Here is a 56273-nt window from a genome sequence, read left to right as displayed (position 1 = left end):
GGCCTCAAGCTGTGCCGTACGCCGGAGCTCTCCGTCGACCAGGCCGACCAGCTGGCCGCGATCTCCGCCGGCATCCAGAGCCTCTCGCACGGCGCGTCCGTGGAGTTCGGCGACGGCACCGGCGGCGTACGGTCCGCGATGGCCGAGTTCTACGGCGGCATCCTGCTCATCGTCGAGGCCGGGGACGGCGCCCACCTCGCGGTCGTCGCCGACGAGGACTCCGACGTCGGCCTGGTCGGCCACAACATGAGCGAACTCGTCGAGCAGCTCGGCGAGCACCTCAGCGCCGAGCCCCGTACGCCGTGAGCGGCTTGCCCAAGGGCCCCCAAGGCCCCCGGGACGAGTCCCCCGACCGGCTCTACACCCTGACCGGCGGGCGCACCCGCTCGGGCCCGGACACCCCGTTCGACCTGGTGACCCTGGTGGTCGCCGAGTCGGAGCCGGTGCCCGGAATGCAGTCCGAGCACGCGGCGATCCTGAGGATGTGCGGCCGCCCCACCGCGGTCGTGGAGATCGCCGCCGAACTGGCCCTGCCGGTCGGCATCGTGCGCGTCCTGCTGTCCGACCTGCTCGGTACGGGCCGGATCAGCGCCCGTCATCCCCGGACCGCCCGCACGGGCCACCACCTCCCCGACCCCGACATCCTGGAGCAGGTGCTCGTTGGACTCCGCAACCTCTGACATCGCTGACACCGCACGGCCGCCACTGCGCACCACCGCGGACAACGGCCTCAAGATCGTCGTCGTCGGCGGATTCGGCGTCGGCAAGACCACCCTCGTCCGCTCGGTCAGCGAGATCCGGCCGCTGAACACCGAGGAGACGATGACCCGGGCCGGCGAGACGGTCGACGACATCGCCCATGTGGGCGCCAAGTCCGCCACCACCGTCGCCTTCGACTTCGGGCGGATCACCCTGGACGCGCACAACGTCCTGTACCTCTTCGGCGCCCCCGGGCAGGAGCGCTTCTGGTTCCTGTGGGACCGGCTGTTCTCCGGCACCCTCGGCGCGGTCGTCCTCGTCGACACCCGCCGCCTCGCGGACTCCTGGTACGCGATCGACCGCCTCGAACACCACGGCACCCCGTTCATCGTCGCCTGCAACGACTTCGGCGGCCCGGTCCACACCGAGCAGCAGATCCGTGAGGCGCTCGACCTCGCCGCCGACGTCCCGCTCGTCGAGTGCGACGCCCGGGACCGGTCCTCCAGCAAGTACGTCCTGATCACCCTCGTCGAGCATCTGCGCACGCTCTCCGCCCCCGCCCGGGAGACCCGATGACCACCGCCGCCCCCGTCCCGCTGTCCGGGTCGCGTTTCCAGAGCGACCCCGCCGGGCTCTACCGGGAGATGCGCCGCGACCACGGAGCCGTCGCCCCGGTCGTCCTCGACGGGGACGTACCGGCGTGGCTGGTCCTCGACTACCGCGAGCTGCACCAGGTCACCAGCGACCCGGTCCTCTTCAGCCGGGACTCCGACCTGTGGAACCAGTGGGAGCGCATCCCCGAGGACTGGCCCCTGCTGCCGATGATCGGCCGGAAGCAGGCGTCGGTCCTGTACACGGTCGGCGAACGCCACCGGCAGCGCGCGGCCATGATCGGGCACGCGCTCGAAGCCGTCGACCCCTTCGAACTGCGCCGCCACGCCGAGGCGTTCGCGGACGCGCTCATCGACGACTTCTGCGCCAGGGGCGAGACCGAGATCATCGCCCAGTACGCCATGCTGCTGCCGGTGCGCGTCCTGGCGAGGATCTACGGCTTCCCCGACGACAAGGGCCCCGGTCTGGTCACGGCGATGAACCGGATGATCGACGGCCGGGAGGACGCGCTGGCCGGCCAGAAGCACCTCGCGGAGTCGATGTACGCGCTCCTCGCGGCCAAGCAGGCCGAGCCCGGCCCCGACGTCGTCTCCCGGATGCTCGCCGACACCTCCGGCTTCGGCGTCGAGGAGATCGCCCAGGACCTGATGGTGATGATGGCCGCCGGCCACCAGCCGACCGCCGACTGGATCGGCAACTCGCTGCGGCTGATGCTCACGGACGACCGGTTCGCCGCCTCGCTCACCGGCGGCCGGCACAGCGTCGGCGAGGCCATGAACGAGGTGCTGTGGGCCGACACCCCCACGCAGAACGTCGCCGGGCGCTGGGCCGCGCGCGACACCCGGCTCGGCGGACAGCACATCAGGGCCGGTGATCTGCTGCTGCTCGGCATCGGCGCCGCCAACGCCGACCCGCAGGTGCACATCGACAACTCGGCCCTCACCGGCGGCAACAGCGCCTTCTTCTCCTTCGGGCACGGCGAACACCGCTGCCCCTTCCCCGCCCAGGAGATCGCCGAGGTCATCGCCCGGACCGGCATCGAGGTGCTGCTCGACCGGCTGCCCGACGTCGACCTCGCCGTACCGGCCGGGTCCCTGACCCGCCGCTCGTCGCCGTGGCTGCGCGGCCTGACGGAACTGCCCGTGCGATTCACGCCCGTCGCCGCGCGCTGAGACACCGCCCCGCCCCGCCGGGCCGGCCCCGCGCCCGCCGCCGCCCGCGTCCGCGCCGTACCCAGACCCCTGCCACCCGGAGGCACCCCGTGACCAGCACAGCCACCACACCCGCCGCAGGGCCCGTGATCGCCCTCGACCCCTTCGTCACCGACCTCGACGCCGAGAGCGCCGCCCTGCGCGCCGCGGGCCCGCTCGCCCGGGTCGAACTGCCCGGCGGTGTGCCGTGCTACGCCGTCACCCGGCACGCCGAGGCCCGCGCTCTCCTCACCGACAAGCGGCTGGTCAAGGACATCAACGCCTGGGGCGCCTGGCAGCGCGGCGAGATAGCCCCCGACTGGCCGCTCATCGGGCTCGCCAACCCCGGCCGCTCCATGCTCACCGTCGACGGCGAGGACCACCGCCGACTGCGCACCCTGGTGGCGCAGGCGCTCACGCCGCGCCGCGTGGAGCGGATGCGGGAGCGGATCACCGAGCTGACGGACGGACTGCTCGACGCGCTCACCGCCCACGGCCCCGGCGAGACGGTGGACCTCAAGGCGGAGTTCGCCTACCCCCTGCCCATGTACGTCATCAGTGACCTCATGGGCGTCGACGAGGCCGACCACCCCCGCCTGAAGGTCCTCTTCGACAGGTTCTTCTCCACCCAGACACCTCCGGAGGAGGTCGTCGCCACCCTCGGAGAGCTGGCCGAGATCATGGGCAAGGTGGTCGCGGCCCGCCGCGCCGAGCCCGGCGACGACCTGACCAGCGCGCTGATCCTCGCCTCCGAGGACGGCGACCGGCTCACCGACGAGGAGATCGTCTCCACACTCCAGCTGATGGTCGCCGCCGGCCACGAGACGACGATCTCGCTCATCGTCAACGCCGTGGTGAATCTGTCCACCCATCCGGAGCAGCTCGCTCTCGTACGGTCGGGGGAGGCCGGCTGGGACGCGGTGGTCGAGGAGACCCTGCGCCACTCCACCCCCACCTCGCACGTCCTGATCCGCTTCGCCACCGAGGACGTCGCGGTCGGCGACACCGTGCTGCCGAAGGGCGAGGCCCTGATCGTGTCGTACGGCGCGATCGGCCGCGACGAGCAGGCGCACGGCCCGACGGCCGGGGAGTTCGACATCACCCGCACCCCGGCCCACCGGCACATCTCCTTCGGGCACGGCCCGCACGTCTGCCCGGGCGCGGCCCTGTCCCGTCTGGAGGCCGGGGTGGCGCTGCCCGCGCTGTACGCCCGCTTCCCCGGGCTCACTCTCGCCGTCCCCCGGTCGGAGCTGCGTCACAAGCCGGTCGTCACCCAGAACGATCTTCGCGACCTGCCCGTTCACCTGCGCTGATCCCCGCGCGACGGGCGCCGGCCGTCTCACTTCCTCGTCTCATCCGCCGGACAGGGACGGCCGGCACCTGTCGGAACCGACTACGCTCCGCCTCGTGGCTGAGATCCAGATTCCCGCTGACATCAAGCCCGCCGACGGCCGTTTCGGCGCGGGCCCCTCCAAGGTGCGTACGGAGGCGCTGGACGCCCTGGCCGCCACGGGCACCTCCCTCCTCGGCACGTCCCACCGCCAGGCCCCGGTCAAGAACCTGGTCGGCGAGGTACGTGCCGGAGTGCGTGACCTCTTCTCGCTGCCCGAGGGCTACGAGGTGATCCTGGGCAACGGCGGCTCCACCGCCTTCTGGGACATCGCGACCCACGGGCTGATCGAGTCGAAGTCCCAGCACCTGACCTTCGGCGAGTTCTCCTCGAAGTTCGCCAAGGCCGCGAAGCTGGCCCCCTGGCTGGCCGACCCGACCGTCATCTCCTCGGAGCCGGGCACCCACCCGGAGCCGAAGGCGGAGGCGGGCGTCGACGTCTACGCGTACACGCACAACGAGACCTCCACCGGTGTCGCCGCCCCGCTGAAGCGGGTCCAGAGCGCCGACGAGGGCGCGCTGGTGCTGGTGGACGCGACCTCCGGTGCGGGCGGCCTGCCGGTCGACATCACCGAGACCGACGTCTACTACTTCGCCCCGCAGAAGTCCTTCGCCTCGGACGGCGGCCTGTGGCTCGCCGCGTTCTCCCCGGCGGCCCTGGAGCGCGCGGCCCGGATCCACGCGTCCGGCCGGCACATCCCGGAGTTCTTCAGCCTTCCGACGGCGATCGACAACTCCCTCAAGAACCAGACGTACAACACCCCCGCGCTCTCGACCCTCTTCCTGCTGAACGAGCAGCTGAAGTGGATCAACGGCCAGGGCGGCCTCGACTGGTCGACCGCGCGGACGGCCGACTCGTCGTCGCGCCTGTACACCTGGGCCGAGGAGTCCAAGTACGCGAGCCCGTTCGTCACCGACCCGGCGAAGCGCTCGCAGGTCATCGGCACGATCGACTTCGCGGACGACATCGACGCGTCGGCGATCGCCAAGACCCTGCGCGCCAACGGCATCGTGGACACCGAGCCGTACCGCAAGCTGGGCCGCAACCAGCTGCGCATCGCGATGTTCCCGGCGATCGACCCCTCGGACGTCGAGGCGCTGACGGCCTGCGTCGACTACGTGATCGAGAAGCTGTAACCGACGACGACCGTACGGAGAGGGGCCCCGCGCACCAGGTGCGCGGGGCCCCTTTCGGTCGTCCTGGGTGCGGCCGATAACCGCGCTGTCCGAGGTGCCCCGGGATCCCTAGCATCACTGGCGATCCGGTGCGCCGCACCTGCCCGGACCGCCAATATTGACATGTTCATGTCTCAACTGACGAAGCGTGAACATGTTGCTCGGATGGACTCCCCACACGTCCTTCAAGGCCACCGACACCCACCGATCGGAGCATCATGCCCGGTGCACTGCTCACAGGCGCCGCCACCACCGTGGCCCTCGCCTCCACGCTCGTCGCCCTGCCCTCGTCCTCCGCGACCGAGCGGATCGTCGCACCGCCCGACAAGATCGTCATCGAGATCGCCACGGTGAACGGCTCGGGCTGCCCGGCCGGCACCGCAGCCGTCGCCGTGGCGCCCGACAACACCGCCTTCACCGTCACCTACAGCGAGTACCTCGCCCAGGTGGGCCCCGGCTCCAAGCCGACCGACTTCCGCAAGAACTGCCAGCTCAACCTGATCGTCCATGTACCCCAGGGCTTCACCTACGCCGTCGCCAGTGCCGACTACCGCGGCTTCGCGCACCTGGCCCGCGGCGCCAACGCCGTCCAGAAGGCCTCGTACTACTTCCAGGGATCGCCGGACACCGCGGTCAGAAACCACCCCTTCAGCGGCCCGTACGAGAACAACTGGCAGGCCACCGACACGACCGAGTGGGGCCAGCTGGTGTGGGCACCCTGCGGGGTGAAACGGAACTTCAACATCAACACCGAGCTGCGGGTCAACGCCGGAACCTCCGATCCGGCGCGGGCGAACAGCTTCATCACCATGGACTCGACGGACGGTGAGATCAACACCGTCTACCGGCTGGCCTGGAAGGAGTGCCCGGCGTAGACCGGCTCCGGGGTCAGCCCCGGCGCAGCAGCCGCTTGAAGCCGACCACCAGCGCGGTGGCGAGGCCGAGGACGACGGCACCGAGGGCGAAGTTGCCCCGCGATCCGCCGTCGTCCCCGGCTTCCGGCTTGTCGGCCGGGGCCGGCGGGCGGGAGGCCGACGGCGCCCCGCCCGCCCTCTGCTCCACCTCCACGCGGACGACGTCGCTCTGCCGCCCCTCGGAGCCGAACATCAGCGCCGACCCGTCGGTCGTGTACGTCACCGACTCCGCCTGCCCCTGGAACGGCGCGCCCACGGCGTGGTCGGCGCCGAGGCGTCCGCCCTTCCAGGCGTAGGCGCGGGCGCTGAGATAGCCGCGCAGGGTCAGTTCGTTCCCGTCGGGGGAGAAGGCGCCGTCCGTGACCCACGGGACCTCGCCGACGCGCCGGAAGACGTTCGTGCCGGACGACGAGAGCCGCGCCGGGCCCTCGTACAGCCCGCCGCCGTCCTCGTTCTTGCTGGCGATGTAGACACGGCCGGTCTTGGGATGGACCATCAGCGCCTCGGCGTTGCGGGCCCCGTCCGCGTACTTCACGTCGTACTGACGGGCCTGCACGGTCTGGTCCTTCAGTTCCTTGGGCTCCGGGAAGCGGTAGATCCAGACGTGGTCCCAGGAACCGTTGAGGTTGTCGCCGATGTCGCCCACGTAGAGGTCGCCGTCGGGGCCGAGGGAGATCGCCTCCATGTCGCGGGGCTTGCCGACGCCCTTCATGGTGAGCGTGGCGACCGTCTCGCCGGTCCTGGAGTCGATGCCGTAGATGAGCGGCGCGTCCTGGTCGTTGTGCGTCCAATAGACGCCGGGGTGGGCGCGGCTGGCCGCCAGGCCGCTGGACTCGGTGATCCTCGCGTCCTTGATCGTGAAGCGGTCGACGTCGTCGGCGGCGGCGGGCAGCGCGCCGAACAGCACGAGGGCCGCGGCACCGGTGACGTACAGAAGCGATCGCATGACCCAAGCCTGCCATGTGCGGTCCGGCGTCCCGCGGCCTCTCCGGCCCGCCGGCGAACCGCCGAATTCCGTTGGCGCCGGGCCCGCGTCCCGGGCAGCATCGGCGCATGCCGAACTTCCTGGAGACCGACCGCCTGGTGCTGCGGGCCTTCACCGACGCCGATGTGGACCGTCTGGTCGCCCTCGACCGGGACCCCGAGGTGATGCGCTTCATCAACGGAGGACGGCCGACCTCACGGGAGAAGGTCGAGTCCCGTGTCCTGCCGCAGCTGCGCCGTACGTATCCGGGGCTGGGCGCGTGCGGATACTGGGCCGCCGAGGAGCGGGCTTCGGGCACGTTCCTCGGGTGGTTCGAGTTCCGCCCGCTCCAGGACGACAGCCCTGCGGTCGTGGAGCTCGGCTACCGCCTCAACCGGGCGGCCTGGGGGCGCGGATACGCCACCGAGGGCTCCCGCGCCCTGATCCACAAGGGCTTCACCACCCTGGGCGTCGAGCGGGTGACCGCCAACACGATGGCGGTCAACTCCCGCTCGCGCCGGGTGATGGAGAAGTCCGGTCTCACGTTCGTGCGGACGTACTTCGAGGGCTGGGCCGACGTGATCGACGGCTCGGACCAGGGCGAGGTCGAGTACGCCGTCACCCGGGAGGAGTGGCCGCGCTGACCGGCGCCGCCCTCGTGGTGTCGGGGATCACGTCGCAGCCCCGACAGGCGGTCCGTCATGATGACCGCATGCGTTTCATGTTCGTCGGCGACTCCATGACCATCGGACGCGCCGGCGACTTCACCTGGCGTTATCGGATGTGGCAGCACCTCAGCACGTCCTTCGACGGCCCGTACGAGATCGTCGGCCCCCGCACCGAGCTGTACGACACGGCCGCCGACGCGCCGCTGTCCCACGCGTACGCCGATCCCGCCTTCCCCGCGCCCGCCCGCCGGCACTTGGCGGGCTGGGGCGAGGGGTGGCTGCACATGGCCCCGCTGATCGGCGGGGCGGTGACGGCGGCCGGCGCGGACGTGCTGCTGATATCGCTGGGCCTGATCGACCTGGGTTTCTACACGGACAGCGCCCAAACCGCCCTGAACGCACGCCGTTTCCTCGCCGGCGCGCGCGCCGCGAACCCGCGTGTACGGGCCGTGCTGCTGCCCGTCATCCCCAATGTGCGGGCCGAGTCCGACGCCCCGTTCGCGGCCGAGTGCGACCGTTTCAACGAGCTGCTCGCGAAGGCGGTCGCGGACCTCGACACCGCCGCCTCCCCGCTGTTGCTGGCGTCGCGCCCCGATGCGTACGACATCCACACGGACACCTACGACGGCACGCACCCGGGGCCGTCGGGGGAGCACAAACTCGCGGCGGCGTTCGCGGCGGCGATGCACCAGGCGTGGGGGCTCGGCTCCCCCTACAGCGCGGCGGCCGACGCGCCGGCGGCCCGGCTCACGCCGACCGGGTGAGCCGGTTCGCCAGGGTGGGCAGCGTGTAGGCGCCGATGCCCAGCACCACTTCCAGCGCGTTCTGGCGCGTGAAGCCGTGGGCGAAGAACCGCTCGAGCTCCTCGTCGCCGACGGCTCCGGAGGAGGCGATGACCTGGTGGGTGAAGTGCCGTACGGCTTCCAGCCGTTCCTCGCTGTCGGCCGGTCCCAGCTTGGCGAGCTTGGCCTCGTGCATGTCGATGCAGATGTGGCACTGATTGCGGGTGGCGACGGTCAGGATGACGGTCTCCCGGGCGTGCGGGTCGAGCGTGGTCTGCTCGAAGAGCGCGGTCATCTTCAGAAAGCCGTCCAGGATGTGCGGCGAGGTGGCCATGCGGGCCACCGCCTGGGGGAGGTGGCCGAGGTTCTTGGTCACGGCCTCCATGGAGCGGCGGGAGGCGGCGGGGGCGGTCTCGTGGGTGTGGTCGACGAACAAGGCATCTCCTGTGACAGCCGGGGGCGGAATAGAATGGACAACATGGTTGACGAAGTCGATGACGAAAAAGTAAACCAGGTTGTCGATCGGCACAAGGGGTTTCCGGAGGCGGGCGCCGAGGGCCGGGGTTTCGAGCTGCCCCTGCTCCTCTTCGCCGGATTCCGCACCCTCATCGACCGGCTCCACGCCCAACTCGCCCGCCAGGGCCACCCGGAGGCCAGGCCCGCCCACGGCTTCGCCATGCAGGCCATCGCGGCCGGTGGACCCGCCGGCGCGACCGCGAGCGACATCGGCCGGCGGCTCGGCGTCTCCAAGCAGGCCGCCGGCAAGACCGTCGACCGGCTGGTGGCCCTCGACTACGCCGAGCGCGCCGACGACCCCACCGACGCCCGCCGCAAACTCGTCCGGCTCACCGCGCGCGGCCGGGACGTCCTCGTCCGCTCCTCCGCGATCTTCGACGAGCTGTACGCGGAGTGGGCGGCCGCGCTCGGCACGGGCCGCGTCCGCGAGATCGAGGCCGCGCTCCGAGCCGTCGTCCCGCCCGAAACCGCCTACCGCCTCGACGCGACGAGCTGGCTCGGCGGCGCCTGACGGACGGGCCGGGACCCGCCTCCTTCGCCGGCCCCCTCACGCCGCCCTGACCGGCCCCGTTTGCGCCGGGCCCTTCCCCTACATCCGCGCGATCGCCTGCGCCACCGCGTCGCCGTAAGCGTCCCGCCCGGTCTCATTGGCATGCAGGAACCAGGGCAACCGCTGGTGCAGCAGCGTCACCGAGGGGGCCATGCCGGGCATTCAACCGCACACGCGTGGGCCGTGATCACCGCTGTGTTCAGCGCCGTCGCTCACTCCGGAGAGCGAACCGACATCGGCGACGGCGGCCGAGCGCCCCGGACCGGAAGGGCCGGGGCACTCAATGAACCGGAGCGGCTCAGGTGTTGGGCCGCTTGCCGTGGTTGGCGCCCTTCTTCTTCCGGGCGCGCCGCTTGTTGCCTCGCTTCGACATGGTGTGCGTCTCCCTGTTCGGGGGTTCTTCCATGGCCCGGCCAGTCTAGGTCGGGGCTCCCGGGGCCGCATCAGCTGACTCCGTAACCCCCTTGCCTCGAGTGCGCTCGAAGGCGTTGGCTTGGACCCCATGAAGTACACGCAGCTCGGACGCACCGGACTCAAGGTCAGCCGACTCGTCCTCGGCACAATGAACTTCGGACCGCAGACCGACGAAGCCGGCAGTCACGCGATCATGGACGCCGCGCTCGGCGCGGGTATCAACATCTTCGACACCGCCAATGTCTACGGGTGGGGCGAGAACAAGGGCCGCACCGAGGAGATCATCGGCTCTTGGTTCGCCGCGGGCGGCAGCGAACGCCGGGACAAGGTCGTTCTCGCCACCAAGGTCTACGGGAACATGACGCCCGACGGCGAGCACGTCTGGCCGAACCACGACCGGCTCTCCGCCGTGAACATCCGCCGGGCCGTCGAGGCCAGCCTCAAGCGGTTGAAGACGGACTACATCGACCTCTACCAGTTCCACCACATCGACCGCCGGACGCCCTTCGAGGAGATCTGGCAGGCCGTCGACGTCCTCATCCAGCAGGGCAAGATCCTCTACGCCGGATCGTCCAACTTCCCCGGCTACAAGATCGCCCAGGCCAACGAGACCGCCGCCCGTCGCGGCACCTTCGGGCTGGTCAGTGAGCAGTGCCTCTACAACCTGGCCGAGCGGCGTGCCGAGATGGAGGTGATCCCCGCCGCCATCGACTACGGCCTCGGGGTCATCCCGTGGTCGCCGCTCCACGGCGGGCTGCTCGGCGGTGTGATCAAGAAGGAGGTCGAGGGCGGGCGACGGGCCTCGGGGCGCTCGGCGGACGCGCTGGCGAACTCCGCGGTCCGCGCGCAGGTCCAGGCGTACGAGGACCTGCTCGACAAGCACGGCCTGGAGCCCGGCGAGGCGGCTCTGGCCTGGCTGCTCACCCGCCCCGGGGTGACCGGGCCGATCGTCGGCCCGCGCACGGCGGACCAGCTGGACTCCGCGCTGCGGGCGGTCGAGCTGGAGCTGTCGGAGGACGTCCTCGCCGGTCTCGACGAGATCTTCCCCGGCCCGGGTCCGTCCCCGGAGGCCTTCGCCTGGTAGCGCTCAGGCCCGGAAGAACGCGCGGGCGGTCGCGGTCAGCGCCTCACTGGCCGACCGCGGCCGCCACCGCGACGATCACGAACATCAGCACAAGCACACCGGCCATGATCCGGTTTCGGGTCTTCGGGTCCACCCGTTGAGGTTAACCCGCGCCCCCGAGCGGCCAGGAACCGACCGTCTCGTAGCGCGGATGCTCCCCCGCCACACCGCTCACCGGCAGCCTGCTGCGCACGAGCGCCAGCTCGGTGACCTCCCAGCGGCTGCCCTCGAAGCGGTCGAGCTCCTCCACGAACGGGCGCAGGTCGGTGTCCGTGCGGCCACGGGCCAGGGTCATATGGGCCTGGTAGCGGCGGTGCTCGTCCATCGCCACACCCGCCCGGCGGGCCGCCGCGTCGGCGCGTTCGGCCAGGAGCCGCAGCTCGTCGAGACCGCCGGCGGCGCCCGCCCACAGCGCACGGCGGCCGAAGTGCCCACCGCCGTGGACCCGCAGCGGGAACGGGTCGCTCCGGTGGGCGGCGCGGGCGAGACGGGCCTGCAGCTCGGGCACCAGCTCCTCGTCGACGTTGCCCATGAACGCCAGCGTGTAGTGCCAGCCCGGACGCCCGGTCCAGCGCAGGTCCCGCGCGCCCGGCAGGGTGCGCAGCCGGTCGACGACGCGTCCGACTTCATCGGCGACCGAGGAGGGCGGCAGCACGGCGGCGAAGAGTCTCACAGAGCTCATGGGGATCAGTCTGCCGAAAGGCGGGGCCGCGCAATAACCCTGGAGCAGCGTCCCGGGCCTGATCTAGCCTGCCCGGATGGAGATCAGAAAGGGCGGGGCCGACGACGTCCCCGCGATACTCGCCCTGTTGGACAGCGCCGTCGTGTGGCTCAACTCCCGTGGCATCACGGACCAGTGGGGGACGAACCCGTGGTCCTCCAGGCCCCGGGCGGTGCAGCGGGTCCACGACATCGTCGCCGAGGGCACCCCTTGGATCGCCGAGATCGACGGCGTGCCGGCCGGGACGCTGACCCTGACGCCGTACCCGGCACTGGAGGTCGCCCCGGTCGACGAGCCCGAGGTGTACGTCCACATCCTGGCGACGGACGCCCGCTTCCACGGCCGCGGGGTGGGCAGCGCGCTGCTCGCCCACGCGGTGGAGGAGACCCGCCGCCAGGGGATCTCGCTGCTGCGCGTGGACTGCTTCGCGGGGAGCCAGGGCCGGCTGGTCGCGTACTACGTCCGCAACGGCTTCACCCCGACGGAGACGTTCATGGTCGGCGACTGGCCGGGGCAGGTCCTGGAGCAGCGGGTGTGACGCCTGCGGAGGCCCATGCGGAAGGGCCCGGCTCGAAAGCCGGGCCCGTTCCGCCGCGCCGCAGGGCTCAGGCGGCCGTGGTCAGCCGCTCGCGCTCGACGAACCGGACCTGCGGGTGGCCCCGGTGCCAGCCGAGCGCGACCTTCAGGCCGCCGAGGCGGGCCAGGATCAGGCCGACCGCCGCGGCCGCCGTGAAGGAGATCAGACCGCCGGCCGCGAAGCCGATCCGCGGGCCGTACGTGTCGGTGATCCAGCCGAAGAGCGGGGCGCCCAGCGGCGTACCGCCCGTGAAGACCATCATGAACAGACTCATCACCCGGCCCCGCATCGCCGGGTCCGTGGCCATCTGCACGCTGGAGTTGGCCGTGACGTTGACCGTCAGGCCGAACATCCCGATCGGTACCAGCAGCGCCGCGAAGATCCAGAAGGACGGGGCGAAGGCCGCCACGATCTCCAGGACACCGAAGAGCACGGCCGCGCCGACCAGCAGCCGCAACCGGGAGGTGCCACGCCGGGCGGCGAGCAGGGCCCCGGCCAGGGAGCCGATCGCCATCAGAGTGTTGAGCAGGCCGTATGTGCTGGCCTGGCCGTGGAAGACGTCGTCGACGAAGGCCGAGAGCCAGATCGGGAAGTTGAACCCGAAGGTGCCGATGAAGCCGATGAGCACGATCGGCCAGATCAGCTCGGGGTGCCGCGAGACGTAGGACAGCCCTTCCCGCAGCTGGCCCTTTCCGCGTGGCGCGCGCTCGACCTTGTGCAGTTCGGAGGTGCGCATCATCAGCAGGCCCACGACGGGCGCGATGAAGGACAGTCCGTTGAGCAGGAAGGCGTAGCCGCTGCCGACCGCCGTGATCAGTACACCGGCGACGGCGGGACCGACGAGGCGCGCGGACTGGAAGTTGGCGGAGTTGAGGCTGACCGCGTTCTGGAGGTCCCGGGGGCCGACCATCTCGACGACGAAGGCCTGCCGGGCCGGGTTGTCGACGACGGTGACGAGGCCGGTGAGGAAGGCGGTCGCGTAGACGTGCCAGACCTGGACGTGCCCGGTCAGGGTGAGGACGGCCAGGGCGATGCCCGTGGCGCCCATCGCGGACTGGGTGAAGAGAAGCAGCGGCCGCTTGCGGAGCCGGTCGGCGAGGACGCCGCCGTACAGCCCGAAGAGCAGCATCGGAAGGAACTGCAGCGCGATGGTGATACCGACCGCGGAGGCGGATCCGGTGATGCTGAGCACCAGCCAGTCCTGGGCGATGCGCTGCATCCAGGTGCCGGTGTTGGAGACGACTTGCCCGCTTGCGAAGAGCCGGTAGTTCCGGATCCTGAGCGAGCTGAACATGGACGTAGGTGCGGTCGGTGCGGGGGCGGAGTCTGCTCCGGGTCCCGTACTCAAAGTGCGTTCGCCTCCTTGCGGCGCGCGGGGTCAGAGATGTGCGAGCTTCTCCAGGACCGGGGCGGCTGCGCGCAGCTTCGCCCATTCGTCCTCGTCCAGACCCTCCGCGAGGGTCGCCAGCCAGGCGTTCCGCTTGCGGCGGCTCTCTTCCAGCATGGCTTCCGCCTGCTCGGTCTGGCTGACCACCTTCTGGCGGCGGTCGTCGGGATGCGGCTCCAGCCGGACCAGGCCCTTCGCTTCCAGCAGCGCCACGATGCGGGTCATCGACGGCGGCTGGACATGCTCCTTGCGCGCCAGCTCGCCGGGGGTGGCCGAGCCGCACCGGGCGAGGGTGCCGAGCACCGACATCTCGGTGGGGCTCAGCGACTCGTCGACACGCTGGTGCTTGAGGCGTCGGCCCAGTCGCATGACGGCCGAGCGGAGGGAGTTCACGGCGGCCGCGTCGATGGCGTTGCCGTGGGACAGGTCAGGCATGTTCGTTAGCGTAACTCATTACCCATGCTAAAGACCAGCGGAGAGGTGCCCCTCGGGCCTTCGTGGGAGATGTGTCACCCGAATGAGTGAGCCGGATCCGGAAAGTGACGCATCCGGGACCGTTCTGCGGCGACTCTGGCCGGCATGGGATCGACAGTGCTCAGCCTGCGGATAGATGGTGAGCTGCTCGAACGGCTTCGGGGGCATGCCGCGAAACGCGGCATGAGCGTCCAGGACTATGTGGTCCGGACGCTCATGCGCGACGACTTCGACGAACGGTTCAAGGCGGCCGTCGACGAGACGGAGAAGTTCTACGGCCTCACGTGACGGGCGCGACGGGACCGGGCTCGACGTGACGGGCTCCACCGCCCCGGCTCGCTGCCCGGCTGGATCGGGGGATCAGGTCAGGCCCAGCGCCGGCATCGCGTAGTAGAAGACGAAGACCGCCGACACGATGTACATCGCGACCGGGACCTCGCGGCCCCGCCCGGCGGCCAGCCGCAGCACGCTGAAGGCGATGAAGCCGATGCCGATGCCGTTGGTGATCGAGTACGTGAACGGCATCATCACCATCGCCAGGAACGCCGGCACCGCGATGGTGAAGTCGCTCCAGTCGATGTCCTTGACCGATCCGGCCAGGATCAGGAAGCCGACCGCCAGCAGGGCGGGGGTGGCCGCCTGGGACGGGACCATCGTGGCGAGCGGCGTGAGGAACAGCGCGACGGAGAAGAGCGCGCCGGTGACCACCGACGCCAGTCCGGTCCGGGCGCCCTCGCCGACGCCGGCCGTGGACTCCACGAAGCAGGTGGTGGCCGAGGAGGACGTGGCGCCACCGGAGGCGACCGCGATGCCGTCGACGAAGAGGACCTTGTTGATGCCGGGGAAGTTGCCCTGCTTGTCCATCAGGTGCGCCTCGTCGCCGACGCCGAGGATCGTCCCCATGGCGTCGAAGAAGCAGGACAGCAGGACGGTGAAGACGAAGAGGCAGCCCGTGAGCGCGCCGACCTTCTCGAAGCCGCCGAAGACGCTGACCTCGCCCACCAGGCCGAAGTCGGGCGAGGCGACCGGGTTGCCGGGCCACTTCGGGGTGGTCAGGCCCCAGGACGGGACGGTCGCGACCGCGTCGATGACCATCGCGACGACCGTCATCACGACGATCGAGATCAGGATGGCGCCCGGCACCTTGCGGATGATCAGGGCCAGTGTGAGCAGCGCGCCGAGGGCGAAGACCAGGACCGGCCAGCCGCCGAGGTGACCGGTCGCGCCGAGCTGGAGCGGGACCGTCGTGTGGGCGACGTCGGGGATGCGTGAGACGAAGCCCGCGTCGACGAGGCCGATGAGCATGATGAAGAGGCCGATGCCGATCGCGATGCCCTTGCGCAGGCCGACGGGCACGGCGTTCATCACGCGCTCCCGCAGCCCGGTGGCGACCAGCAGCATCACGACGAAGCCGGCGATGACGACCATGCCCATGGCGTCGGGCCAGGACATCCGGGGCGCGAGCTGGAGGGCGACGACGGTGTTGACGCCGAGGCCGGCGGCCAGCGCGATAGGGACATTGCCGATGACGCCCATCAGGAGCGTCGAGAAGGCCGCGGTGAGCACGGTCGCGGTGACGAGCTGGCCGCTGTCGAGCTGGTGTCCGTACATGTCCTTGGCGCTGCCGAGGATGATCGGGTTCAGCACGATGATGTAGGCCATCGCGAAGAAGGTCGCGAAGCCGCCGCGGATCTCGCGGGCGACCGTGGAGCCGCGCTCGGAGATCTTGAAGAATCGGTCGAGCCCGCTGGTCGGCCCGTGGGGCGACGAGGGCTCGGGGGCGGGGGCCGTGGCGGGGGCCGGCGTGCTCATGCGGTCCTCTTCGAAGGTGCGAGGTTGGCGGTTCGTACGAGAGAAACCCGCCACAGGCAAACCGTTTCAGTATGAACACATGAACGGAAGCGCGTCCATCTCCGCGCGTAGACCCTTGGGCCGACTGTGTCGAAGGCCGCCCGAACGGCTCCCCCTACACTGAGCCCATGGCGAAGTGGACCCCCAAGCACGAGGCACCCGAGCCCCTGGAGGGGCCCGTCGTCGCCACCATCACCGGCGGCACGATCCTCTGGTTCGTCCTCTTCCTGGTGCAGGTCCCCTTCTACGGATGGTTCGCCGACCGCGAAGCCACCTGGTGGGTCTGGACCTGCCTCGCGGGCGCGGGCCTCGGACTCATCGGCATCTGGTACGTGCGGGGCCGGGACGCGGCGATCAAGCGGGCCGAGGCCGAGCGCGGCGCCCCCGACGCCGGCGCGTAGTCCCACGGGACCCTCTCCGTCCTCCCCGGGTCCGGTCTTCGGCCCGCTCGGGGGGTGAACCCGCGCGGACGCCCGTAACGTCGAAAACATGACTCAGCGGGCCAAGATCGACACGGACGGACCCGAGCCCGGCGGCGCGGGCATCGCGGCCGGGGCCGAGCTCGACCCCGTCCATCCGGTGCCACCTCCGGTGCGGCACCGGCCGGGCGGGCTGACCTCCGCCGAGATCGCCGAGCGGGTCGCGCGGGGCGAGGTCAACGACGTACCCGTGCGCAGCAGCCGGTCCACCGTCGAGATCGTCCGCGCCAACGTCCTCACCCGCTTCAACGCCATCATCGGCGTCCTCTGGGTGATCATGCTCTTCGTGGCGCCGATCCAGGACAGCCTCTTCGGCTTCGTGATCGTCGCCAACACCGGCATCGGCATCATCCAGGAACTGCGCGCCAAGAAGACCCTCGACGGTCTCGCCGTCATCGGCGAGGCCAGGCCCACCGTCCGCCGCGACGGCGTCTCCGCCGAGGTGACCACCTCCGAGATCGTGCTCGGCGACCTCATCGAACTCGGGCCCGGCGACAAGGTCGTGGTCGACGGCGAGGTCGCCGAGGCCGACAGCCTGGAGATCGACGAGTCGCTGCTGACCGGCGAGGCCGACCCCGTGACGAAGAAGCGCGGCGACCGGATGATGTCCGGGTCGTTCGTCGTCGCCGGCGGCGGCGCGTTCACGGCCACCCGGGTCGGCCGGGAGGCGTACGCCGCCCAGCTCGCCGAGGAGGCGTCCCGCTTCACCCTCGTCCACTCCGAGCTGCGCTCCGGCGTCTCCACGATCCTCAAGTACGTGACGTGGATGATGGTCCCGACGGCGCTGGCCCTGATCATCAGCCAGCTCGTGGTCAAGGACACCAACATCAAGGACTCGATCGCCCGCACCGTCGGCGGCATCGTGCCGATGATCCCCGAAGGGCTCGTCCTGCTCACCTCCGTCGCCTTCGCGATCGGAGTGATCCGGCTCGGCCGCAAGCAGTGCCTCGTACAGGAGCTGCCCGCCATCGAGGGCCTGGCCCGGGTGGACGTCGTCTGTCTCGACAAGACCGGCACGCTCACCGAGGGCGGCATGGACGTCACCGAACTGCGGCCCCTCGACGGCGCGGACGAGACGTACGTACGCAAGGTGCTCGGCGCGCTCGGCGAGTCGGACCCGCGCCCCAACGCCTCGCTGCAGGCGATCATCGACGCCTACCCGGACAGTGACGACTGGCGCTGCACCGAGTCGCTGCCCTTCTCCTCCGCCCGCAAATACAGCGGCGCCGCCTTCAGCGAGGGCGACGGCGAGAACTCGACCTGGCTGCTCGGCGCGCCCGACGTCCTGCTCCCGGACGACGACCCCCTTCTGACCGACATCGACCGTCTCAATGAACAAGGTCTGCGTGTCCTGTTGCTCGCCCGCTCCTCGCGTGCGCTGGACGACCCGGACGTGGCCCGCGAGGCCCGAGCCACCGCTCTGGTCGTGCTGGAGCAACGGCTGCGGCCCGACGCGGCCGACACCCTCACGTACTTCGCCGACCAGAAGGTCGCCGCCAAGGTCATCTCCGGCGACAACGCGGTCTCCGTGGGAGCGGTCGCGGGGAAACTCGGCCTGCCCGGCGCCGACAACACCGTCGACGCCCGCCGTCTGCCCACCGAGCAGCAGGACATGGCGAGGGCCCTCGACGACCACGCGGTCTTCGGCCGGGTCACCCCCCGGCAGAAGCGGGACATGGTCGGCGCGCTCCAGTCGCGCGGCCACACCGTCGCGATGACCGGTGACGGCGTGAACGACGTCCTGGCCCTCAAGGACGCCGACATCGGCGTCTCGATGGGCTCCGGCTCGGAGGCGACCCGGGCCGTCGCCCAGATCGTCCTCCTCAACAACAGCTTCGCGACGCTGCCTTCGGTGGTGGCCGAGGGCCGGCGCGTCATCGGCAACATCACCCGTGTGGCGACCCTCTTCCTGACGAAGACGGTCTACTCGGTGCTGCTCGCCGTCCTCGTCGTCTGCTCCCAGGTCGAGTACCCGTTCCTGCCCCGCCACCTGACCCTGCTGTCCACGCTCACCATCGGCGTCCCCGCCTTCTTCCTGGCCCTGGCCCCCAACAAGGAGCGCGCGAAGCCGCACTTCGTCCGCCGGGTGATGAGGTACGCCATTCCCGGCGGCGTCATCGCGGCGGGCGCCACCTTCCTCAGCTATCTGCTGGCCCGCTCGCACTACAGCGGTCCGGGCGCGGTGGACGCCGAGACGAGCGCGGCGACCCTGACGCTGTTCCTGGTCTCCATGTGGGTCCTGGCGATCGTCGCCCGCCCCTACACGTGGTGGCGCGTCGGTCTGGTGGCGGCGATGGGTGGGGCGTTCCTGCTGGTCCTGGTGGTGCCCTGGCTGCAGGACTTCTTCGCCCTGAAGCTGGTGGGGGTGACCATGCCGTGGACGGCGGTGGCGATCGCGGCGGCGGGGGCGGTGCTGCTGGAGGTCGCGTGGCGGTGGGTGGACCGCAGATTCGCGGCGTGAGCCCCGCCCGGTGTCCAGTGCCCCACGCACCCGGTGACGTCCGGGCACGACGAAGGCGGCACGGTGAAGGGCCCCGGTCGGGAAGACCGGGGCCCTTCACCGTGCCGTGCGGCGGCGTCAGTCGAACCAGCGGTCCCGCGCCAGTTCCGCCGTCCGTGACGGGTCCTCCAGGAGCGCCGCCACCTCGAAGCGGCGCGGCCACTGGCCCGCCGCCCAGGCGAGACCCGCCGCCACGCCCTCCAGAGTGGCCGCGTGGATGACCCCGTCCGGGGTGCGGCGCCAGTCCAGTTCGGTGCCGCCCGCGAGGAGTTCGTCGTGCTCGACGAACGAGTCGGGGGTGGCCGGGCCGAGCAGGGCGTGGACCGAAGGCGGTACGTCGTGCTCCTCGCCGACCGAGGTGACCTCCGCCTCGACCGTCTCGCCGAGGCGCCGGACCTGGAACAGCTCGGCCAGGTCGGCGGCGCGCGACGGCGCCACCGGCAGCAGCGCCAGGCCCCCGGCGAGCGGCAGCAGGTCGGGGGCGTCGGCGACCAGGGCGTCCGCCGCGTCGACCACCCGGATCTCGCCGTCGACGACCGCGCGCAGTTCGTCGGGGAGCGTCACCTGCTCGGGATCCAGGTCGGCGAGGGCCGTGTAGAGGGCGTGGAGCTGGGCTCCGGTCACCTCGCGGGACGGGTCGGCGAGACGGGCCAGGAGCTCCGCCGCGCCGCCGGGCTCGTCGAGGAGCACGGCGACCGAGGTCCGTACGCCCAGCGCCTTCAGGACCTGCTCGTCCTCGAAGCCGGTCGCGTCGACGGAGTCGTACAGGCCCGCGAGCAGCGGGTCGGTGCCGGCCGCCCGAAGTCCCGCCGGCCGCCTGCCGTCCAGCACGGGGTGGTCGCGCAGCCACCACGCGGTGTAGGACCGCACGGTCTCCGTCGTGCCGTCGGGCAGCAGGACCCGTACGGGCTGGGTGAGCGCGTCCCGCAGCGGCGGCAGGGCGAGCAGGGCGAGCGCCTGCGGCCAGGCGTCGTCGTCGACCAGGTCCAGGTCCCGTACGGCGACGATCTCCGTCGCCACGGGCGGCACCGGCGTCTCCGGCAGCCGGTCGAGGACGTCCTCGCACCACACGTCGACGGCGTCGAGCAGGCCCACGTCGTCGGGTTCGGCGAAGTCGCCGTCGCGCGGCTCGAGTTCGTCGGGGTCGAGGACGACGTCGGTGGCCCGCACGAGCGTGAACCCGGCCAGCACCCCGCACGCGGCGAGCGGCTGCTCGCCCCAGCGGTCGGCCAGCTCGGCGTCGCACAGGGCCAGTTCACCCTCGCGCATGACGGCGGCGAAGGCGCTGCCGGGCAGCACCAGTTCACCGGCCGGGGCCGGCTCCCCGTCCTCGTCGGGCAGGGCAAGCGCACCCAGCCACGGTTCGTCGCCGGGCTCCAGGTCCGCGTCGCGTACGAGAGTGAGGACCGTCTCCGCCAGCTCCTCGGCGTCCAGGGCGTCCTCGTCCCAGATCTCCCCGGCGTCGAGGGACGCGGCGACCGCGGCCCGCACCTGGGGGGTCGTCAGAACCGCCCGGGGCGTCGCCGGCAGGGCGCCGAGCTTCTCCAGGAGCGGGTGCGCGGCGTCCGGGTGGGCGACCTTGAGACCGAGGCGGGCCAGGTCGGTGGGCGTCTCGGGCAGCGGGACGAGGACCTGGCGGGGGCCGATGGTGGTGCGGGGCGTGCGCCGCGGGGCGGCGTCCAGGGCGTCCTCGTCGGCGCCGTCCGCGTCCGCGAGCGGCACCGGGAGGCCCGTGAGCCGGTCCGGGTCGACCCCGGCGAGGCTGTCGTAGAGCCGCCACCACCAGCCCGGTTCCCGCTCGATGCCCGCGAGGCGGTCGATCGCCTCGGTCAGCGGCAGCCGGGCGACCCCGAGGGTGCGCAGCTCGACGCGGCGCTCCAGGCCCGCGGGAAGCAGCGTCGGCAGGACCTCGGCCAGGACGCGTACGGTGTCGGCGCCCGCGCCCTCGACGACCTCCGCCTCGATGGGGCGCAGGGCGTGCGGGACCTCGCGGCGCGGCCCGACCGGGGCGGCGTCGGTCCCGTACGTCTCGGCGTACGCGTCGTCGGCCGGCTCGGCCTCGTCGCCGTCGCGCAGGCTCTCCGCGGCGGGCGCGAGGAAGGCGACCCGGCCCAGCCGCTCCAGGACCGCCTGTCGCAGCGCGCCGTCCAGTTCGCCCTTGCCGAGCGGCCCCGGCACGAGGTCGATGGTGGCGACGGACACCGGCTCCCACTCGGCGAGCAGCTCGGCGTAGGCGTCGGCCGCGCGCTGCACCAGGAAGTCGGTGAGCGGACCGGGCGCCGGGTGCCGGCGGGTGGTGTCCAGCGGCAGCGAGGCGATCAACAGGGCCGGGACGCCGAGCGGTTCGTCGGTGGGGGTGGGCGCGTGCACCACCGGGGCGGTCGTGGGGTGCCGGGGGGAGCCGTCGGTGTCGACCGGCACCGCCCATACGACCGACCAGTGGGGACGCAGGCGCTCCTCGACGGGCCGGTCCTTGAGGAGGTCCGCGTCGAGCGGGCCGCCGGCGGCGTTGACGCGCCAGCGGTTCGTCCCGTCGAGGCTGTCGTCGATGTGGACGTACGGGCCCTGCTGGGAGCGGCGCAGCACCCGCACGCGCTCGCCGTCGTCGACCACGATCTCGGAGAGGCCGGGGAGCGTCAGCAGCAGGGCGTCGTCGATGGAGCGCAGCAGCCGCTCGGCCAGGTCGACGGCGGCCGCGTCCCGCAGGGGCAGCACGACGACGGTGTCGTAGCCGTCGGGTGCGGTGCCCTCGGCGGGCAGCGGGAGCCGCAGCAGCGGCACATGGCCGTCACGGCGGCGCAGTTCGTCGCCGAGCCCGGGGCTGGCCTGCGCGGCCTTGCGGGCCAGCTCGGCCGCCTCGGCCAGGGACCAGCGGACACCGCCGTGCCGGCCGAGGACGGCCGGCTCGTCGCTGACGGCCAGGACGGCGGCGAAGCCGACACCGAACCGGCCCACGGCGGCGGTGTCGTTCTCCCGCTTGGCCGAGGCGCGCAGGGTGCTCAGTGATTCCACGCCGGTGGCGTCCAGGGGGGCGCCGGTGTTGGCGGCCGCGAGGACGGCGGGCCCGTCGGGGCCCGCCGGGTGCAGCGTGAGGCGCAGCCGCCCGGTGACTCCGGCGCGTCCGGCGGCGTCGGCGGCGTTCTGGGCCAGCTCCACGATGAGCCGGTCCCGGTAGCCGCCGAGCGCCAGGTCCTCCTCGGCGTTGGCGTCCTCCCGGAACCGGGCGGGGCTGGCGCCCCACGCGTCGAGCACCCCGCGCCGCAGCCGCGCCGTACCGAAGGGGTCGGCTCCGTCCGTCGTCCTGACGCTCACGCTGTGACTCCGCTCTGTCCGTGCCGCCCGGGAAGGGGCCGCGGCCCGAAGGTATCGCGCCGGTGCGCGAATCAATTCTGGAGTCATCCGTGAGCGGGCGGCGGCAGGCGGAACCGGCCCCACCGGTTCGCGGGAGCGCGCGCACGGACGCACGCCCGGGCGCGGACGCGCGCCGGGCGGGTCAGGGCGTGTGAGGCCCGGGCCTACGAGTGGCCCAGATCCTCCGACTCGCCGTCCGCCTGCGGCGGCACCGAGCCGCTGTCGCGGTCCGGGCGCAGCGGGAAGGCGTCGGTGGCCATGGAGTCCAGGGCGTGCGGCGCCGGACGCGGCGGCTTCGGCATGACCGCGGCCTCCGAGTGCCCGCCGCAGCCGTAGGTCAGCGAGACGACGTGGCCGTCCGCCGGGGAGAACTCGTTGGCGCAGATGCCGAACGCCTGCTTGAGCGAACCGCCGAGCGGCACCAGGAAGCCACAGGAGAGGCAGGAAGCGGGAGCGGCCTGCGCCATCGGCGTCTTCGCGCCGTACGCCTCGTCCCAGCGGTCCGCGGCCACGTGCAGCCCGTACCGGGACAGCACCCGGGCGCGCCGCATGCCGAGCTCCTCCGCCACGGCGGCGATCGAGCCCCGCGCGGGGGTACGGGAGACGAACTCGGCGTCCTCGGCGTCGACCCGCTCCGCCATCTCCTCGGAGACCGCGGAGTCCGGCGGCGGCACGTCGTCGCCGCTGTAACCGGGCTCCAGGCGCAGATCGTCCGCCTCGGTCGGCAGCAGATCCCCGGGACCGAGGTCGCCGGGCCGCAGTCGCTCGCTCCACGGCACCCACTCGGGGGCGAGCAGCGCGTCGGGTCCGGGGAGCAGGACGGTTTCGTCAAGGGTGACGTTCTTGGCCCGGGAGGCGCGCGTGACCGTGACGGCCCAGCGCCAGCCCCGGTAGCCGAGTTCCTCGCAGTCGAAGAAGTGCGTGACGACCCGGTCGCCCTCGGCGACCGTCTCGACATGCTTCCCGACGACGCCGGGAGCGGCGGCCTCCTCGGCGGCCTCCCTGGCGAGGTCTACCGCCTCGGCGCACAGGCGGTCGGGGGTACGGCTTCGCGTCGTCGCAGCACTCACAGGTCTCGCTTCTCTCCTACGCCGTCTCACGGGTGCGCCGGCCGAGTCACGGAGTACGAGCGGCGGGCGGAGCGGACCAAAGGGCCGCATCGACGTCCGCGCCCGACTTGTCTCGGGCACACCTATCGTCATCCATTCTGCGGGATGCCGAAGAGGCGCGCGGCCGGGAACTTCCGCCGGTGGCGCGCTACGCACGCTACCCCCTCTGCCGCCCGCCGCCCACCTGCCCGTCCCAAGTGGCCCGCATCGCGGTTCGGTGGCGAGAGGGTTGGGGCACTATGACGGGGTGGCAGCCGCCAGGTCGTCCGACGCTGCCGGGCCGCTCCGCAGAGCGGGCCGGTCGGTCGGCCGTGCCCTGCACCGGCCCTTCACGGGCACGGCCCGGGGCATCCGCAGGGCCACCCACGCGCACGGCGCGGGCGAGTCGGGTCTGGGCAAACTGATCGAACTGCACGCCGTCAACGGCGCCGGTGACGTCATGATCACGGTCGCGCTGGCGTCCACGGTCTTCTTCTCCGTACCGACGGACGAGGCGCGCGGACGCGTGGCGCTCTATCTGGCCGTCACGATGGCACCGTTCACTCTGCTCGCCCCCGTGATCGGCCCGCTCCTGGACCGTGTCCCGCACGGCCGCCGGGCGGCGATGGCGGGCGCGATGCTGACCCGCGCGGTGCTGGCCCTGACGATGTCCGGCGCGGTGGCCACGGGCGGCCTGGAGCTCTATCCGGCGGCGCTGGGGGTCCTCGTGGCCTCCAAGGCGTACGGAGTGGTCCGCAGTGCCGTCGTGCCCCGTCTGCTGCCACCACGCTTCGCGCTGGTCAAGGCGAACTCCCGGGTGACGCTCGCCGGGCTCCTCGCCACCGGAGCGGCCGCCCCGGCGGGCGTGGGGCTGCAGCGCATCGGACCCGAGTGGCCGCTGTACGGGGCGTGCGCACTGTTCCTGCTGGGGGCGTACTGGGCGTTCACGCTCCCCCACAAGGTGGACTCGGCAAAGGGCGAGCGCAAGGCCCACATGCTCACCCACGGCGAGAAGAAGCCGAGCCTGCGGACCGTGGGCCCGTCCGTCCTGCACGGCCTCCAGGCCAACGCGGCGCTGCGCACCCTCTCCGGTTTCCTGATCTTCTTCCTGGCCTTCCTGCTGCGCGACCACCCCCTGTCCGGGCAGAGCGCGGCGGTGTCCCTGGGCATCGTGGGCGTCGCGGCGGGGGTCGGGAACGCGCTGGGCACGGCGATCGGGTCGCTGCTGCGGGACCGGGGCCCCGAGCTGATCATCGCGACGATGCTGGCGGTGGCCCTGACCGCGGCGGTCTGCGCGGCGATCTTCTTCAGCGGGGTGATGGTGGCGGTCCTGGGCGCGGTGGCGGGCCTCTCGCAGGCACTGTCGAAACTCTCCCTGGACGCGGTGATCCAGCGGGACGTGCCCGAGACCGTCCGCACCTCGGCCTTCGCCCGCTCGGAGACGCTGCTCCAGATGTCCTGGGTGGTCGGCGGCGCGATCGGTATCTCCCTGCCGCTGAACGGTTCCGTGGGAATGGGCGTGGCCGCGGGAATCCTGGCCCTGGGCGTGGTGATCTCGGTCCGGGGCCTGCTGTGGGCGGCGAAGGGCGGGGCCCCGGACAGGCCACGCAGGCCACGGGTGGCGTAGCGGCGGCGCCACGCGACGGCGCCCCCCATGCGTCGGCCGGGCCCAAGCCCGATAGCCTTCCGCCCATGACCGTTGCGTTCTTTTCCGGTAGCCGCCGCCGGGCCGCCGCCGCCCTCGGCGCTGTCTCTGCCGGGCTCCTCGTACTCTCCGCCTGCGACAAGCCGACGCCGCTCGCGACCGTGACGGTCGGAAGCGACTCGGTCAACAGCGAGGCGTCCTGCTACAACGACGGCGACGCCATCAAGGAGTCGCAGATCCAGACCTGCCTGAACAAGAAGGCCGAGAAGACCATCACGGTCTCCATGGACGACAAGATCCGGTTCGGCGTCGACCCGGAGATCGCCGACCACGGCTGGACGCTCTTCATCGGCGGGCAGCAGGCCGAGCAGGAGCCGTACAAGAAGTCGTACCGGACGATCCCGGCGAGCGCGTTCTTCTCCAGCCAGAGCGGCGAGACGTCCAACAAGGCGCAGATCAGCATCGTCGAGACGAACGGCAAGAAGCTGACCGGCATCTGGCACTTCGAGCTGAAGAAGTCGTCCTGACCTTGCGGGTTCTGGTCGTGACGGCCGTGGCGGCGGAGGCGGACTCCGTCGCCGCCGGCCTCGTCGGCTTCTCCGGGCCCGCCCCGTACCCGTCGCCGCGGGCACTGCCGAGCGGCCACACGGTGACGACGTACGCCCGCGGCCCGCTCCACGGTGCCCCGTCGGCGCCCGGGAGCGAGCCGGCCGACCCGTCCGGGCTGGTGGACCTGGTCGCCGTCGGGGTCGGACCGGCCGCCGCCGCGGTCGGCACCACCGCCGCGCTGGCCGGCGCCCCCTACCCGTACGACCTCGTCGTCTCCGCGGGGATCGGCGGCGGATTCACGGCGCACGCGCCCCTCGGGTCCGTCGTCGTCTCCGACGCGATCGTCGCCGCCGACCTGGGGGCCCAGACGCCCGACGGCTATCTGGCCGTCGAGGAACTCGGCTTCGGGCGGTCCACCCATCTGCCGCCGGACGGCCTGCCCGAGCGGCTGGCCCAGGCCCTGGCAGCCGGCGGGCAGCGGCACGTCGTCGCGCCCGTCCTCACCCTCTCCACCGTCACCGGCACCGCCGCCCAGGCCGCCGAGCTGGCCCGGCGGCATCCGCGTGCCGCGGCCGAGGCGATGGAGGGCTTCGGCGTCGCCGAGGCCGCCACCGCGTACGGCGTGCCCGTCGTCGAGATCCGCGCCGTCTCCAACGCCGTCGGCCCCCGCGACCGCGCCGCCTGGCGGATCGGGCAGGCCATGGAATCGTTGAGGTACGCCTTCCAGCTGATCAGCCCCACCGTCTTCCTGGCAACGGAGGCCCCGTGACCCTGCGCATCGCGTACTCGCCCTGCCCCAACGACACCTTCGTCTTCGACGCCTGGGCGCACGGCCGCGTCCCCGGCGCGCCCGCGCTCGACGTCACCTTCGCCGACATCGACGTCACCAACGCCTGGGCGGAGAACGGCACGGCCGACTACGACGTGCTGAAGGTGTCGTACGCCGTGCTGCCCTGGGTGCTCGACGAGTACGCCCTGCTGCCCTGCGGCGGCGCGCTCGGCCGGGGCTGCGGCCCGCTCGTGCTCTCCCGCGACAAGAGCATGGACCTCACCGGCAGGACGGTCGCCGTGCCGAGCGAACGGTCGACGGCCTATCTGCTGTTCCGGCTCTGGGCGGCGGACATGGTGCCCGAGGGCGTCGGGAACGTCGTCGTCATGCCGTTCCACGAGATCATGCCCGCCGTCCGGGACGGAAAGGTCGACGCGGGGCTCGTGATCCACGAGGCACGGTTCACCTACGGGAAGTTCGGCCTGCACTGCCTCGCCGACATGGGCGAGCACTGGGAGCAGACCACCCGCCTGCCGATCCCGCTCGGCGCGATCATCGCCAAGCGGTCGCTGGGAGAGGAGACGCTGCGGCAGCTCGCGGACGCGGCTCGCACATCGGTACGGATGGCATGGGACGACCCGGAGGCGTCCCGCCCGTACGTCCTCGAACACGCCCAGGAGATGGATCCGGCGGTGGCCGACCAGCACATCGGCCTGTACGTGAACGAGTTCACGGCCGACCTCGGGGAGAACGGCTACGCGGCGGTGCGCGGTCTGCTGACGCGCGCCGCGGCCGAGGGGCTCGTACCTCCCCTCGGCCGCGATGCGCTGGCGTTCGTGTGAGCGTGAGCCGTACGGGCTACACGTCCAGCTGGTCGGCGACGGCCCGCAGCAGGCCCGCGATCTTCTTGCCCTGCACCTTGTCGGGGTAGCGGCCCCGCTCCAGCATCGGCGTGATGTTCTCGAGGAGGGTGGTCAGATCCTGCACGATCGACGCCAGCTCGTCCGGCTTGCGGCGCTGCGCCGCCGCGACCGAGGGCGTCGGGTCGAGAACCGTCACCGAGAGCGCCTGGTCACCGCGCTGCCCCGCGACGACACCGAACTCCACGCGCTGGCCCGGCTTCAGGGCCTCGACTCCGGCAGGGAGCACCGACGAGTGGACGAAGACGTCGCCGCCGTCGTCGCGGGAGAGAAAGCCGAAGCCCTTCTCACTGTTGAACCACTTGACCTTGCCGGTAGGCACGTCTGTCCTCGTCCTCGTACTCGATGGGTGACGCCGCAAAAATCGGCTCTGGATAGCACTGCGGCGGGTCGCCCGGACCCGCGTTGCACCAAGGCTAATGGTCCAGGGGCTGGTGACAAGACGTCGCTGGTTTGTTCCTCCGGCCTGGGAACTACCCTGGCTGAATGCGTAGTGAAACCCCTTCGAACAGCGGCGCTCCCGGTGACGGCCTCGTCCGTGCCGGTGCGATGGTCTTCATCATCGGCGCGGTCGCCACTCTGGTCACTGTGGCACCCCTGTTCCTGGGCACGGAGCCCTTCCCGCCGGTCGCCTACGGCATCTGCATGCTGATGGGCGTGGGGTTCCTGATCGCCGCCGCGGGCGTTCTGCGCTCGATCGCGGCCCAGCGCCGCGAGGCGAGGTCCGCGCTTCAGCCCCGGTAGCTCTCCCACCACGCCGGAAACGCCGTCAGATCGGGCAGGATCACATCCGCGCCCGCGGCGCGCAGCTCCTCCTCGTCGCAGGGCCCGGTCGGCACGGCGACGGACAGGGCCCCGGCCGTACGCGCTCCACGTACGTCGCCCGTGTGGTCGCCCACGTACACGCGCGCGCCGTGCTCGCGCAGCGCCTCGGCCTTCGCCTCGGCCCACAGTCCGCCGATCACCGCGTCGGGCTCGATACCCAGGTGGGCGAGGTGGTGCTTGGCGTGCGGCTCGTTCTTGGCGGTGACCACGACGGCCCGGCCGCCCGCGTCGCGAACGGCTTGAATCGCATCCCTCGCGCCGCGCATGGCGAGCGTCGGGGCGATCGCGTACGCCGGGTAGAGGGCCCGGTACTGGATCACCATCTCCGGGACCCGCGCCGCCGGGAACCAGTACGCCAGCTCCTGTTCCAGCGGCGGACCCAGCCGGGTGACCGCGAGGTCGGCGTCGATCCAGGTGCCGGTCTCGGCGCGCAGCGCCTCGTACGCGGCCTTGATGCCCGGACGCGAGTCGATCAGGGTCATGTCCAGATCGAAGCCGACGGTGCGCGGGAGTGTCGTGTGCGAAGCCATAGGGGCCATTGTGCCCAGGCGCTCAGGACGCGCCCGGAGGGGGCGTGGACCGGACCCCTAGACTTAGCCAAGCCTTACCAACCTCCGTCCGTCCTGCCTTCTCTTCTCAGCCTCTGCTCAGCCGTTCCGATGGGTGTCGATGCCGACCGCCGCTGGCCCTTCCCCGCGTGTCTCGCGGCGTGTCCTCGCGACCGCGGCGGCAGCCCTCGCCCTGCTTCTCGCCGTCCTGCTGAGCCTCGCGGTCGGGGGCCGCGCCATCGCGCCCTCCGAGGTCTTGGACGCCCTGCTGCACGGCGGGCACAGCGACAACGCCGAGGTCGTACGGCAGCTCCGGGTGCCCCGGACCCTGATCGGGCTCATGGTCGGCGCGGCGCTGGCCCTGGCCGGCACGGCCCTGCAGGGCATCACCCGCAACCCGATCGCCGACCCCGGGATCCTCGGCATCAGCCAGGGCGCATCGGTCGGCGTGGTCGCGGCGATCGCGTTCGCGGGGGTCCACACCCTCACCGGATACGTGTGGTTCGCGTTCGCCGGCGCGGCCGCCGCCTCGGTCGCCGTCTACGCGATCGCGTCCGGCGGGCGCGACGGAGCGACCCCCGTGAAACTGGCGCTCGGCGGCGCCGCGATCAACGCGCTGCTGCTGTCCGCGACCACCGCGATCCTCACGACGAAGGCGTCGGCGCTCGACGAGTTCCGGTTCTGGCAGATCGGCTCGGTGGCCGGCCGGGACGCCGAGGTGGTCGGCCAGATCTGGCCGTTCCTGCTGGTCGGCGCCCTGCTGGTGCTCTCGGTCGCGCGTGGCCTGGACGCCCTGGCACTCGGCGAGGACATGGCGAGGGGCCTCGGTCAGCGGGTCGCGACGGTACGGATCGTGGGCGGGATCGGCGCGACGGTCCTGACCGGGGCGGGTGTCGCGGCGGCGGGTCCGATCGCGTTCATCGGGCTCGCGGTGCCGCACATCGCCCGCGCGATCGTGGGCGGCGACCACCGCTGGGTGCTGCCGATGGCGGCACTGGTCGGCCCGGTGATGCTCCTGGTCTCCGATGTGATCGGACGGGTCCTGTTCCCCCCGAGCGAGGTACCGGCCGGGGTGATGACGGCGCTGATCGGAGTGCCGTTCCTGGTGACGCTGGTACGCAGGAAGGCGGTACCGGCATGAGCGCCTCGGTCGACAGCCGGGACGACGCTCCCGCGAACCCCTCGCCCGGGCGGGTCCGGCCCGCCGGATACGTCCTGGTACGGCGCGGCCGCGGATCCTTCCTGGTCCACCGCCGGGCCGGGCTCGTCGCGCTTGCCCTGGGCGTTCTGCTGGCGGCGGCCTCGGTGGCGTACCTCTGCGTCGGCGAGCGCTTCGTACCGCCCGGAGACGTACTGGCGGTGGTCTTCGGGCGGCCGTCCTCCGCCGAGCTGGTCGTCGGGACCCTGCGGCTGCCGCGTCTCGCCGTCGCCCTGATGGTCGGCGCCGCCTTCGGCGTCGCGGGCGCGCTGATCCAGACGGTGGCCCGCAACCCGCTCGCCAGCCCCGACATCATCGGCATCAGCCAGGGCGCGGGCGCGCTCACCGTCGGGGCGATGACGTTCGGCGTCACCTCGTTCACGGTGCTGCCGTATCTGTCGGTCGCCGGCGGGATCGCCGCGGCGGCGCTGGTGTACGTGTTCGCGTGGCGCGGCGGGCTGCACGCGACCCGGTTCGTCCTGATCGGCATCGGCTTCGCCATCGCGCTCCGGTCGGTGACGACGCTGTTCATGGCGAAGGGCGATTATCTGGTCGCCCAGCAGGCCCAGATCTGGATGACCGGATCGCTGGGCGGCCGCGGCTGGGACGAGGCGGCGCCACTCGGCTGGACGCTGCTCGTGCTGGTGCCCGCCGTCCTGTGGGCGGCCCGCGCGCAGCGGACCGTGTCCCTGGACGACGACACGGCGACCGCGCTCGGCGTACGGCTCGGCCGGGTCCGGCTCGGGCTCGTCCTGGTCGGCGTGGTCCTCGCGTCGGTGGCGACCGGGGTGGCGGGCCCGGTCGACTTCGTGGCGCTGCTCGCCCCGCAGACCGCCCGCCGCCTCACCCGTACTGCCCAGATCCCGCTCCTGTCCTCGGCGCTGATGGGCGCGGTGATCGTGGTCCTCGCCGACCTGCTGGGGCGGCGGATCCTGTCGCCGGAGCAGCTGCCGGTGGGGGTACTGACGGCCGCGGTGGGCGCGCCCTATCTGATCTGGCTGATCGTCCGCGGCCGTACCGGACGCCCTGGAGGGAAGACCGCATGAGCAGGCTGACGGCGCGCGGGCTGACACTCGCGTACGAGGACCGCACGGTCGTCCACGAACTGGACCTGGCGGTCCCCGACGGCAAGGTCACGGTCATCGTCGGCCCCAACGCGTGCGGCAAGTCGACGACGCTGCGGGCGCTCGGGCGACTGCTCAGGCCGAAGGGCGGGGCGGTCCTGCTCGACGGCCTGGAGCTGGCGAGGATCCCCACGAAGAAGATCGCCCAGTCGATCGGCCTGCTGCCGCAGACCCCGGTCGCCCCGGAGGCCATCACGGTCGCCGACCTCGTCTCCCGGGGCCGACAGCCGCACCAGGCGTGGTGGAAGCAGTGGTCCGACGAGGACGAGCGGGCCGTCGTGGAGGCGATGGAACGCACGGACGTCGCCGCGCTCGCCGACCGTCCGGTGGACGAGCTGTCGGGCGGACAGCGGCAGCGCGTGTGGATCGCGATGGCCCTGGCCCAGGAGACGGACCTGCTGCTCCTGGACGAGCCGACCACCTACCTGGACATCTCCCACCAGGTGGAGGTCCTCGACCTGGTCCGCCGCCTGAACCACGCGCGCGGCCGGACGGTGGTCCTCGTCCTCCACGACCTCAACCAGGCGTCCCGCTACGCGGACCACCTGGTGGCGATGAAGTCGGGCCGCGTCGTGGCGGAGGGCCCGCCGGCCGACGTCGTCACCGAGGAACTCGTCCGGGAGGTCTTCGGCCTCGACTCCCTCGTGATCCCGGACCCGGTGACGGGCTCACCCCTGGTGATCCCGGGAGCACCGTGGTCGGCGGGGGAGGGCTCCGAGGGGCGGGACGGGGCACCCGGCTCCCGCGCCGTCGTCGCCCTTCCGGACACGACCTAAGGCCTTCGGGAGCGCCAGAGCAGGTAGAGGGCCGAGGTGAGTGCCGCTGCGCGGAGGAGCCAGGGCCAGGTGGTCGACAGGGCCTCGCCCAGGGCTTCACCGCCGGGGGCGATCGGGGTGCCCCAGCGGCCGTCGAACCTGCCCCACAGCCACACCGCCCCGCCCGCGGCCACCAGGCCCGGCAGGCCGAGGACCACCCACTTCGCCTCGGCACGGCTGATGCGGCGGGAGATGTAGGCGAGGGCCCAGCCGGCGGCCAGGGCGAGGAGGTTGCCGAAGGCCGCTCCGCCGATCAGCAGAAGTGCGGCGAGCAGGAGGAAGGGGTGCGCGAGCGCGACGCGCCCGGGCGGTGTCGCGGCTTCGACGACTTCTTCGGGCGCGGCGGCCACCGTCTTGCGGCGGAGCCGCAGGCGCCATCGCCCCCGCGGTGCGCCCTCGGCCTCGGCCCCCACGCCTTCCCCGGCCTCGCTCTCGGCCTCGTCGCCGTCCACCGGCGGCGGCTTGAGAATGTCCGGGATCTCCACCCCACCCACGAAGCCCGGCACCATCGGCACATCCGGCCCGTCCGCGTCCAGCCGCCACCAGTCCGGTTCCTCGCCCCCGGACGAACCGACCTCGTCCATTCCCGCCAGATGAGGGCCCGTCGGCGCGGGCGGCGGCTCCGTCGTTCCCCGGGGCTGCGGAATGACCCGCCGCCCCCGCCTCCGCTGCTCCGGCACCGGCCGCTTCGGCGCCGCCGGCTTCCGCAACTCCCGTACGGCCGCCCCCGCTTCACCGGACCCCGCGTGCACGACCCCGTCCACGACCTCGTCCGGCGTGCCGAGACCTCCGAGGATGCGGCGCACGGCGGCCGGGCTGTCGCCGCCGGACGACGACCGCCTCTGCTCGATCTCGCCGCGCAGCGCCGACACCAGCCGCATCCGGGTGCTCGAGGGCAGCTGCCGCTGCTGTGCCAGATCGCCGACCCGGCTCAGATAGTCGAAGACCAACTGGTCGCTCTCGATCCCCACAGTGCCCCTCCGCGCGCGTCCACAGCCGCCTGTGCCCGACGTTAGCGCCTGCGCAGGGGCTAACGTGGTCCGGATGGGGACCCGTCGGCGCAATCGGGAGGCGCACGTGCCCGAAGGATCAGGCGGTACGGCACCGCGCACCCTCGCGGAAGCGCTGCGGGCGCGGGGCGACGAAGGGTTGGCCGCGCTGTTGCGGGCCCGCCCCGATCTGCTGTCCCCCGTACCCACCGACCTCACCCAGCTCGCCACCCGCGCCGGGACGCGCGCGTCGGTCGTACGGGCCCTGGAGCGGCTGGACCGGTTCGCGCTCCAGACGGCGGAGGCTCTGGCGGTCGCGCCGGACCCGGCTCCGTACTCCGTGCTTCTCGCGCTGCTCGCCGGCGACGACGGCGACGCCGACACCGAGGGGGCGCTGCCCCGCACGGTGGAACTGCTGCGCGAGCAGGCCCTGGTGTGGGGGGACGACGATCGACTGCGCCTGGTGCGCACGGCCCGTGAACTGCTCGCGCCCTCGCCCCAGCACCCGTCGCCCACCGGGCTCGGTCCGACGGTCGCCGAGGCCACGGCCGGGATGTCGCCCGGCCGCCTCCAGGAGATCATCGCGGCGGCCGGCCTGACGTCCACCCACGACCCGGTGTCGGCGGTCGCCGCGTTGACGGACCTCTTCACCGACCGGCAGCGCATGGGCGAACTGCTCGACACCGCGCCGACGGAGGCGCTGACCGTGCTGGACCGGCTGGTGTGGGGGCCGCCGTACGGCGAGGTCACGGCCAACCCCGCGCCCCCGGTGCGCTGGCTCCGGGACCGGGGGCTGCTGCTGCCCACCTCGCCCCGCACGGTGGTGCTGCCGCGCGAAGCCGCTCTGCATCTGCGCGCCGGACGCGCGCACCGCGTGCCCGAGCCGCTGCCGCCGGTCGTGGCGGCGCTGCGGGAATACCGTCCACAGGTTGTGGACGGCGCGGCGGCGGGCCAGGCGTACACGGCACTCGCGACGGTCGAGGAGCTGCTGAAGGAGTGGAACGAAGGCGGCCCGGCAGTGCTGCGGGCCGGTGGCCTGTCCGTACGGGACCTCAAGCGCACCGCGGTCGCGCTGGACGTCAGCGAGCAGATGGCCGCGTTCTGGTTGGAACTCGCCTACGGCGCCGGGCTGCTGGCGTCGGACGGCGAGGCGGACGAGCGGTACGCGCCGACGCCCGAGGCCGACGACTGGCTCGCGCTCCCGGCGGCCGAGCGCTGGGCCCGCCTCGTCACGGCCTGGCTGACCGCGACCCGCACGGCGGGCCTGGTCGGCGGCCAGGACGCCAAGGGCCGCACCCTTTCCGTCCTCGGCCCGGATCTCGACCGCGGCGCGGCCCCGGAAGTCCGCCATCGCGTGCTCACCCTCCAGGCCGCCCTCCCCCCGGGCACGGCCGCGGACCCCGAGTCCCTCCTCGCCCGCCTGCGCTGGGACCGGCCCCTGCGCAGCGCCTCCGGCCCCGGATCCGGCTCGGACCTGCGGGCGAGGATCGCCTCCTGGACCCTGATGGAGGCGGAACACCTCGGCATCACCGGCCGCGGCGCGCTGGCGACCCCCGCGCGGGCGCTGCTGGGACTCGCTCCGGACGAGGTCCCCGCGGCGGACGCGCGGGCCTTCGCCGACCCGGGCATCCCCGCGTCGCAGGCCGAGTTCGCCCTCCGGGCCCGCCTCGCCGCCGAAGCCCTCGCACCCCTGCTGCCCGAGCCCGTCGACCACGTCCTGCTGCAGGCGGACCTCACCGCCGTCGCCCCGGGCCCGCTGCAGCGGCCGCTCGCCGAGATGCTGGCCGTGCTCGCGGACGTCGAGTCCAAGGGCGGGGCGACCGTCTACCGCTTCACGCCCGGTTCCGTACGCCGGGCCCTCGACGCGGGTCAGGCCGCGTCCGACCTGCACGACTTCCTGACGGCGCATTCGCGCACGCCCGTGCCGCAGCCCCTCGCGTACCTCATCGACGACGTGGCCCGCAGACACGGCCACCTGCGGATCGGCGCCGCCTCCGCGTACGTCCGCTGCGACGACGACGCGCTGCTCGGCGAGATCCTCGCCGACAAGCGGTCCGCGCCCCTGCGGCTGCGCCGCCTCGCGCCGACCGTGCTCGCCGCCCAGACGGACCCCCGGGCCCTCCTGGAAGGACTGCGCTCGATGGGCTACGCGCCGGCCGCGGAGTCCGCCGAGGGCGACGTACTGATCACCCGCGCCCACGCCTACCGCACTCCGCCGCGGACCGCCCCGGCCCCCGTGCCGGACGGCCCGCCCGCCCCCGACGCCACGCTCCTCGGCGCCGCCGTGAGGGCGATCCGCGCCGGTGACCTGGCCTCGACGGTCGTGCGGAAGGAAGCCCCGCAGACCCCCGGCCACATCCCGGGAGAGCTGCCGCGCACGTCCCCCGCCGACACCCTCGCCACCGTCCAGGCTGCGGCGATGACCGGTTCGGCCCTCTGGATCGGCTACGTCAACGCCGAAGGCGCAGCCAGCCAGCGGGTGATCGCGCCGGTCCGCGTGGAGGGCGGGTTCGTCACGGCGTACGACCACACGGCGGACGAAGTCCGCACCTACCCGCTGCACCGGATCACCGGCGTGGCGGAGCTCGCCGAGGACCCGGCCTGAGCCCCGCCCTCACTGCACCTAGGCGGTGAAGAGGCTGGGGCGGGCCAGCAGCGTCGCCTCGTGCGAGGCGATGGCGGCCCGGCAGGCGGCCACGAACGCGTCGAACCGCGCGTTGGTGTTGTTGGCGCGGTTGGTGGCGCCGCTGAACTTGTCCGGGGCGAACAGGCTCTGGCGCAGCTCCGTGGTCAGCTCCAGCTGTCCGCCGCCCTCGCCGAGCAGGGTGCGGTTGCAGATGTTGTTCGGCAGATCCCCGTTGAGGTCCTCCGGGTCGCCCGTCAGCACCTGGAAGCCCGCCTGCCGCAGGTTGGTGGTGAGCAGGGAACGGAAGGCGGCGTTGAGCCCGCCGACGACGACCGCCTCGGGCGCGTTGGCCGGGGCGCCCGCCTGGGTGGCCGTACAGCCGTGCAGGCTCAGCGCGTTCGCGCTCGCCGCGACCATGGACCGGGCCATGGGGTCGTCGTTGTGCGAGGCGGTGACGTGCAGAGGAGCGTTGTTGGACGACCGCAGCCCCTCCAGCATCCAGTAGTCGTACACCGGCGCCCCGGGCGCGAGCACCGACAGATCGCTGGGCTTGTAGCCCGCGATCCCGAGGCACAGCTCGGACGTACCCATCTCGATGCCGCCGCCGTGAATGGCCAGGATCGTCGTGAGCATCGGGCGGGGCGTGCTGGTCTTGTCGTTGTCGAACAGCTCGTGGCGCTTGAAGCGGCGCCCGAAGTCCGTCCCCTCGACGGTCGCCTTGTAGAGCTCGGTGTTCGACGGGTAGAGGTCGTCCGCGGCGGCGGCCGGGGAGGCGCTGAAGCCGGCGAGGAGCGGGGCCCCGGCGGCGGCGACGAGGCCGGTCAGGATGGTTCTGCGGCTGGCGAGTGGCTGAGACATGAGGTTCCCCCTCCAATGATGCGGACATGCCGCGTGGGAAGTGCTGAGGGAACCTAGCACCCGGGCTGACCTGCGCGGGAACTGCCTCCGCGCGCGGCCCCGGCGGCCGCCGTCAGAGCCCGGGCATGGGCCCCCGCGGGCCCGGGGGTGGCCGGATTCCGTACCCCTCCCCGGCGCCGCACGGAAGCCCGCACCCCCTCCTCCCGTACCCGCTCGTACCGCTGATCGCGCACGCACCCGTACCCCTCCGCGTACGCGATGAGCGACACTGGATGTTTGGCCGACCGGCGACCGGACGAGGCGGCCGTACGGAAAGGGTGAGGCGTGAACGGACCACTGATCGTCCAGAGCGACAAGACACTCCTGCTCGAGGTGGACCACGAGCAGGCGGACGCCTGCCGCCGCGCCATCGCTCCCTTCGCGGAGCTGGAGCGCGCGCCGGAGCACATCCACACCTACCGCGTCACCCCGCTCGGCCTGTGGAACGCCCGGGCCGCCGGCCATGACGCCGAGCAGGTCGTGGACGCGCTCGTGGAGTTCTCCCGGTACCCCGTGCCCCACGCGCTGCTCGTCGACGTCGCCGAGACGATGGCCCGCTACGGCCGCCTCACGCTCTCCAAGCACCCCACCCACGGCCTCGTCCTCACCAGCACCGACCGTCCGGTCCTGGAGGAGATCCTCCGCTCGAAGAAGATCCAGCCGCTCGTCGGCGAGCGTCTCGACCCCGACACGGTCGCCGTGCACCCCTCCGAGCGCGGCCAGATCAAGCAGACCCTGCTGAAGCTCGGCTGGCCCGCCGAGGACCTCGCCGGTTACGTGGACGGCGAGGCGCACCGGATCGACCTGGCCGAGAACGGCTGGGCCCTGCGCCCGTACCAGAAGCAGGCCGTCGAGGGCTTCTGGCACGGCGGCTCCGGTGTCGTCGTCCTTCCCTGCGGCGCCGGAAAGACGCTGGTCGGAGCCGGTGCCATGGCCCAGGCCAAGGCGACGACCCTCATCCTCGTCACCAACACCGTCTCGGCCCGGCAGTGGAAGCACGAGCTGGTGAAGCGGACCTCGCTCACCGAGGACGAGATCGGCGAGTACAGCGGTACGAAGAAGGAGATCCGGCCGGTCACCATCGCCACGTACCAGGTGCTGACCACCCGCCGGAAGGGCATCTATCCGCACCTGGAGCTCTTCGACTCCCGGGACTGGGGCCTGATCGTCTACGACGAGGTGCATCTGCTGCCCGCGCCCGTCTTCAAGTTCACCGCCGACCTCCAGGCGCGCCGTCGGCTCGGCCTGACGGCGACCCTCGTGCGCGAGGACGGCCGCGAGTCCGACGTCTTCTCGCTCATCGGCCCCAAGCGCTTCGACGCGCCCTGGAAGGAGATCGAGGCACAGGGCTACATCGCCCCGGCCGACTGCGTGGAGGTGCGGGTCAACCTCACCGAGACGGAGCGGCTGGCCTACGCGACCGCCGAGACGGAGGAGAAGTACCGCTTCTGCGCGACGACGGCGACGAAGCGGAAGGTGACGGAGGCGCTGGTACGGAAGTTCGCGGGCCAGCAGACCCTCGTCATCGGCCAGTACATCGACCAGCTCGACGAGCTCGGCGAGCACCTGAACGCTCCGGTCATCAAGGGCGAGACCTCCAACGCTCAGCGCGAGAAGCTCTTCGACGCCTTCCGCAACGGCGAGATCTCGGTCCTGGTCGTGTCCAAGGTCGCGAACTTCTCGATCGACCTGCCGGAGGCGACGGTCGCGATCCAGGTGTCGGGCACCTTCGGCTCGCGCCAGGAGGAGGCCCAGCGGCTGGGGCGGGTGCTGCGGCCGAAGGCGGACGGGCACCAGGCCCACTTCTACTCGGTCGTCGCCCGGGACACGATCGACCAGGACTTCGCGGCGCACCGGCAGCGGTTCCTGGCGGAGCAGGGGTACGCGTACCGGATCGTGGACGCGGACGAGCTGCTGGGCTGAGGCGCCGGACGGCGCGGACGGCCCGGGGCCCGGGGCCCGGGCTCAGTCCAGCAGCGCTACGACCGGGGCGGCGGCGGCCAGGACGTACTGGACGAGGACGACCTTGGAGCGCGGTCCGCTGCCGAGCGCGTCGCGGGGGACGGCGGCGGCGAGCACGCCGAGGACGCTGCCGAGGCCCAGGGCCCACATGGCGGCGGTGACGGCGGAACCGGCGACTCCATCGCCGCCGATGGAGTCCTCCAGAGTGATCACGCAGGTGGCGATGAAGGAGAGCAGGAGCAGGGCGAGGCCACCGAGGGCGGTCAACCGCAGCGCGGTCTGAGACGCGGGTGCGGGGGTGGTGGCGGTGGCCGGGGCTTGGGGAGCAGCGGGGCCGGGCGTCGTCGTCATGTGCTGATCACATCAGGGCGAGGAGGACGCGGGCGTCGGCGGGCGTACTCAGCCGGGGGAGTGCGGGTACTCACATCGGCGGGCGGCGGCCTCGGGCGGCGGCGTCCGGCTCGGCGAGGTGCCTGGTTCGGTGGCGGCCCCGCGGGCGGTGTCCGGCTCGGCGTGCGCCGGCTCGGTGGTGGCCTCGGCGGGCGGGCCGGCTCGGTGGCGGTCCTGCGGGCGGGCCGGTTCGGTGGTGGCCCTGCGGGCGGGCCCGGTTCGGGGGCGGCGGGCGGCTGCCTCAGTGGCGGTGCCTGACCCCGGCCTCTTCGGCGTACTCCCCGAGGACGGCGACACTGAAGGCGGCGCGGACGAAGACCTTGGCGGCGCGCAGAGCGTTGCCGACCCGGTGGGCGGGGCGCGGGCCGGCGCCTGTGGCCGTGGCGCCGGGGGCGTGGGTGAAGGTTGCTGTGCTCATGACTCCATGGTGGTCCTCGGGACCCCGAACGGCGTCGGTCTGGGGACTGAACCCCGGCGCCGCCCGCGTACGACTCCAGGCATACGGCGTCCCCTACGGGTCGTACGGGCGGCCCCCGGACGGCAGACAAAACGGTTCGACCCGGCCGTGGCCGGGGGCTAGAATCGCCAGCTTCCCCCGCCTCCTTCGCGGAGCGCCGCCGTCCGGACGGAAACCGGCGGCAGCCACGACGTGCACCCACGCAACCCGAGCCGGAGGCTGAGCCGTGCCCGCGCACGACCCCGAGCGCCCCCTGGATCCGCAGGATCCCCTGGCGCACGAGCGCGCCCACCTCACCTCCTCCCGTGCCGCGCTGCGCGCCATGCGGGAGGACGTCCAGGCCCTCGACATCCGCGATGTCACGGCGAACTGGGTCAACGCCGTCGTCCTGGAGGCCCAGATCGAGGAGAGGATCAAGGCGCTCGCCGACCTGGCGCACACCCCGCTGTTCTTCGGCCGCCTCGACTACCTCCACACGACACAGGAGGGTCAGCGCTTCTACATCGGCCGCCGTCACGTCCACGACGCCGGGGGCGACCCGATGGTGATCGACTGGCGCGCGCCGGTCTCGCAGCCGTTCTACCGGGCTTCGAAGCAGGACCCGCAGGACGTGGCGCTGCGGCGGCGGTTCGGTTACACCGGGGGCGAGCTCACGGCGTACGAGGACGAGCACCTCACCGACCCGTCGGAGGCCGCGCGGACCAGCAAGCTGCTCCAGACGGAGATCGAACGGCCGCGCGTCGGCCCGATGCGGGACATCGTCGCGACGATCCAGCCCGAGCAGGACGAGATCGTCCGCTCGGGTCTGTCCGGCACGGTCTGCGTGCAGGGCGGGCCCGGCACCGGCAAGACCGCCGTCGGGCTGCACCGGGTGGCGTACCTGCTGTACGCGCACCGGGAGCGGCTGGCCAGAACCGGCACACTCGTCGTCGGACCGAACGACTCCTTCCTCCACTACATCGAGCAAGTGCTGCCCGCACTGGGCGAGTTGGAGGTCCAGCAGGCGACGGTCGCCGACCTGGTCGCCCATGTCGAGGTGCGGGGGACGGACGAGGCCGCGACGGCGGTCGTCAAGGGCGACGCCCGGATGGCGGAGGTGCTGCGGCGGGCGCTGCGCTCCCACGTCACCCTGCCCACGGAACCGCTGATGGTCGTGCGGGGATCGCGCCGCTGGCGCATCCCCGCCCACGAACTCGAGGAGATCGTCAAGGAGTTGCTGAAAAGGGACATCCGCTACGGGGCCGCTCGCGAGGCCCTCCCGCAGCGCGTCGCGCACGCGGTGCTGGTCCGTATGGAACAGGCCGGCGAGGCGCCCGACGACCGGGTCCAGGACGCGGTGGCGCGCAACGCGGCGGTGAAGGCGGTCGTCAAGACGCTCTGGCCACCGGTGGACCCGGCGAAGCTCGTCCTGCGTCTCCTCTCCGAGCCCGACTTCCTGGCCGCGCACGCCGACGGCGTTCTCACCGACGACGAGCAGAAGCTCCTGCTGTGGCAGAAGCCGGCCCGGTCGGTGAAGTCGGCGACGTGGTCGGCGGCGGACGCGGTCCTGATCGACGAGGCGGCGGACCTGGTGGCACGGACGCATTCCCTCGGCCATGTCGTCCTCGACGAGGCCCAGGACCTCTCCCCGATGCAGTACCGCGCGGTCGGCCGCCGCTGCACGACCGGCTCGGCGACCGTCCTCGGCGACCTGGCGCAGGGCACGACGCCCTGGGCGACGGAGAGCTGGGCGGAGGCGCTGCGGCACCTGGGCAAGGCGGATGCGGTGGTCGAGGAGCTGACGGCGGGCTTCCGTGTGCCGCGCGAGGTGATCGCGTACGCGTCACGCCTGCTGCCCCACATGTCCCCGGGCCTGGCGCCGGTCTCCTCGGTCCGCGAGGCGCCGGGGTCCCTGGAGATCCGCGCGGTCGAGCGGGTCGAGGACCTGGACGCGGCGGTCGTCGCGGCCTGTGTGGCGTCCCTGCGCCATGAGGGCTCGATCGGCCTGATCGCCGCGGATCCGCGCATCCCGTCCCTGGCGGCGGCCCTGGAGGCCGCGGGCCTCTCTGCCTTGTCCCCGGGCGAGGAGACGACCCAGGAATCCCGGCTGACGCTGGTCCCGGCGTCCCTGGCGAAGGGCCTGGAGTACGACTACGTGGTCCTGGACGAGCCGACGGCGGTCGTCGACGCGGAGCCGGATGAACGAACGGGCCTTCGGCGCCTGTACGTGGCCCTGACGAGGGCGGTCTCGGGGCTGACGGTGCTCCACGCGACGAGGTTGCCGTGGCAGCTGGGGGAGTAGGGGGCGAGGGCGTCGGGGGCGGCGAGGGCGTCGGGTTCGTGGGGTTCGTCGGGGCGAAGGTTCGACGGGGGTTGGAGGGGTTCGTCGGGGCGGACCCACCCGAACCATCCGACCCCGGTCCGCCTCGACAGACCACCCTCGCCCCAGTGCAGTATCTTGGACTAAAAGGTCCACCCCGATGAACCGATCTTGAAGGAAGCGTTCCGGTGACGGCGAACAACCCCCGCACGGCCCCGGCCCCGGCCCCCGCCCCCACGGCGCCCACGCCCCCCGCCGCATCCGCCGTCGCCCTGCCCGAGGCCGCCGCCGCTCAGCCCGACGTGCCGCCCGCCCCCCGCGGCGGAACCCTCGGCTCCGTCGCCCTCGTCGTCGCCGGTGGCCTCTCCGTGCAGTTCGGGTCCGCCGTCGCCGTACTGCTCATGCCCCGGGCGGGCGCTCTCGGTGTCGTGACCCTGCGGCTCGTCCTCGCCGCGATCGTCCTGCTGGTCGTCTGCCGCCCCAAGGTGCGCGGATACGCCCGCTCCGACTGGACGACCGTCCTCGTCTTCGGCGCCGTGATGGCCGCGATGAACCTGCTCTTCTATCAGTCCACCGCCCGGATCCCGCTCGGCGTGGCCGTCACCCTGGAGGTCCTCGGCCCGCTCGCCCTCTCCGTCGTCGCCTCGCGCCGCCTGATCAATGTGGTCTGGGCCGGCCTGGCCCTCGCCGGCGTGGTCCTCCTGGGAGGGGGCGGCTTCGGCCGGCTCGATCCGCTCGGCGCCGTCTTCGCACTGGCCGCCGGCGCCGCGTGGGCCGCGTACATCGTCTTCAGTGCCCGTACCGGCAGGCGCTTCCCGCAGGCCGACGGGCTCGCTCTCGCGATGGCCGTCGGTGCCGTGCTCACCCTGCCGGTCGGCCTCGCCGAGTCCGGCTCCAAGATGCTGGTGCCGTCCACCATCGGGCTCGGCCTGGCCGTCGCCCTCATGTCGTCCGTCCTGCCCTACACCCTCGAACTGCTCGCGCTGCGCCGCCTCCCCGCCCCCACCTTCGCCGTTCTGATGAGTCTGGAACCGGCCATCGCGGCGACCGCCGGGTTCCTCGTCCTCCATCAGGCGCTGAGTGCCACCGACGCTCTGGCGATCGCCCTGGTCATCGCGGCGAGCATGGGCGCGGTCCGCTCCCAGATGCCCGCGAGGGCGGCGCGCCGCAAGCGGGCGGAGGAGCCCACGGGTCCGCCAGGAGCGGCCAAAAAGTAAAGCAAGCACGCTTGATTGTTTCTCCGGGCGCTGCCATGCTCCTCGGCACACAGCCGTGTCCCGAGGGGAGCGCACCGTGTCCGACCCTGCCGTCGTCCTCGACGATCTGCGCAGCGAAAGCCAGGAACTCGACGCCCTGGTAGCGGGTGTGAGTCCGGAGCGGTGGGCCACGCCCACTCCCGCCGCCGGGTGGAGCGTCGCCCACCAGATCGCCCACCTCGCCTGGACCGACGGCGCCGCGCTCCTCGCCGTCACCGATCCCGACGCCTTCGCCGCCGAGGCGCGGAAGGCCGCCGCCGCCCCCGACTCGTTCGTCGACGAGGGCGCGGAGACAGGCGCCGCCCTGCCGCCCGCCGAGTTGCTCGCCCACTGGCGCGCCGGCCGCGAGCAGCTCCAGGACGCCCTGCGTGCCGCGCCCGCCGGTGCCCGTTTTCCCTGGTACGGCCCGCCCATGAGCGCGACCTCCATGGGCACGGCCCGCCTCATGGAGACCTGGGCCCACGGCCAGGACGTCGCCGACGCGCTCGGAGCCGTGCGCGAACCGACCGACCGTCTGCGGCATGTGGCGTGGATCGGGGTTCGGGCCCGGGACTACGCCTATGTCGTACGGGGCGTCAAGCCGCCGGCCGAGCCGTTCCGCGTGGAGCTGGTCGCCCCCGACGGCGAGGAGTGGCTGTTCGGACCCCCCGACGCGGCCCAGCGCGTCACCGGTCCGGCCCTCGACTTCTGTCTCCTCGTCACCCAGCGCGCGCACCGCGACGACCTGGCCCTGCGCGCCGAGGGCGCCGACGCGGCGCAGTGGCTGGAGATCGCCCAGGCCTTCGCGGGTCCGGCGGGCCCCGGCCGCGCACCCCGGAGCGGCCGGTGACCGGCGGCCCTCACGGCGACGACCCGATGCCGGGCCGGCCCGTGGAAGGAGCGCTCCCCGACGACTGGGCCCCGCCGCGCGCACCGGCCCCCCTCCGCATCGGGAACGCATCCGGCTTCTACGGTGACCGGTTCGACGCCGTGCGCGAGATGCTCACCGGGGGCGCGCTCGACGTCCTCACCGGTGACTATCTCGCCGAGCTCACCCTGCTCATCCTCGGCCGCGACCGCCTCAAGGACCCCGGCGCGGGGTATGCGCGGACGTTCCTGCGGCAGATGGAGGAGGGCCTCGGTCTCGCCCGGGAGCGGGGCGTGAAGCTGGTGACCAACGCGGGCGGGCTCAACCCGGCCGGGCTGGCCGCCGCCCTGCGCGACCTCGCCGACCGCCTGGGTCTTCCCGTCCGGATCGCCCATGTCGAGGGCGATCAGCTCCCCGCGCCCGACGGCGTGCTCACCGCCAACGCCTACCTCGGCGGCGGCGGGATCGCGGCCTGTCTGCGCGCCGGCGCCGATGTCGTGGTCACCGGCCGCGTCACGGACGCCGCCCTGGTCACCGGCCCGGCGCAGTGGCACTTCGGCTGGGGCCCGGAGGAGTACGACCGGCTCGCGGGCGCGGTCGTCGCCGGGCACGTCCTGGAGTGCGGGACCCAGGCCACCGGCGGCAACTACGCCTTCTTCTCCGGCCACGACGTGCGCCGGCCCGGCTTCCCCGTCGCCGAGATCCACCCCGACGGCACCTCGGTGATCACCAAGCAGGACGGTACGGGCGGGGTCGTCGACCTCGGCACGGTCACCGCGCAGCTGTTGTACGAGACGGCGGGCGCCCGGTACGCCGGGCCGGACGTCACCGCCCGCCTCGACACCGTACGGCTCACCCAGGAGGGCCCCGACCGGGTCGCGATCAGCGGCGTACGCGGTGAGGCCCCGCCCCCGACCCTCAAGGCCGGGCTGACCCGGCTCGGCGGCTGGCGCAACGAGGTCGTGTTCGTCCTGACCGGCCTCGACATCGAGGCCAAGGCCGGGCTGGTGAAGGACCAGATCGAGGACGCCTTCGCGCGCGCCAAGGCCCGCCCGGGCCATGTGCGGTGGGAGCTGGCCCGCACCGACCGGGCGGACGCCGCCACGGAGGAGACCGCGAGCGCGCTGCTGCGGCTCGTAGTGCGCGACTCCGACCCGCAGGCGGTCGGACGCGCGCTGAGTGGCGCGGCGATCGAGCTGGCGCTCGGCAGTTACCCCGGCTTCCATGTCACCGCGCCGCCGGGGAAGGGCTCGCCGTACGGCGTCTTCGAGGCCGCGTACGTCCCGGCGGGGGAGGTCACGCACACGGCGGTGCTGCCGGACGGGTCGCGCCGGGTGATCGCCGCCCCCGTACGCACCGCCGCGTTGGAGCCCGTCCCGGATCCCCCGCTGCCCGCGCCGCTCCCCGGCGGGCCGACCCGCCGGGCGCCGCTGGGTCTGGTCGTGGGAGCCAGGAGCGGCGACAAGGGCGGTGACGCGAATGTCGGCGTCTGGGCCGGGACCGACACGAGCTGGCGCTGGCTGGCCCACGCCCTGACCGTCGACCGGTTCCGCGCGCTCCTCCCGGAGACCGCAGGACTGGACGTCGTACGCCATGTGCTGCCGGAGCTGCGGGCGTTGAACTTCGTCGTCACCGGTCTGCTCGGGGAGGGGGTCGCCGCCCAGGCCCGTTTCGACCCGCAGGCCAAGGGCCTCGGCGAATGGCTCCGCTCGCGGCACATCGACATCCCGGAGGAACTCCTGTGACCGTGCTCGCCTCCGCCCTCGACACCGGCGGACCCGACTACGCCGCTCACCGCGCGGCCATGCTCGACAAGCTCGCCGCGCTCGACGCGGAGCACGCGAAGTCGCTCGCGGGCGGCGGTGAGAAGTACGTCGCCCGGCACCGGGCGCGTGGCAAGCTCCTCGCCCGCGAACGCATCGAGCTGCTCGTCGACCCCGACACCCCCTTCCTCGAACTGTCGCCGCTCGCCGCCTGGGGCAGCGAGTACCCGGTCGGCGCGTCGATCGTCACCGGCATCGGGATCGTCGAGGGCGTGGAGTGCCTGATCACCGCCAACGACCCGACCGTCCGGGGCGGCGCCTCCAACCCCTGGACGCTGAAGAAGGCCCTGCGCGCGAACGAGATCGCGTACGCCAACCGGCTTCCGTGCATCGCCCTCGTGGAGTCCGGCGGCGCCGACCTGCCGTCGCAGAAGGAGATCTTCATCCCCGGCGGGGCGCTGTTCCGGGACATCACGCGCCTGTCGGCGGCCGGGATACCCACGATCGCGGTCGTCTTCGGGAACTCGACGGCGGGCGGGGCGTACGTCCCCGGCATGTCCGACCACACCGTGATGATCAAGGAGCGGTCGAAGGTCTTCCTCGGCGGGCCGCCGCTGGTCAAGATGGCGACCGGTGAGGAGAGCGACGACGAGTCCCTCGGCGGCGCCGAGATGCACGCCCGGACCTCCGGGCTCGCCGACCACTACGCCGTCGACGAGCCGGACGCGCTGCGCCAGGCCCGCCGGATCGTCGCCCGCCTGAACCACCGCAAGGCGCGGCCCGCACCCGGGCCGTTCATGTCGCCCGAGCACGACGAGGACGAACTGCTCGGGATCGTCCCGGGGGACCTGAAGACGCCCTTCGATCCGCGAGAGGTCGTGGCGCGGATCGTGGACGGCTCGGACTTCGACGAGTTCAAGCCGCTGTACGGCACGAGCCTGGTGACCGGGTGGGCGTCGCTGCACGGGTACCCGGTCGGCATCCTCGCCAACGCGCAGGGCGTGCTCTTCAGCGCCGAGTCCCAGAAGGCGGCGCAGTTCATCCAGCTGGCCAACCAGCGGGACATCCCGCTGGTGTTCCTGCACAACACCACCGGCTACATGGTCGGCAGGGAGTACGAGCAGGGCGGCATCATCAAGCACGGCGCGATGATGATCAACGCGGTGTCGAACTCGAAGGTCCCGCATCTGTCCGTGCTGATGGGGGCGTCGTACGGCGCCGGGCACTACGGCATGTGCGGGCGGGCGTACGACCCGCGCTTCCTCTTCGCCTGGCCCAGTGCCAAGTCGGCGGTCATGGGACCGCAGCAGCTCGCCGGTGTCCTGTCGATCGTCGCGCGCGCGTCGGCCGCCGCGAAGGGGCAGCCGTACGACGACGAGGCGGACGCGGGGCTGCGCGCGATGGTGGAGCAGCAGATCGAATCCGAGTCCCTGCCGATGTTCCTGTCGGGGCGACTGTACGACGACGGGGTCATCGATCCCCGTGACACCCGCACGGTCCTCGGGCTGTGCCTGTCCGCGATCCACACGGCCCCCGTCGAAGGCGCGCGCGGCGGCTACGGCGTCTTCCGAATGTGAGGCCCCTGATGACTCAGTCGACTCAGTCGTTGATCCGGTCCGTCCTGGTCGCGAACCGGGGGGAGATCGCCTGCCGGGTCTTCCGCACCTGCCGTGAGCTGGGCATCGGGACGGTGGCGGTGTACTCGGACGCCGACGCTTCGGCGCTGCACGTCCGGGAGGCCGACGCGTCCGTGCGGCTGCCGGGGGTGACCCCGGCCGAGACGTATCTGCGCGGCGACCTCATCGTGAAGGCGGCGCTCGCGGCGGGAGCGGACGCGGTGCACCCGGGCTACGGCTTCCTGTCCGAGAACGCGGAGTTCGCGGCGGCGGTGGCCGACGCGGGGCTGGTGTGGATCGGGCCGCCGCCGGCCGCGATCGAGGCGATGGCGTCGAAGACGCGGGCCAAGGAGCTGATGGGCCTCGCCCCGCTGACGGAGGTCACGGCGGCGGACTTGCCGGTCCTCGTGAAGGCGGCGGCGGGGGGCGGCGGCCGCGGTATGCGCGTGGTGCGTGAACTCTCGTCGCTCGACGCTGAATTGGAGGCGGCTCGGGCGGAGGCGCTGAGCGCGTTCGGGGACGGTGAGGTCTTCGTCGAGCCGTACGTGGAGGGCGGCCGCCATGTGGAGGTGCAGGTACTCGCGGACGGGCACGGCACGGTCTGGGCGCTCGGCACCCGCGACTGCTCGCTGCAGCGCCGCCACCAGAAGGTGATCGAGGAGGCCCCGGCCCCGGGCCTGTCGGACGCGCTGGTGGAGCGGCTGCACGCGACGGCGGTACGGGCGGCGCGGGCGGTCGGATACGTGGGCGCGGGGACGGTCGAGTTCCTCGTCGCGGGTGACCGCGCGCACTTCCTGGAGATGAACACCCGTCTCCAGGTCGAACACCCCGTCACCGAGGCCGTGTTCGACGTCGACCTGGTGGCGCTCCAGATCAGCGTCGCGGAGGGTGGCGAGCTCCCCGGAGAGCCGCCCCCGGTCCAGGGCCACGCGGTGGAGGCCCGGCTGTACGCGGAGGACCCGGCACGGGACTGGGCGCCGCAGACCGGCACCCTGCACCGGCTGTCCGTACCCGGCGTGCGCCTGGACACCGGTTACGCCTCCGGGGACGTCATCGGAGTCCACTACGACCCCATGCTCGCCAAGGTCATCGTCTGGGCGCCGACCCGGGCGCAGGCCGTACGGAAGCTGGCGCACGCCCTGGAGCAGGCCCGGGTCGAGGGGCCCGTCACCAACCGGGAGCTGCTCGTGCGGTCGCTGCGGCACCCCGAGTTCGCCGAGGGGCGCCTCGACACCGGGTTCTACGAGCGGAACCTCGACGCGCTCACCCGCCCGGACCCCGCCGGTGAGGCGCACGCCGCCGTCGCCGCGGCTCTCGCGGACGCGGACGCGGCCGCCGGCGGGGGCCTCGGGGCGTGGCGGAACGTGGCGTCGCAGGATCAGGTGAAGGTGTACGGGGACCACGAGGTCCGGTACCGCCGGACCAGGGACGGGTATGTGGTCACGGCTCCCGAGGGGATCCGGGCCGTCGAGGTCGCGCCGGAGCGCGTCCGGCTGGAGCTCGACGGGGTCGTCCGGCGCTTCGATGTGGCCCGCCACGGCGACGTCGTGCACGTCGGCGCCCACCGGCTCACCGTCCGCCCCCGCTTCGCCGATCCCCGGGACCGTACCGAGCCCGGATCCCTGCTCGCGCCCATGCCCGGCACCGTCGTCCGGGTCGCCGAGCTCGCGGTCGGCGACCGGGTCGACGCCGGACAGCCGCTCCTCTGGCTGGAGGCCATGAAGATGGAGCACCGCATCACCGCTCCCGCCTCCGGCACGCTCACCGCGCTCCACGCCGCCCCCGGCCGCCAGGTCGAGGTCGGTGCCCTTCTCGCCGTCGTACAGAACGAAGCACAGGAGGAGCAGACCTCATGAGCCATGTCATCGAGAGCCGCGAACACACCGCGCTGCGCGCCGCCGTCTCCGCCCTCGGGCAGCGCCACGGCAGGGGCTTCGACCGGGAGGAGCTGTGGGCGGAGGCGGGCAAGCTCGGCTATCTGGGCGTGAACCTGCCGGAGGAGTACGGAGGCGGAGGCGGCGGCATGGCCGAACTCTCCATCGTGCTCGAAGAATTGGGCGCGTCAGGGGCCCCGCTGCTCATGATGGTCGTCTCGCCCGCCATCTGCGGCACCGTCATCGCCCGCTTCGGCACCGAGGCGCAGAAGCGCGCCTGGCTCCCCGGCCTCGCCGACGGCACCCGCACCATGGCCTTCGGCATCACCGAGCCCGACGCGGGCTCGAACTCGCACCGGATCACCACCACCGCCCGCAGGACGGAGGACGGCTGGGTCCTGAGCGGCCGCAAGGTCTTCGTCTCCGGCGTCGACATCGCCGACGCCACCCTCATCGTCGGCCGCACCTCGGACGCCCGCACCGGCTCCCTCAAGCCCTGTCTCTTCGTCGTCCCCCGGGACGCCGAGGGCTTCCAGCGTCGCCAGATCGACATGGAACTGGCCGCCCACGAGAAGCAGTTCGAGCTCACCCTCGACGACGTCCACCTGCCCGCCGACGCGCTGGTGGGTGGGGGCACCTCCCACGCCGAAGGCGGTGGCGGAGAGGACGCCGGTCTGCTGCAGCTCTTCGCGGGTCTCAACCCCGAGCGGATCATGACCGCCGCGTTCGCCATCGGCATGGGCCGCCACGCCCTCGGCAAGGCGATCGGCTATGCCAAGGACCGCCAGGTCTGGAAGTCCCCCATCGGCGCCCACCAGGCCATCGCGCATCCGCTCGCCCAGGCCCACATCGAGCTGGAGCTCGCCCGGCTGATGATGCAGAAGGCCGCCGCCCTCTACGACGCGGGCGACGACATCGGCGCGGGAGAGGCCGCGAACATGGCCAAGTACGCCGCCGCGGAGGCCTGTGTGAAGGCGGTCGACCAGTCCGTCCACACCCTCGGCGGCAATGGCCTCACCCGGGAGTTCGGCCTCGCCTCGCTCATCACGGCGTCCCGCGTCGCCCGGATCGCACCGGTCAGCCGCGAAATGATCCTCAATTACGTGTCCCATCAGTCCCTGGGTCTCCCCAAGTCGTACTGAGAGGCACGATTCTGGCCGTCCGATCCTTCTCCGAGGGGGCTGTTCATGTCTTCAGCGGTGTTCTCCAGTGAGTACGCGGATGTGCCGGCCGTTTCCCTTCCCATCCACGACGCCGTACTCGGCCGGGCGGCCACCGAGTACGGCGACGCGGTCGCGCTGATCGACGGCGTCACCGGCACTGCCGTCACCTACGCCCGGCTCGACGCGCACCACCGGCGGATCGCCGCCTCGCTCGCCGGGGCGGGCGTCCGCAAGGGCGACGTGGTCGCGCTGCACAGCCCCAACTCGGTGCTCTACCCGGCGGTGTTCTACGGCTCCACCCGAGCCGGAGCCTCGGTGACCACCGTCCATCCGCTGTCCACGGCGGAGGAGTTCGCCAAGCAGCTGCGGGACTCCGCGGCCCGCTGGATCGTCACCGTCTCACCGCTGCTGGACGTGGCGCGGCGAGCCTCGGAACTGGTCGGCGGGATCGAGGAGATCTTCGTCTGTGACGCGCCCGGGGCGTTCGGCTCCACCGCCCCCGAGCCGTCCGTCCCCATCGACCCGGCCGAGGACGTCGCCGCCCTGCCGTACTCCTCCGGGACGACCGGCATCCCCAAGGGCGTGATGCTCACCCACCGTTCGATCGCCACGAACCTGGCGCAGCTCTCCCCGCTGATGCCCATGGGTCCGGGCGACCGGATCCTCGCCGTGCTTCCGTTCTTCCACATCTACGGCCTCACCGCGCTGATGAACGCCCCGCTGCGGCAGGGCGCCACCGTCGTCGTCCTGCCCCGCTTCGACCTCGACCAGTTCCTCGCCGCGATCGAGAGGCACCGCATCAACGGTCTGTACGTGGCTCCTCCGATCATCCTGGCCCTCGCCAAGCATCCGTCGGTGGCGCGGTACGACCTGTCGTCGCTGGAGTACATCGTCTGCTCCGCCGCCCCGCTGGACGCCGCGCTCGCGCAAGCCTGTTCGGAGCGGCTCGGTTTGCCGCCGGTGCGCCAGGCGTACGGGATGACCGAGCTGTCACCCGGCACGCACGTCGTCCCGCTGGACGCCGACGCCCCGCCGCCGGGCACCGTCGGAAAACTGCTCCCGGGTACCGAGATGCGGCTGCTGTCCATCGACGATCCCGGCAGGGACGCCGGGGTGGGCGAGGAGGGTGAGATCGCGATCCGCGGCCCCCAGGTCATGAAGGGTTATCTGGGGCGGCCCGAGGCCACCGCGGCGATGATCGACGCCGAGGGGTGGGTGCACACCGGGGACATCGGGCGGGTCGACGAGGACGGCTGGCTGTTCGTCGTCGACCGGGTCAAGGAACTCATCAAGTACAAGGGCTTCCAGGTGGCGCCCGCCGAGCTGGAGGCGCTGCTTCTCACCCATGAGCAGGTGGCCGACGCGGCGGTGATCGGGGTCCTGGACGAGGACGGCAACGAGATCCCGAAGGCCTTCGTGGTCCGCCAGCCGACCGCGAGCGAGCTGTCCCCGGACGACCTGGTCGGTTTCGTCGCCGGAAAGGTCGCCCCGTACAAGAAGATCCGGCGTGTGGAGTTCATCGGGGCGGTACCCCGGGCCGCTTCGGGGAAGATCCTCCGTCGGGAGCTGAGGGACCGGGAAGCGAACCGAGTGACCGAGTGACCGAGTGACCGAGTGACCGATGAGGGGAGTGAGAGGGCGCATGACGTTGGTCGACAGCGCGCACGAGCGCGGCATCACCACCCTGACCCTGAACTCGCCGGCGAACCGCAACGCGTTGTCCGCGCGGCTCGTCGGCGAGCTCGCCGAGGCGATGGAGGCGTGTGGCGGCGATCCGGAGGTGCGGGCCGTGGTGCTCACGCACACCGGCTCGACGTTCAGCGCCGGCGCGGATCTGAAGGCGCCGCCCAGTCCGTACGCCTTCGTGGCGCTGCTGCGGCGGATCGTCGAGCTGCCGAAGCCGGTGGTGGCCCGGGTCGCCGGGCACGTCAGGGCCGGAGGCATGGGCCTGGTCGGCGCCTGCGACCTCGCGGTGGCGTCGCCGGACGCGGACTTCGCGCTCACGGAGGTTCGGATCGGGGTGGCGCCGGCCGTCATCTCGCTCACGCTGCTGCCGAAGCTCGAGCCGCGGGCCGCCGCCCGCTACTACCTCACCGGGGAGCGCTTCGACACGGCGGAGGCGGTACGGATGGGCCTGGTGACGGCCACCGACGACGCGTTCGACGGCATCCTGGACGGGCTGCGCAAGGCGTCCCCGCAGGGGCTGGCGGAGTCCAAGCGCCTGGTCACGGCTAGGGTGCTGGCAGCCTTCGAGCGGGACGCGGAGGACCTGGTCCAGCGCTCCGCGACGCTCTTCGCCTCGGCGGAGGCGCGTGAGGGGATGACGGCCTTCCTCGAACGACGGGACCCCGCATGGGTGTGGTGACCAGCCCCAAACAGGACCGCAGCCGGGCGACCCGGCAGCGGCTCCTGGAGGCGGCCGTGTCCTGCCTGGCCGAACACGGCTGGGCGGGCTCGACCGTCTCGGTGGTCGCCGAACGGGCCGGCGTCTCGCGGGGCGCGGCCCAGCACCACTTCCCCACCCGGGAGGACCTCTTCACGGCGGCCGTCGAATACGTCGCCGAGGAGCGCTCGCACGCCCTGCGCACCCTTCCGGCCAAGAACCGCGCGGCCGTCGTGGGCGCTCTGGTCGACCTGTACACGGGACCGCTGTTCCGCGCGGCCCTGCACCTGTGGGTCGCCGCCTCGAACGAGGAGCAGCTGCGCCCGCGGGTCACCGAGCTGGAGGCCCGTGTCGGCCGTGAGTCGCACCGGATCGCCGTCGAACTCCTCGGCGCGGACGAGTCCCGCCCGGGCGTGCGCGAGACGGTCCAGGGGCTTCTGGACATGGCCCGGGGGCTGGGCCTGGCCACTCTCCTGACCGACGACACGGCCCGCCGGGAGCGGGTGGTGGCGCAGTGGGCGGCGCTCCTCGACGAGGCGCTGGACTGAACCGCCCAGGGCCGGAGCGAAGTGTGATACGGGTCACTGGCCATCCGTGAGCCGCGCAGTAATCTGAGGTCATGCTTTCGCTCGTACGCCGCCGCCACGTGGACTTCGTCCGCGTCACGAGCATGGGCTGTCGACGCTCGACCTGATCTTCGAAGCCCCCCTCTCCATCAGGCACCCGGAGCCCCGCCCCACCCCATGGCGCCGCCCCGGGACCCGTACACCCCGCGGATGCAACCATGACGGACTCGCAGTCGTACTCCCAGCTTCCGATCATCGATCTCTCGGCCGTCGACCAGGGCCCCCAGGCGCGCCGGCTGCTCCACGCCCAGCTGCACAGCGCGGCCCATGACGTCGGCTTCTTCCAGCTCGTCGGGCATGGCGTCACGGACGCCGAGACCGACGCCCTGATGCGGGCGATGCGGGCCTTCTTCGCGCTTCCCGAGGCCGACCGGCTGGCGATCGACAACATCAACTCGCCGCACTTCCGCGGCTACACCCGCATCGGCGACGAGCGCACCGGCGGCTCGCGCGACTGGCGCGACCAGCTCGACATCGGCGCCGAGCGCCCCGCGCGCGTCCCCGGCCCGGGCGAGGCCCCCTACTGGTGGCTCCAGGGCCCCAACCAGTGGCCCGACGCCCTGCCGGAGCTGCGCACCGCCGCCCTGAACTGGGTCGAGCGGCTCAGTGGTGTCGCCGAGCGGCTCCTGCGCGAGCTCCTCGTGGCCATCGGCGCCCCGGCCGGCTTCTACGACGACGCCTTCGGCCCGCGCGCCCACCCGCACCTCAAGATGGTCCGCTACCCCGGCAGCGCGGACGACGGCGCCGACCAGGGCGTCGGCGCGCACAAGGACTACGGCTTCCTGACCCTGCTGCTGCAGGACCAGGTCGGCGGGCTCCAGGTGCAGCGCGAGGACGGGCTCTTCCACGACGTTCCGCCGCTGCCCGGCGCCTTCGTCGTCAACCTCGGCGAGCTCCTCGAAGTCGCCACCGACGGCTATCTGCTCGCCACCAACCACCGGGTGGTCAGCCCGCCCGGGGCCACCGAGCGCTTCTCGGTGCCGTTCTTCTACAACCCGCGCCTGGACGCCAGGATCGAGCGCGTGCCGTTCCCGTACGCGCGGAACGCGCCCGGGGTCACGACCGACCCGGCGAACCCGCTGTTCGCCGAGTACGGCCGCAACGAACTCAAGGGCAAGCTGCGCGCTCATCCCCTGGTCGCCGCCCGGCATCACGCGGACCTGCTGCTCCAGGAGCGTCAGCCCGCGATGTCCCCGTAGCCCTCGATCTCGCGGGGGTTGCGGGTGCCGGGGCCGACGTAGCGCGCGGAGGGTCGCACCAGGCGGCCCGTGCGCTTCTGCTCCAGGATGTGCGCCGACCAGCCCGCCGTGCGGGCGCAGGTGAACATCGAGGTGAACATGTGCGCCGGGACCTCCGCGAAGTCCAGCATGATCGCCGCCCAGAACTCGACGTTCGTGGCGAGGACGCGGTCGGGGCGGCGGTTGTGCAGCTCCTCCAGCGCGGCCTTCTCCAGGGCCTCGGCGATCTCGAAGCGCGGCGCGCCGAGCTCCTTGGCCGTGCGGCGCAGCACGCGGGCGCGCGGGTCCTCGGCGCGGTAGACCCGGTGGCCGAAGCCCATGAGCCGCTCGCCCTTGTCCAGGGCCTGCTTGACGTACGCGGTGGCGTCGCCGGTCCGCTCGATCTCCTCGATCATGCCGAGGACCCGGGAGGGCGCCCCGCCGTGCAGCGGGCCGGACATGGCGCCGACGGCGCCGGACAGTGCCGCGGCCACGTCGGCGCCGGTGGAGGCGATGACGCGGGCGGTGAAGGTGGAGGCGTTCATGCCGTGTTCGGCGGCGGACGTCCAGTAGGCGTCGACGGCCTTGACGTGCTTGGGGTCGGGCTCGCCGCGCCAGCGGATCATGAAGCGCTCGACGACGGACTCCGCCTTGTCGATCTCGCTCTGCGGGACCATCGGCAGGCCCTGTCCGCGCGCGGACTGGGCGACGTACGACAGTGCCATGACGGCGGCGCGCGCCAGGTCGTCACGGGCCTGCTCGGCAGAGATGTCCAGGAGCGGTTTCAGACCCCATACGGGGGCGAGCATCGCCAGCGCGGACTGGACGTCGACCCGGATGTCCCCGGAGTGCACCGGAATGGGGAAGGGCTCGGCGGCCGGCAGCCCGGGGTTGAACGCCCCGTCGACCAGCAGGCCCCAGACGTTCCCGAAGGACACATGGCCCACCAGGTCTTCGATGTCGACGCCCCGGTAACGGAGGGCACCGCCCTCCTTGTCGGGTTCGGCGATCTCCGTTTCGAACGCGACGACTCCTTCGAGTCCGGGTACGAAGTCGGACATCAGGCGGCTCCTCAGAAATGGGTACGACGGACGAACAAACTCGTTGGGGGGTGATGCCCCGTGCGGCGAGCGGTCACCCCCACCGCGTCGTAGGGGGGCCACAGTGGCCCAGCGGAGAGTTTGGCGGGTTCTGCTGATGCGGGGAAGCGTGACAACCGGCACACTGCGCCATTCCGCCCAACAAGGATTAGCGGCACTCGGTGCCGGGCAGACTGCGCCCTGCGGCAGGATGGGGGGTGTGACAGACGCCCTCGATCCCGCTGACATGCGTGAGCAGTACCGGACCACGGAGCTGCACGTGGAGGACCTCGCGCCCGAACCGATCGAACAGTTCGCCCGCTGGTTCAAGGACGCGGCGGCCGCGACCGCCGCCATCCACGAACCGAACGCCATGGTCGTGTCGACCTCGACGCCCGACGGCAGGCCGTCGTCGCGCACGGTGCTGATGAAGCACTACGACGAGGCGGGCCTCGTCTTCTACACGAACTACACCTCCCGCAAGGGCCATGAGCTGGCCGCCAACCCGTACGTCTCGCTGCTCTTCCCGTGGCACCCGCTGGCCCGCCAGGTGATCATCACCGGTACGGCCTCCCGCACCGGCCGCGACGAGACGGCCGCGTACTTCCGCACCCGCCCGCACGGCTCGCAGCTGGGCGCGTGGGCGAGCCACCAGTCGTCGGCGATCGGTTCCCGGGAGGAGCTGCTGAGCCGGTACGAGGAGCTGGCCGCCCGCTACCCGGAGAGCGAGCAGGTGCCGGTGCCGCCGGAGTGGGGCGGCTTCCGGGTGGTGCCGGAGACGGTGGAGTTCTGGCAGGGGCACGAGAACCGGCTGCACGACCGGCTGCGGTACGTGCGGGACGCCGCGACGGACTCGGGCTGGACGGTCGAGCGTCTGTCCCCGTGACCCCCGCGGTCACTCGGAGAGTTTCCGGCCCTCGACGAGGGCCGTCTCCACCGCGTGCGGGATGTCCGTGACCGGGAACTGCACATGGCGCACGGCGCGCTCCCGGTCCAGTACCAGCACCGCCC

Annotated in this window: 54 protein-coding genes (2 of these 54 running past the window's edge); 37 read left to right on the top strand and 17 right to left on the bottom strand. The window is 72.5% G+C overall.

What is annotated here, in order from left to right; all coding sequences use genetic code 11:
- The 7 genes from ACZ7J0_RS21635 to ACZ7J0_RS21605 form a co-directional block, all read left to right on the top strand.
- On the top strand, window positions 1–306 hold the 3' portion of the coding sequence (locus tag ACZ7J0_RS21635; RefSeq protein WP_470889668.1) for a roadblock/LC7 domain-containing protein. It extends 108 nt beyond the left edge of the window; only the last 306 of its 414 coding nucleotides appear in the window; its start codon lies off the left edge, out of view; its stop codon occupies window positions 304–306.
- Window positions 307–311: 5 nt separating this feature from the next.
- Complete coding sequence (locus ACZ7J0_RS21630) at window positions 312–680, top strand: DUF742 domain-containing protein (RefSeq protein WP_470889763.1); 369 nt, start codon at window positions 312–314, stop codon at window positions 678–680.
- The gene (locus tag ACZ7J0_RS21625; protein WP_470889666.1) at window positions 661–1275 is read left to right on the top strand and encodes a GTP-binding protein; all 615 of its coding nucleotides are present in this window, start codon (window positions 661–663) and stop codon (window positions 1273–1275) included. The genes ACZ7J0_RS21630 and ACZ7J0_RS21625 overlap by 20 nt, the downstream gene beginning before the upstream one ends.
- On the top strand, window positions 1272–2483 hold the full coding sequence (locus ACZ7J0_RS21620; protein WP_470889664.1) for a cytochrome P450: 1212 nt from the start codon (window positions 1272–1274) through the stop codon (window positions 2481–2483). The genes ACZ7J0_RS21625 and ACZ7J0_RS21620 overlap by 4 nt, the downstream gene beginning before the upstream one ends.
- A gap of 89 nt (window positions 2484–2572) precedes the next feature.
- A complete protein-coding gene (locus tag ACZ7J0_RS21615) occupies window positions 2573–3814 on the top strand; it encodes a cytochrome P450 family protein (protein WP_470889662.1) in 1242 nt (413 codons plus the stop codon).
- A 94-nt stretch (window positions 3815–3908) separates the two neighbouring features.
- Window positions 3909–5027: a phosphoserine transaminase gene (gene serC, locus ACZ7J0_RS21610; protein WP_470889659.1), complete on the top strand. Its 1119-nt coding sequence runs from the start codon at window positions 3909–3911 to the stop codon at window positions 5025–5027.
- A gap of 257 nt (window positions 5028–5284) precedes the next feature.
- Window positions 5285–5941 carry a DUF4360 domain-containing protein gene (locus tag ACZ7J0_RS21605; RefSeq protein ID WP_470889657.1) on the top strand — a complete coding sequence of 219 codons (657 nt, stop codon included), beginning with the start codon at window positions 5285–5287 and terminating at the stop codon, window positions 5939–5941.
- A 13-nt stretch (window positions 5942–5954) separates the two neighbouring features.
- On the opposite strand, the gene ACZ7J0_RS21600 is transcribed toward ACZ7J0_RS21605, so the two are convergent.
- Entirely contained in the window at window positions 5955–6926 is a 972-nt protein-coding gene (locus ACZ7J0_RS21600; RefSeq protein ID WP_470889655.1) for a WD40 repeat domain-containing protein, read from the bottom strand.
- A gap of 107 nt (window positions 6927–7033) precedes the next feature.
- Between ACZ7J0_RS21600 and ACZ7J0_RS21595 the strand changes: the two genes are divergently transcribed.
- Together ACZ7J0_RS21595 and ACZ7J0_RS21590 are read left to right on the top strand one after the other, a co-directional pair.
- Window positions 7034–7588 carry a GNAT family N-acetyltransferase gene (locus tag ACZ7J0_RS21595; protein ID WP_470889653.1) on the top strand — a complete coding sequence of 185 codons (555 nt, stop codon included), beginning with the start codon at window positions 7034–7036 and terminating at the stop codon, window positions 7586–7588.
- 68 nt (window positions 7589–7656) lie between these two features.
- The gene (locus ACZ7J0_RS21590) at window positions 7657–8376 is read left to right on the top strand and encodes a GDSL-type esterase/lipase family protein (RefSeq protein ID WP_470889650.1); all 720 of its coding nucleotides are present in this window, start codon (window positions 7657–7659) and stop codon (window positions 8374–8376) included.
- Here the strand turns inward: ACZ7J0_RS21590 and ACZ7J0_RS21585 are convergent.
- Window positions 8360–8830, bottom strand: a complete 471-nt coding sequence (locus ACZ7J0_RS21585; protein ID WP_470889647.1) for a carboxymuconolactone decarboxylase family protein — start codon at window positions 8828–8830, stop codon at window positions 8360–8362. The genes ACZ7J0_RS21590 and ACZ7J0_RS21585 overlap by 17 nt on opposite strands.
- A 42-nt stretch (window positions 8831–8872) precedes the next feature.
- On the opposite strand from ACZ7J0_RS21585, the gene ACZ7J0_RS21580 reads away from it, so the two are divergent.
- Complete coding sequence (locus ACZ7J0_RS21580) at window positions 8873–9421, top strand: MarR family winged helix-turn-helix transcriptional regulator (RefSeq protein WP_470889645.1); 549 nt, start codon at window positions 8873–8875, stop codon at window positions 9419–9421.
- A gap of 337 nt (window positions 9422–9758) precedes the next feature.
- Here ACZ7J0_RS21580 and ACZ7J0_RS21575 read toward each other — a convergent pair whose 3' ends face one another.
- On the bottom strand, window positions 9759–9833 hold the full coding sequence (locus ACZ7J0_RS21575; protein WP_372460710.1) for a 50S ribosomal protein bL37: 75 nt from the start codon (window positions 9831–9833) through the stop codon (window positions 9759–9761).
- Window positions 9834–9962: 129 nt separating this feature from the next.
- Between ACZ7J0_RS21575 and ACZ7J0_RS21570 the strand changes: the two genes are divergently transcribed.
- On the top strand, window positions 9963–10958 hold the full coding sequence (locus tag ACZ7J0_RS21570; protein WP_470889643.1) for an aldo/keto reductase: 996 nt from the start codon (window positions 9963–9965) through the stop codon (window positions 10956–10958).
- Window positions 10959–11100: 142 nt separating this feature from the next.
- Here the strand turns inward: ACZ7J0_RS21570 and thpR are convergent, their stop codons facing one another.
- Window positions 11101–11670 (bottom strand): RNA 2',3'-cyclic phosphodiesterase, encoded by a 570-nt coding sequence (gene thpR / locus ACZ7J0_RS21565; protein ID WP_470889761.1) that lies wholly within the window; start codon window positions 11668–11670, stop codon window positions 11101–11103.
- A gap of 85 nt (window positions 11671–11755) precedes the next feature.
- Here thpR and ACZ7J0_RS21560 point away from each other — a divergent pair, with 85 nt between their 5' ends.
- Window positions 11756–12256 (top strand): GNAT family N-acetyltransferase, encoded by a 501-nt coding sequence (locus ACZ7J0_RS21560; protein WP_470889641.1) that lies wholly within the window; start codon window positions 11756–11758, stop codon window positions 12254–12256.
- Between the two features lie 67 nt (window positions 12257–12323).
- Here the strand turns inward: ACZ7J0_RS21560 and ACZ7J0_RS21555 are convergent, their stop codons facing one another.
- Entirely contained in the window at window positions 12324–13643 is a 1320-nt protein-coding gene (locus ACZ7J0_RS21555) for an MFS transporter (protein ID WP_470889639.1), read from the bottom strand.
- 30 nt (window positions 13644–13673) lie between these two features.
- Window positions 13674–14117, bottom strand: a complete 444-nt coding sequence (locus ACZ7J0_RS21550) for a MarR family winged helix-turn-helix transcriptional regulator (RefSeq protein WP_468711985.1) — start codon at window positions 14115–14117, stop codon at window positions 13674–13676.
- A 144-nt stretch (window positions 14118–14261) separates the two neighbouring features.
- Here ACZ7J0_RS21550 and ACZ7J0_RS21545 point away from each other — a divergent pair, with 144 nt between their 5' ends.
- The gene (locus tag ACZ7J0_RS21545; RefSeq protein ID WP_468711986.1) at window positions 14262–14444 is read left to right on the top strand and encodes a ribbon-helix-helix protein, CopG family; all 183 of its coding nucleotides are present in this window, start codon (window positions 14262–14264) and stop codon (window positions 14442–14444) included.
- Between the two features lie 72 nt (window positions 14445–14516).
- On the opposite strand, the gene ACZ7J0_RS21540 is transcribed toward ACZ7J0_RS21545, so the two are convergent.
- Complete coding sequence (locus ACZ7J0_RS21540; RefSeq protein ID WP_470889636.1) at window positions 14517–15968, bottom strand: NCS2 family permease; 1452 nt, start codon at window positions 15966–15968, stop codon at window positions 14517–14519.
- A gap of 167 nt (window positions 15969–16135) precedes the next feature.
- Between ACZ7J0_RS21540 and ACZ7J0_RS21535 the strand changes: the two genes are divergently transcribed.
- Window positions 16136–16408, top strand: a complete 273-nt coding sequence (locus ACZ7J0_RS21535; protein ID WP_470889635.1) for a DUF2530 domain-containing protein — start codon at window positions 16136–16138, stop codon at window positions 16406–16408.
- Window positions 16409–16496: 88 nt separating this feature from the next.
- Complete coding sequence (locus ACZ7J0_RS21530) at window positions 16497–18947, top strand: HAD-IC family P-type ATPase (protein WP_470889633.1); 2451 nt, start codon at window positions 16497–16499, stop codon at window positions 18945–18947.
- Between the two features lie 117 nt (window positions 18948–19064).
- On the opposite strand, the gene ACZ7J0_RS21525 is transcribed toward ACZ7J0_RS21530, so the two are convergent.
- The gene (locus ACZ7J0_RS21525) at window positions 19065–22298 is read right to left on the bottom strand and encodes a sacsin N-terminal ATP-binding-like domain-containing protein (RefSeq protein ID WP_470889631.1); all 3234 of its coding nucleotides are present in this window, start codon (window positions 22296–22298) and stop codon (window positions 19065–19067) included.
- Window positions 22299–22501: 203 nt separating this feature from the next.
- On the bottom strand, window positions 22502–23407 hold the full coding sequence (locus ACZ7J0_RS21520; protein WP_470889629.1) for a DUF3027 domain-containing protein: 906 nt from the start codon (window positions 23405–23407) through the stop codon (window positions 22502–22504).
- A 286-nt stretch (window positions 23408–23693) separates the two neighbouring features.
- Between ACZ7J0_RS21520 and ACZ7J0_RS21515 the strand changes: the two genes are divergently transcribed.
- The 4 genes from ACZ7J0_RS21515 to ACZ7J0_RS21500 all read left to right on the top strand — a co-directional run bounded on the left by ACZ7J0_RS21515 (window position 23694) and on the right by ACZ7J0_RS21500 (window position 27230).
- Window positions 23694–25052 carry an MFS transporter gene (locus tag ACZ7J0_RS21515; protein WP_470889628.1) on the top strand — a complete coding sequence of 453 codons (1359 nt, stop codon included), beginning with the start codon at window positions 23694–23696 and terminating at the stop codon, window positions 25050–25052.
- Between the two features lie 65 nt (window positions 25053–25117).
- Window positions 25118–25597 carry a DUF2771 domain-containing protein gene (locus ACZ7J0_RS21510; protein ID WP_470889626.1) on the top strand — a complete coding sequence of 160 codons (480 nt, stop codon included), beginning with the start codon at window positions 25118–25120 and terminating at the stop codon, window positions 25595–25597.
- A gap of 2 nt (window positions 25598–25599) precedes the next feature.
- On the top strand, window positions 25600–26388 hold the full coding sequence (locus tag ACZ7J0_RS21505) for a futalosine hydrolase (protein ID WP_470889624.1): 789 nt from the start codon (window positions 25600–25602) through the stop codon (window positions 26386–26388).
- Window positions 26385–27230, top strand: a complete 846-nt coding sequence (locus ACZ7J0_RS21500; RefSeq protein WP_470889622.1) for a 1,4-dihydroxy-6-naphthoate synthase — start codon at window positions 26385–26387, stop codon at window positions 27228–27230. The genes ACZ7J0_RS21505 and ACZ7J0_RS21500 overlap by 4 nt, the downstream gene beginning before the upstream one ends.
- Window positions 27231–27246: 16 nt before the next feature.
- Here ACZ7J0_RS21500 and ACZ7J0_RS21495 read toward each other — a convergent pair whose 3' ends face one another.
- A complete protein-coding gene (locus ACZ7J0_RS21495; protein WP_469121660.1) occupies window positions 27247–27630 on the bottom strand; it encodes a cold-shock protein in 384 nt (127 codons plus the stop codon).
- Between the two features lie 164 nt (window positions 27631–27794).
- Here ACZ7J0_RS21495 and ACZ7J0_RS21490 point away from each other — a divergent pair, with 164 nt between their 5' ends.
- Window positions 27795–28052, top strand: a complete 258-nt coding sequence (locus ACZ7J0_RS21490) for a hypothetical protein (protein WP_470889620.1) — start codon at window positions 27795–27797, stop codon at window positions 28050–28052.
- On the opposite strand, the gene ACZ7J0_RS21485 is transcribed toward ACZ7J0_RS21490, so the two are convergent.
- Window positions 28040–28663 (bottom strand): HAD family hydrolase, encoded by a 624-nt coding sequence (locus ACZ7J0_RS21485; protein ID WP_470889618.1) that lies wholly within the window; start codon window positions 28661–28663, stop codon window positions 28040–28042. The genes ACZ7J0_RS21490 and ACZ7J0_RS21485 overlap by 13 nt on opposite strands.
- Before the next feature lie 139 nt (window positions 28664–28802).
- Here ACZ7J0_RS21485 and ACZ7J0_RS21480 point away from each other — a divergent pair, with 139 nt between their 5' ends.
- From ACZ7J0_RS21480 to ACZ7J0_RS21470, 3 genes are read left to right on the top strand one after another with little or no spacing between them, the layout of a single operon-like run.
- Window positions 28803–29822 carry a FecCD family ABC transporter permease gene (locus ACZ7J0_RS21480; protein ID WP_470889616.1) on the top strand — a complete coding sequence of 340 codons (1020 nt, stop codon included), beginning with the start codon at window positions 28803–28805 and terminating at the stop codon, window positions 29820–29822.
- Window positions 29819–30925: a FecCD family ABC transporter permease gene (locus ACZ7J0_RS21475; protein ID WP_470889615.1), complete on the top strand. Its 1107-nt coding sequence runs from the start codon at window positions 29819–29821 to the stop codon at window positions 30923–30925. The genes ACZ7J0_RS21480 and ACZ7J0_RS21475 overlap by 4 nt, the downstream gene beginning before the upstream one ends.
- Window positions 30922–31779: an ABC transporter ATP-binding protein gene (locus ACZ7J0_RS21470; RefSeq protein WP_470889613.1), complete on the top strand. Its 858-nt coding sequence runs from the start codon at window positions 30922–30924 to the stop codon at window positions 31777–31779. Before ACZ7J0_RS21475 ends, ACZ7J0_RS21470 begins: the two co-directional genes overlap by 4 nt.
- Here the strand turns inward: ACZ7J0_RS21470 and ACZ7J0_RS21465 are convergent.
- Window positions 31776–32789 (bottom strand): hypothetical protein, encoded by a 1014-nt coding sequence (locus ACZ7J0_RS21465; RefSeq protein WP_470889612.1) that lies wholly within the window; start codon window positions 32787–32789, stop codon window positions 31776–31778. The two genes, ACZ7J0_RS21470 and ACZ7J0_RS21465, sit on opposite strands and share 4 nt — an antisense overlap.
- Before the next feature lie 73 nt (window positions 32790–32862).
- Here ACZ7J0_RS21465 and ACZ7J0_RS21460 point away from each other — a divergent pair, with 73 nt between their 5' ends.
- Window positions 32863–35412, top strand: coding sequence for a helicase-associated domain-containing protein (locus ACZ7J0_RS21460; RefSeq protein WP_470889610.1), 2550 nt, complete (start codon window positions 32863–32865; stop codon window positions 35410–35412).
- 18 nt (window positions 35413–35430) lie between these two features.
- Here the strand turns inward: ACZ7J0_RS21460 and ACZ7J0_RS21455 are convergent, their stop codons facing one another.
- Window positions 35431–36291: a poly-gamma-glutamate hydrolase family protein gene (locus ACZ7J0_RS21455; protein ID WP_470889608.1), complete on the bottom strand. Its 861-nt coding sequence runs from the start codon at window positions 36289–36291 to the stop codon at window positions 35431–35433.
- Window positions 36292–36615: 324 nt separating this feature from the next.
- On the opposite strand from ACZ7J0_RS21455, the gene ACZ7J0_RS21450 reads away from it, so the two are divergent.
- The gene (locus ACZ7J0_RS21450; protein ID WP_470889606.1) at window positions 36616–38253 is read left to right on the top strand and encodes a DNA repair helicase XPB; all 1638 of its coding nucleotides are present in this window, start codon (window positions 36616–36618) and stop codon (window positions 38251–38253) included.
- Window positions 38254–38295: 42 nt separating this feature from the next.
- On the opposite strand, the gene ACZ7J0_RS21445 is transcribed toward ACZ7J0_RS21450, so the two are convergent.
- Entirely contained in the window at window positions 38296–38643 is a 348-nt protein-coding gene (locus tag ACZ7J0_RS21445; RefSeq protein ID WP_470889604.1) for a hypothetical protein, read from the bottom strand.
- A gap of 280 nt (window positions 38644–38923) precedes the next feature.
- Window positions 38924–39100, bottom strand: a complete 177-nt coding sequence (locus tag ACZ7J0_RS21440) for a hypothetical protein (protein ID WP_468712007.1) — start codon at window positions 39098–39100, stop codon at window positions 38924–38926.
- 265 nt (window positions 39101–39365) lie between these two features.
- Between ACZ7J0_RS21440 and ACZ7J0_RS21435 the strand changes: the two genes are divergently transcribed.
- From ACZ7J0_RS21435 to ACZ7J0_RS21385, 11 genes are all read left to right on the top strand, one after another.
- Window positions 39366–41420 (top strand): HelD family protein, encoded by a 2055-nt coding sequence (locus ACZ7J0_RS21435; RefSeq protein ID WP_470889602.1) that lies wholly within the window; start codon window positions 39366–39368, stop codon window positions 41418–41420.
- A gap of 290 nt (window positions 41421–41710) precedes the next feature.
- Window positions 41711–42655 carry an EamA family transporter gene (locus ACZ7J0_RS21430; RefSeq protein WP_470889759.1) on the top strand — a complete coding sequence of 315 codons (945 nt, stop codon included), beginning with the start codon at window positions 41711–41713 and terminating at the stop codon, window positions 42653–42655.
- A 76-nt stretch (window positions 42656–42731) separates the two neighbouring features.
- The gene (locus tag ACZ7J0_RS21425) at window positions 42732–43523 is read left to right on the top strand and encodes a TIGR03084 family metal-binding protein (RefSeq protein WP_470889600.1); all 792 of its coding nucleotides are present in this window, start codon (window positions 42732–42734) and stop codon (window positions 43521–43523) included.
- Window positions 43524–43549: 26 nt separating this feature from the next.
- Window positions 43550–45286: an acyclic terpene utilization AtuA family protein gene (locus tag ACZ7J0_RS21420; protein WP_470889757.1), complete on the top strand. Its 1737-nt coding sequence runs from the start codon at window positions 43550–43552 to the stop codon at window positions 45284–45286.
- Entirely contained in the window at window positions 45283–46881 is a 1599-nt protein-coding gene (locus ACZ7J0_RS21415; protein ID WP_470889598.1) for an acyl-CoA carboxylase subunit beta, read from the top strand. The genes ACZ7J0_RS21420 and ACZ7J0_RS21415 overlap by 4 nt, the downstream gene beginning before the upstream one ends.
- 29 nt (window positions 46882–46910) lie before the next feature.
- Window positions 46911–48776: an acetyl/propionyl/methylcrotonyl-CoA carboxylase subunit alpha gene (locus tag ACZ7J0_RS21410; RefSeq protein WP_470889755.1), complete on the top strand. Its 1866-nt coding sequence runs from the start codon at window positions 46911–46913 to the stop codon at window positions 48774–48776.
- The gene (locus ACZ7J0_RS21405) at window positions 48773–49936 is read left to right on the top strand and encodes an acyl-CoA dehydrogenase family protein (RefSeq protein ID WP_470889596.1); all 1164 of its coding nucleotides are present in this window, start codon (window positions 48773–48775) and stop codon (window positions 49934–49936) included. The genes ACZ7J0_RS21410 and ACZ7J0_RS21405 overlap by 4 nt, the downstream gene beginning before the upstream one ends.
- A gap of 45 nt (window positions 49937–49981) precedes the next feature.
- Window positions 49982–51559 carry a 4-coumarate--CoA ligase family protein gene (locus ACZ7J0_RS21400; RefSeq protein WP_470889594.1) on the top strand — a complete coding sequence of 526 codons (1578 nt, stop codon included), beginning with the start codon at window positions 49982–49984 and terminating at the stop codon, window positions 51557–51559.
- Between the two features lie 40 nt (window positions 51560–51599).
- Complete coding sequence (locus tag ACZ7J0_RS21395; protein WP_470889592.1) at window positions 51600–52322, top strand: enoyl-CoA hydratase family protein; 723 nt, start codon at window positions 51600–51602, stop codon at window positions 52320–52322.
- Window positions 52310–52888 (top strand): TetR/AcrR family transcriptional regulator, encoded by a 579-nt coding sequence (locus ACZ7J0_RS21390; protein WP_469121646.1) that lies wholly within the window; start codon window positions 52310–52312, stop codon window positions 52886–52888. Before ACZ7J0_RS21395 ends, ACZ7J0_RS21390 begins: the two co-directional genes overlap by 13 nt.
- A 236-nt stretch (window positions 52889–53124) precedes the next feature.
- Window positions 53125–54165: an isopenicillin N synthase family dioxygenase gene (locus ACZ7J0_RS21385; protein WP_470889590.1), complete on the top strand. Its 1041-nt coding sequence runs from the start codon at window positions 53125–53127 to the stop codon at window positions 54163–54165.
- Here ACZ7J0_RS21385 and ACZ7J0_RS21380 read toward each other — a convergent pair.
- Window positions 54144–55244 (bottom strand): citrate synthase 2, encoded by a 1101-nt coding sequence (locus ACZ7J0_RS21380; RefSeq protein WP_470889588.1) that lies wholly within the window; start codon window positions 55242–55244, stop codon window positions 54144–54146. The genes ACZ7J0_RS21385 and ACZ7J0_RS21380 overlap by 22 nt on opposite strands.
- A gap of 229 nt (window positions 55245–55473) precedes the next feature.
- Between ACZ7J0_RS21380 and pdxH the strand changes: the two genes are divergently transcribed.
- Window positions 55474–56148, top strand: a complete 675-nt coding sequence (pdxH, locus tag ACZ7J0_RS21375) for a pyridoxamine 5'-phosphate oxidase (RefSeq protein ID WP_470889586.1) — start codon at window positions 55474–55476, stop codon at window positions 56146–56148.
- Window positions 56149–56157: 9 nt separating this feature from the next.
- On the opposite strand, the gene ACZ7J0_RS21370 is transcribed toward pdxH, so the two are convergent.
- On the bottom strand, window positions 56158–56273 hold the 3' portion of the coding sequence (locus ACZ7J0_RS21370; protein WP_470889584.1) for a winged helix-turn-helix transcriptional regulator. 763 nt of this gene lie beyond the right edge of the window; 116 of the gene's 879 nt are visible here — the last part of the coding sequence; its start codon lies beyond the right edge, outside the window; its stop codon occupies window positions 56158–56160.

The organism is Streptomyces sp. NPDC038280 (assembly GCF_055600045.1).
The sequence above is the reverse complement of the archived record's forward strand: the minus strand, read 5'-3'. Positions and strand labels throughout refer to the sequence as shown.

Coding starts and splice junctions, on each gene's coding strand:
- ACZ7J0_RS21620 (WP_470889664.1), top strand. CDS start 1,272: ATGACCACCGCCGCCCCCGTCCCGCTGTCCGGGTCGCGTTTCCAGAGC.
- ACZ7J0_RS21605 (WP_470889657.1), top strand. CDS start 5,285: ATGCCCGGTGCACTGCTCACAGGCGCCGCCACCACCGTGGCCCTCGCC.
- ACZ7J0_RS21600 (WP_470889655.1), bottom strand. CDS start 6,926: ATGCGATCGCTTCTGTACGTCACCGGTGCCGCGGCCCTCGTGCTGTTC.
- ACZ7J0_RS21595 (WP_470889653.1), top strand. CDS start 7,034: ATGCCGAACTTCCTGGAGACCGACCGCCTGGTGCTGCGGGCCTTCACC.
- ACZ7J0_RS21590 (WP_470889650.1), top strand. CDS start 7,657: ATGCGTTTCATGTTCGTCGGCGACTCCATGACCATCGGACGCGCCGGC.
- ACZ7J0_RS21580 (WP_470889645.1), top strand. CDS start 8,873: ATGGTTGACGAAGTCGATGACGAAAAAGTAAACCAGGTTGTCGATCGG.
- ACZ7J0_RS21570 (WP_470889643.1), top strand. CDS start 9,963: ATGAAGTACACGCAGCTCGGACGCACCGGACTCAAGGTCAGCCGACTC.
- ACZ7J0_RS21560 (WP_470889641.1), top strand. CDS start 11,756: ATGGAGATCAGAAAGGGCGGGGCCGACGACGTCCCCGCGATACTCGCC.
- ACZ7J0_RS21550 (WP_468711985.1), bottom strand. CDS start 14,117: ATGCCTGACCTGTCCCACGGCAACGCCATCGACGCGGCCGCCGTGAAC.
- ACZ7J0_RS21545 (WP_468711986.1), top strand. CDS start 14,262: ATGGGATCGACAGTGCTCAGCCTGCGGATAGATGGTGAGCTGCTCGAA.
- ACZ7J0_RS21540 (WP_470889636.1), bottom strand. CDS start 15,968: ATGAGCACGCCGGCCCCCGCCACGGCCCCCGCCCCCGAGCCCTCGTCG.
- ACZ7J0_RS21535 (WP_470889635.1), top strand. CDS start 16,136: ATGGCGAAGTGGACCCCCAAGCACGAGGCACCCGAGCCCCTGGAGGGG.
- ACZ7J0_RS21530 (WP_470889633.1), top strand. CDS start 16,497: ATGACTCAGCGGGCCAAGATCGACACGGACGGACCCGAGCCCGGCGGC.
- ACZ7J0_RS21510 (WP_470889626.1), top strand. CDS start 25,118: ATGACCGTTGCGTTCTTTTCCGGTAGCCGCCGCCGGGCCGCCGCCGCC.
- ACZ7J0_RS21490 (WP_470889620.1), top strand. CDS start 27,795: ATGCGTAGTGAAACCCCTTCGAACAGCGGCGCTCCCGGTGACGGCCTC.
- ACZ7J0_RS21485 (WP_470889618.1), bottom strand. CDS start 28,663: ATGGCTTCGCACACGACACTCCCGCGCACCGTCGGCTTCGATCTGGAC.
- ACZ7J0_RS21480 (WP_470889616.1), top strand. CDS start 28,803: ATGCCGACCGCCGCTGGCCCTTCCCCGCGTGTCTCGCGGCGTGTCCTC.
- ACZ7J0_RS21475 (WP_470889615.1), top strand. CDS start 29,819: ATGAGCGCCTCGGTCGACAGCCGGGACGACGCTCCCGCGAACCCCTCG.
- ACZ7J0_RS21470 (WP_470889613.1), top strand. CDS start 30,922: ATGAGCAGGCTGACGGCGCGCGGGCTGACACTCGCGTACGAGGACCGC.
- ACZ7J0_RS21460 (WP_470889610.1), top strand. CDS start 32,863: ATGGGGACCCGTCGGCGCAATCGGGAGGCGCACGTGCCCGAAGGATCA.
- ACZ7J0_RS21455 (WP_470889608.1), bottom strand. CDS start 36,291: ATGTCTCAGCCACTCGCCAGCCGCAGAACCATCCTGACCGGCCTCGTC.
- ACZ7J0_RS21445 (WP_470889604.1), bottom strand. CDS start 38,643: ATGACGACGACGCCCGGCCCCGCTGCTCCCCAAGCCCCGGCCACCGCC.
- ACZ7J0_RS21440 (WP_468712007.1), bottom strand. CDS start 39,100: ATGAGCACAGCAACCTTCACCCACGCCCCCGGCGCCACGGCCACAGGC.
- ACZ7J0_RS21420 (WP_470889757.1), top strand. CDS start 43,550: ATGCCGGGCCGGCCCGTGGAAGGAGCGCTCCCCGACGACTGGGCCCCG.
- ACZ7J0_RS21405 (WP_470889596.1), top strand. CDS start 48,773: ATGAGCCATGTCATCGAGAGCCGCGAACACACCGCGCTGCGCGCCGCC.
- ACZ7J0_RS21400 (WP_470889594.1), top strand. CDS start 49,982: ATGTCTTCAGCGGTGTTCTCCAGTGAGTACGCGGATGTGCCGGCCGTT.
- ACZ7J0_RS21395 (WP_470889592.1), top strand. CDS start 51,600: ATGACGTTGGTCGACAGCGCGCACGAGCGCGGCATCACCACCCTGACC.
- ACZ7J0_RS21390 (WP_469121646.1), top strand. CDS start 52,310: ATGGGTGTGGTGACCAGCCCCAAACAGGACCGCAGCCGGGCGACCCGG.
- ACZ7J0_RS21385 (WP_470889590.1), top strand. CDS start 53,125: ATGACGGACTCGCAGTCGTACTCCCAGCTTCCGATCATCGATCTCTCG.
- ACZ7J0_RS21380 (WP_470889588.1), bottom strand. CDS start 55,244: ATGTCCGACTTCGTACCCGGACTCGAAGGAGTCGTCGCGTTCGAAACG.
- pdxH (WP_470889586.1), top strand. CDS start 55,474: ATGGGGGGTGTGACAGACGCCCTCGATCCCGCTGACATGCGTGAGCAG.